This is a genomic window from Fredinandcohnia onubensis (assembly GCF_002734215.1).
GTDB lineage: Bacteria > Bacillota > Bacilli > Bacillales > Bacillaceae_L > Ferdinandcohnia > Ferdinandcohnia onubensis.
In genome coordinates this window covers 424,787-482,457 of the sequence record NZ_NSEB01000004.1, presented here as the reverse complement: position 1 = coordinate 482,457, position 57,671 = coordinate 424,787, and the positions used below count along the sequence as shown (strand labels likewise).

General features: G+C 38.8%; 58 protein-coding genes, 1 tRNA gene and 1 other RNA gene (2 of these 60 running past the window's edge). 6 read left to right on the top strand and 54 right to left on the bottom strand.

All coding sequences use genetic code 11. From position 1 onward, the window contains the following. From CKK03_RS05445 to rpoN, 18 genes are all read right to left on the bottom strand, one after another. A protein-coding gene (locus CKK03_RS05445; protein ID WP_099361584.1) for a leucine-rich repeat protein crosses the window boundary here: on the bottom strand, positions 1-1,856 show its start. Its footprint begins 2,047 nt before the window's first position; the window shows 1,856 of its 3,903 coding nt (coding positions 1-1,856); the start codon lies at positions 1,854-1,856; its stop codon lies beyond the left edge, outside the window. A gap of 1,067 nt (positions 1,857-2,923) precedes the next feature. Next, positions 2,924-3,262: a transfer-messenger RNA gene (gene ssrA, locus CKK03_RS05440) on the bottom strand. Between the two features lie 347 nt (positions 3,263-3,609). Then, positions 3,610-4,077: an SsrA-binding protein SmpB gene (smpB, locus tag CKK03_RS05435; RefSeq protein WP_099361583.1), complete on the bottom strand. Its 468-nt coding sequence runs from the start codon at positions 4,075-4,077 to the stop codon at positions 3,610-3,612. Between the two features lie 52 nt (positions 4,078-4,129). Then, positions 4,130-4,939 (bottom strand): PP2C family serine/threonine-protein phosphatase, encoded by an 810-nt coding sequence (locus tag CKK03_RS05430; protein ID WP_099361582.1) that lies wholly within the window; start codon positions 4,937-4,939, stop codon positions 4,130-4,132. Then, on the bottom strand, positions 4,932-5,384 hold the full coding sequence (locus tag CKK03_RS05425) for an HIT family protein (protein ID WP_099361581.1): 453 nt from the start codon (positions 5,382-5,384) through the stop codon (positions 4,932-4,934). The genes CKK03_RS05430 and CKK03_RS05425 overlap by 8 nt, the downstream gene beginning before the upstream one ends. 118 nt (positions 5,385-5,502) lie before the next feature. Further along, positions 5,503-6,279: a formate/nitrite transporter family protein gene (locus CKK03_RS05420; protein WP_099361580.1), complete on the bottom strand. Its 777-nt coding sequence runs from the start codon at positions 6,277-6,279 to the stop codon at positions 5,503-5,505. Positions 6,280-6,300: 21 nt separating this feature from the next. After that, positions 6,301-7,278 (bottom strand): L-lactate dehydrogenase, encoded by a 978-nt coding sequence (locus tag CKK03_RS05415; RefSeq protein WP_425432841.1) that lies wholly within the window; start codon positions 7,276-7,278, stop codon positions 6,301-6,303. 113 nt (positions 7,279-7,391) lie between these two features. Continuing rightward, positions 7,392-9,734, bottom strand: coding sequence for a ribonuclease R (gene rnr / locus CKK03_RS05410; RefSeq protein WP_099361579.1), 2,343 nt, complete (start codon positions 9,732-9,734; stop codon positions 7,392-7,394). A gap of 17 nt (positions 9,735-9,751) precedes the next feature. Further along, positions 9,752-10,492, bottom strand: coding sequence for an alpha/beta hydrolase (locus tag CKK03_RS05405; RefSeq protein ID WP_099361578.1), 741 nt, complete (start codon positions 10,490-10,492; stop codon positions 9,752-9,754). 139 nt (positions 10,493-10,631) lie between these two features. After that, positions 10,632-10,865 (bottom strand): preprotein translocase subunit SecG, encoded by a 234-nt coding sequence (gene secG / locus CKK03_RS05400; protein WP_099361817.1) that lies wholly within the window; start codon positions 10,863-10,865, stop codon positions 10,632-10,634. 737 nt (positions 10,866-11,602) lie between these two features. Continuing rightward, positions 11,603-12,895: a phosphopyruvate hydratase gene (gene eno / locus CKK03_RS05395; protein WP_099352520.1), complete on the bottom strand. Its 1,293-nt coding sequence runs from the start codon at positions 12,893-12,895 to the stop codon at positions 11,603-11,605. A 63-nt stretch (positions 12,896-12,958) separates the two neighbouring features. Further along, positions 12,959-14,494: a 2,3-bisphosphoglycerate-independent phosphoglycerate mutase gene (gene gpmI / locus CKK03_RS05390; protein WP_099361577.1), complete on the bottom strand. Its 1,536-nt coding sequence runs from the start codon at positions 14,492-14,494 to the stop codon at positions 12,959-12,961. Continuing rightward, complete coding sequence (gene tpiA / locus CKK03_RS05385) at positions 14,494-15,255, bottom strand: triose-phosphate isomerase (protein ID WP_099361576.1); 762 nt, start codon at positions 15,253-15,255, stop codon at positions 14,494-14,496. The genes gpmI and tpiA overlap by 1 nt, the downstream gene beginning before the upstream one ends. 61 nt (positions 15,256-15,316) lie before the next feature. Further along, complete coding sequence (locus CKK03_RS05380) at positions 15,317-16,501, bottom strand: phosphoglycerate kinase (RefSeq protein WP_099361575.1); 1,185 nt, start codon at positions 16,499-16,501, stop codon at positions 15,317-15,319. 168 nt (positions 16,502-16,669) lie between these two features. Then, positions 16,670-17,677: a type I glyceraldehyde-3-phosphate dehydrogenase gene (gene gap / locus CKK03_RS05375; RefSeq protein WP_099361574.1), complete on the bottom strand. Its 1,008-nt coding sequence runs from the start codon at positions 17,675-17,677 to the stop codon at positions 16,670-16,672. Positions 17,678-17,725: 48 nt separating this feature from the next. Next, a complete protein-coding gene (locus tag CKK03_RS05370) occupies positions 17,726-18,745 on the bottom strand; it encodes a sugar-binding transcriptional regulator (RefSeq protein ID WP_099361573.1) in 1,020 nt (339 codons plus the stop codon). A gap of 182 nt (positions 18,746-18,927) precedes the next feature. Beyond that, positions 18,928-19,170, bottom strand: a complete 243-nt coding sequence (locus tag CKK03_RS05365; protein WP_099361816.1) for a glutaredoxin family protein — start codon at positions 19,168-19,170, stop codon at positions 18,928-18,930. A 25-nt stretch (positions 19,171-19,195) separates the two neighbouring features. Continuing rightward, the gene (rpoN, locus tag CKK03_RS05360; protein WP_180271179.1) at positions 19,196-20,500 is read right to left on the bottom strand and encodes an RNA polymerase factor sigma-54; all 1,305 of its coding nucleotides are present in this window, start codon (positions 20,498-20,500) and stop codon (positions 19,196-19,198) included. A 201-nt stretch (positions 20,501-20,701) separates the two neighbouring features. On the opposite strand from rpoN, the gene CKK03_RS23605 reads away from it, so the two are divergent. Further along, positions 20,702-20,878 (top strand): hypothetical protein, encoded by a 177-nt coding sequence (locus tag CKK03_RS23605; RefSeq protein ID WP_180271160.1) that lies wholly within the window; start codon positions 20,702-20,704, stop codon positions 20,876-20,878. A 352-nt stretch (positions 20,879-21,230) separates the two neighbouring features. Here CKK03_RS23605 and CKK03_RS05350 read toward each other — a convergent pair. Then, positions 21,231-21,302, bottom strand: a tRNA-Arg gene (locus tag CKK03_RS05350). A gap of 255 nt (positions 21,303-21,557) precedes the next feature. Here CKK03_RS05350 and clpP point away from each other — a divergent pair. Then, entirely contained in the window at positions 21,558-22,148 is a 591-nt protein-coding gene (gene clpP, locus CKK03_RS05345) for an ATP-dependent Clp endopeptidase proteolytic subunit ClpP (RefSeq protein ID WP_099352513.1), read from the top strand. Positions 22,149-22,190: 42 nt separating this feature from the next. On the opposite strand, the gene CKK03_RS05340 is transcribed toward clpP, so the two are convergent. From CKK03_RS05340 to CKK03_RS05320, 5 genes are all read right to left on the bottom strand, one after another. Next, entirely contained in the window at positions 22,191-22,448 is a 258-nt protein-coding gene (locus tag CKK03_RS05340) for an HPr family phosphocarrier protein (protein WP_099352512.1), read from the bottom strand. A 145-nt stretch (positions 22,449-22,593) separates the two neighbouring features. Beyond that, a complete protein-coding gene (gene whiA, locus CKK03_RS05335) occupies positions 22,594-23,535 on the bottom strand; it encodes a DNA-binding protein WhiA (RefSeq protein ID WP_099361570.1) in 942 nt (313 codons plus the stop codon). Between the two features lie 37 nt (positions 23,536-23,572). Continuing rightward, positions 23,573-24,547, bottom strand: a complete 975-nt coding sequence (mgfK, locus tag CKK03_RS05330) for a gluconeogenesis morphogenetic factor MgfK (RefSeq protein WP_099361569.1) — start codon at positions 24,545-24,547, stop codon at positions 23,573-23,575. Further along, a complete protein-coding gene (rapZ, locus tag CKK03_RS05325) occupies positions 24,547-25,437 on the bottom strand; it encodes an RNase adapter RapZ (RefSeq protein WP_099361568.1) in 891 nt (296 codons plus the stop codon). Before rapZ ends, mgfK begins: the two co-directional genes overlap by 1 nt. Positions 25,438-25,456: 19 nt before the next feature. Further along, entirely contained in the window at positions 25,457-25,915 is a 459-nt protein-coding gene (locus CKK03_RS05320; RefSeq protein WP_099361567.1) for an NUDIX hydrolase, read from the bottom strand. 394 nt (positions 25,916-26,309) lie between these two features. Between CKK03_RS05320 and CKK03_RS05315 the strand changes: the two genes are divergently transcribed. Next, on the top strand, positions 26,310-27,623 hold the full coding sequence (locus CKK03_RS05315; RefSeq protein ID WP_099361566.1) for an aminotransferase family protein: 1,314 nt from the start codon (positions 26,310-26,312) through the stop codon (positions 27,621-27,623). An 84-nt stretch (positions 27,624-27,707) separates the two neighbouring features. Here the strand turns inward: CKK03_RS05315 and CKK03_RS05310 are convergent, their stop codons facing one another. From CKK03_RS05310 to CKK03_RS05220, 19 genes are all read right to left on the bottom strand, one after another. After that, positions 27,708-29,276 (bottom strand): bifunctional GNAT family N-acetyltransferase/carbon-nitrogen hydrolase family protein, encoded by a 1,569-nt coding sequence (locus CKK03_RS05310; RefSeq protein ID WP_099361565.1) that lies wholly within the window; start codon positions 29,274-29,276, stop codon positions 27,708-27,710. A gap of 138 nt (positions 29,277-29,414) precedes the next feature. Further along, positions 29,415-29,978 carry a GNAT family N-acetyltransferase gene (locus CKK03_RS05305; protein ID WP_099361564.1) on the bottom strand — a complete coding sequence of 188 codons (564 nt, stop codon included), beginning with the start codon at positions 29,976-29,978 and terminating at the stop codon, positions 29,415-29,417. A 60-nt stretch (positions 29,979-30,038) separates the two neighbouring features. Beyond that, positions 30,039-30,983 carry a thioredoxin-disulfide reductase gene (gene trxB / locus CKK03_RS05300; protein ID WP_099361563.1) on the bottom strand — a complete coding sequence of 315 codons (945 nt, stop codon included), beginning with the start codon at positions 30,981-30,983 and terminating at the stop codon, positions 30,039-30,041. Positions 30,984-31,084: 101 nt separating this feature from the next. Further along, complete coding sequence (locus CKK03_RS05295; RefSeq protein ID WP_099361562.1) at positions 31,085-32,575, bottom strand: tetratricopeptide repeat protein; 1,491 nt, start codon at positions 32,573-32,575, stop codon at positions 31,085-31,087. Positions 32,576-32,901: 326 nt separating this feature from the next. Next, the gene (gene hisIE / locus CKK03_RS05290; RefSeq protein ID WP_099361561.1) at positions 32,902-33,522 is read right to left on the bottom strand and encodes a bifunctional phosphoribosyl-AMP cyclohydrolase/phosphoribosyl-ATP diphosphatase HisIE; all 621 of its coding nucleotides are present in this window, start codon (positions 33,520-33,522) and stop codon (positions 32,902-32,904) included. Further along, positions 33,519-34,277 carry an imidazole glycerol phosphate synthase subunit HisF gene (gene hisF, locus CKK03_RS05285; protein ID WP_099361560.1) on the bottom strand — a complete coding sequence of 253 codons (759 nt, stop codon included), beginning with the start codon at positions 34,275-34,277 and terminating at the stop codon, positions 33,519-33,521. Before hisF ends, hisIE begins: the two co-directional genes overlap by 4 nt. After that, on the bottom strand, positions 34,277-35,011 hold the full coding sequence (gene hisA / locus CKK03_RS05280) for a 1-(5-phosphoribosyl)-5-[(5-phosphoribosylamino)methylideneamino]imidazole-4-carboxamide isomerase (protein ID WP_099361559.1): 735 nt from the start codon (positions 35,009-35,011) through the stop codon (positions 34,277-34,279). The genes hisF and hisA overlap by 1 nt, the downstream gene beginning before the upstream one ends. After that, the gene (gene hisH / locus CKK03_RS05275) at positions 35,008-35,640 is read right to left on the bottom strand and encodes an imidazole glycerol phosphate synthase subunit HisH (protein WP_099361558.1); all 633 of its coding nucleotides are present in this window, start codon (positions 35,638-35,640) and stop codon (positions 35,008-35,010) included. Before hisH ends, hisA begins: the two co-directional genes overlap by 4 nt. After that, positions 35,641-36,228, bottom strand: coding sequence for an imidazoleglycerol-phosphate dehydratase HisB (gene hisB / locus CKK03_RS05270; protein ID WP_099361815.1), 588 nt, complete (start codon positions 36,226-36,228; stop codon positions 35,641-35,643). A gap of 119 nt (positions 36,229-36,347) precedes the next feature. Further along, positions 36,348-37,613 carry a histidinol dehydrogenase gene (gene hisD, locus CKK03_RS05265; protein WP_099361557.1) on the bottom strand — a complete coding sequence of 422 codons (1,266 nt, stop codon included), beginning with the start codon at positions 37,611-37,613 and terminating at the stop codon, positions 36,348-36,350. 27 nt (positions 37,614-37,640) lie between these two features. After that, positions 37,641-38,270, bottom strand: a complete 630-nt coding sequence (gene hisG, locus CKK03_RS05260; protein WP_099361556.1) for an ATP phosphoribosyltransferase — start codon at positions 38,268-38,270, stop codon at positions 37,641-37,643. Beyond that, on the bottom strand, positions 38,271-39,455 hold the full coding sequence (locus CKK03_RS05255; protein ID WP_099361814.1) for an ATP phosphoribosyltransferase regulatory subunit: 1,185 nt from the start codon (positions 39,453-39,455) through the stop codon (positions 38,271-38,273). A 428-nt stretch (positions 39,456-39,883) separates the two neighbouring features. After that, entirely contained in the window at positions 39,884-40,408 is a 525-nt protein-coding gene (locus tag CKK03_RS05250) for an acyltransferase (protein ID WP_099361555.1), read from the bottom strand. A gap of 7 nt (positions 40,409-40,415) precedes the next feature. Then, positions 40,416-41,063, bottom strand: coding sequence for a pyrophosphatase PpaX (ppaX, locus tag CKK03_RS05245; protein ID WP_099361554.1), 648 nt, complete (start codon positions 41,061-41,063; stop codon positions 40,416-40,418). Beyond that, positions 41,053-41,997, bottom strand: coding sequence for a nucleoside recognition domain-containing protein (locus tag CKK03_RS05240; RefSeq protein ID WP_099361553.1), 945 nt, complete (start codon positions 41,995-41,997; stop codon positions 41,053-41,055). The genes ppaX and CKK03_RS05240 overlap by 11 nt, the downstream gene beginning before the upstream one ends. A gap of 24 nt (positions 41,998-42,021) precedes the next feature. After that, entirely contained in the window at positions 42,022-42,837 is an 816-nt protein-coding gene (gene lgt / locus CKK03_RS05235) for a prolipoprotein diacylglyceryl transferase (RefSeq protein WP_099361552.1), read from the bottom strand. Positions 42,838-42,863: 26 nt separating this feature from the next. Next, positions 42,864-43,799 carry an HPr(Ser) kinase/phosphatase gene (gene hprK / locus CKK03_RS05230; protein WP_099361551.1) on the bottom strand — a complete coding sequence of 312 codons (936 nt, stop codon included), beginning with the start codon at positions 43,797-43,799 and terminating at the stop codon, positions 42,864-42,866. 267 nt (positions 43,800-44,066) lie between these two features. After that, entirely contained in the window at positions 44,067-44,591 is a 525-nt protein-coding gene (locus CKK03_RS05225; RefSeq protein ID WP_099361550.1) for a GNAT family N-acetyltransferase, read from the bottom strand. A 61-nt stretch (positions 44,592-44,652) separates the two neighbouring features. Beyond that, on the bottom strand, positions 44,653-45,543 hold the full coding sequence (locus CKK03_RS05220; RefSeq protein WP_099361549.1) for a LysR family transcriptional regulator: 891 nt from the start codon (positions 45,541-45,543) through the stop codon (positions 44,653-44,655). A 101-nt stretch (positions 45,544-45,644) separates the two neighbouring features. Here CKK03_RS05220 and CKK03_RS05215 point away from each other — a divergent pair, with 101 nt between their 5' ends. The 3 genes from CKK03_RS05215 to CKK03_RS05205 are packed head-to-tail and all read left to right on the top strand — an operon-like array spanning position 45,645 to position 48,381. Further along, positions 45,645-45,881 carry a hypothetical protein gene (locus CKK03_RS05215; protein ID WP_099361548.1) on the top strand — a complete coding sequence of 79 codons (237 nt, stop codon included), beginning with the start codon at positions 45,645-45,647 and terminating at the stop codon, positions 45,879-45,881. Further along, complete coding sequence (locus tag CKK03_RS05210; protein ID WP_099361547.1) at positions 45,882-47,420, top strand: sodium:solute symporter family protein; 1,539 nt, start codon at positions 45,882-45,884, stop codon at positions 47,418-47,420. Beyond that, positions 47,398-48,381, top strand: a complete 984-nt coding sequence (locus CKK03_RS05205; protein ID WP_099361546.1) for a carbon-nitrogen hydrolase family protein — start codon at positions 47,398-47,400, stop codon at positions 48,379-48,381. Before CKK03_RS05210 ends, CKK03_RS05205 begins: the two co-directional genes overlap by 23 nt. Before the next feature lie 131 nt (positions 48,382-48,512). Here CKK03_RS05205 and CKK03_RS05200 read toward each other — a convergent pair whose 3' ends face one another. The 11 genes from CKK03_RS05200 to uvrB form a co-directional block, all read right to left on the bottom strand. Then, the gene (locus CKK03_RS05200) at positions 48,513-48,878 is read right to left on the bottom strand and encodes a phage holin family protein (RefSeq protein WP_099361545.1); all 366 of its coding nucleotides are present in this window, start codon (positions 48,876-48,878) and stop codon (positions 48,513-48,515) included. Then, positions 48,878-49,078 (bottom strand): PspC domain-containing protein, encoded by a 201-nt coding sequence (locus tag CKK03_RS05195; protein ID WP_099352489.1) that lies wholly within the window; start codon positions 49,076-49,078, stop codon positions 48,878-48,880. The genes CKK03_RS05200 and CKK03_RS05195 overlap by 1 nt, the downstream gene beginning before the upstream one ends. 10 nt (positions 49,079-49,088) lie before the next feature. Then, positions 49,089-50,195: a DUF4097 family beta strand repeat-containing protein gene (locus CKK03_RS05190; RefSeq protein ID WP_099361544.1), complete on the bottom strand. Its 1,107-nt coding sequence runs from the start codon at positions 50,193-50,195 to the stop codon at positions 49,089-49,091. 14 nt (positions 50,196-50,209) lie between these two features. Further along, positions 50,210-50,524: a magnetosome magnetite crystal formation protein family gene (locus CKK03_RS05185; RefSeq protein WP_099361543.1), complete on the bottom strand. Its 315-nt coding sequence runs from the start codon at positions 50,522-50,524 to the stop codon at positions 50,210-50,212. A gap of 193 nt (positions 50,525-50,717) precedes the next feature. Continuing rightward, positions 50,718-51,146 carry a hypothetical protein gene (locus CKK03_RS23925; RefSeq protein WP_218962799.1) on the bottom strand — a complete coding sequence of 143 codons (429 nt, stop codon included), beginning with the start codon at positions 51,144-51,146 and terminating at the stop codon, positions 50,718-50,720. A 110-nt stretch (positions 51,147-51,256) separates the two neighbouring features. Further along, on the bottom strand, positions 51,257-51,406 hold the full coding sequence (locus CKK03_RS24230; protein WP_425432846.1) for a transposase: 150 nt from the start codon (positions 51,404-51,406) through the stop codon (positions 51,257-51,259). A 376-nt stretch (positions 51,407-51,782) separates the two neighbouring features. Further along, positions 51,783-52,721: an aldolase catalytic domain-containing protein gene (locus tag CKK03_RS05175; protein WP_099361542.1), complete on the bottom strand. Its 939-nt coding sequence runs from the start codon at positions 52,719-52,721 to the stop codon at positions 51,783-51,785. Between the two features lie 268 nt (positions 52,722-52,989). After that, entirely contained in the window at positions 52,990-53,358 is a 369-nt protein-coding gene (locus tag CKK03_RS05170) for a hypothetical protein (protein ID WP_180271159.1), read from the bottom strand. Positions 53,359-53,477: 119 nt separating this feature from the next. Beyond that, positions 53,478-53,978 carry a hypothetical protein gene (locus CKK03_RS05165; protein ID WP_099361541.1) on the bottom strand — a complete coding sequence of 167 codons (501 nt, stop codon included), beginning with the start codon at positions 53,976-53,978 and terminating at the stop codon, positions 53,478-53,480. Between the two features lie 116 nt (positions 53,979-54,094). Continuing rightward, on the bottom strand, positions 54,095-56,968 hold the full coding sequence (gene uvrA, locus CKK03_RS05160) for an excinuclease ABC subunit UvrA (RefSeq protein ID WP_099361540.1): 2,874 nt from the start codon (positions 56,966-56,968) through the stop codon (positions 54,095-54,097). 7 nt (positions 56,969-56,975) lie between these two features. Beyond that, positions 56,976-57,671: the 3' end of an excinuclease ABC subunit UvrB gene (uvrB, locus tag CKK03_RS05155; protein WP_099361539.1), read on the bottom strand. 1,284 nt of this gene lie beyond the right edge of the window; the window shows 696 of its 1,980 coding nt (coding positions 1,285-1,980); the start codon falls outside the window, past its right edge — the gene reads right to left on this strand; it ends in the stop codon at positions 56,976-56,978.

The window sequence follows — 57,671 nt, the reverse complement described above, 5'->3', positions numbered from 1 at the left end:
ATTTTAAGCTTGCTATCACTAGAACCCTTTACTTGCGCAAACGCTTGTGATCTAATAATTTTCACATCCGGAAAATCTACTTCCTCAAGACTTTCAAATAAATTAAATGCTTTTACATCAATTTCCTCTACATTCTCTGCTTTAATTTTTCTTAAGTATCTATTACCCTCAAAGGCATTTTTAGGAATGGCTCCTTTTTCAAAATTTGCCTCTTCGATAATATAAAGCTCCTCGAGCTTTTTAAGACTGCTAGCAATAAAGCTGATATCAGCAGGTGCTAGAATACCTGCTTTAATAGTCAGTACTCGAATATCTTCAAAGTTACCGCTAAAATTAGGTGAATTTTTAATTGCATCTTCTAGCTTTTTTGTAGTGAAATTAGTAATTTCAACTTCTAGAGTGGCTGGAGGCCCTTCATCTGCCCCCTTCTCAGCATCATCACCATTAGTCTTAATTTCACACCCGCTACAGATAGTACTCCAATCCTCGTCTTCTTTAAAGATTTCTATTGCAACTGTAGGAACGAAAATAGTTAGTTTACTAGTATCTACATCTTCAAACCATTCAGTCGGCTCACCCGGAAACTCTTCAAACCCTACTGGTAAATATGTTTTATTAAATGTAAGTGATGTAAGGCTTGTATTCCCCTTGAAAGACTTCGGGCTAATCATACGTGTATCATAAAACTCGGCTGTTTCTAGTGAAATACACCCTTCAAACGCAGATGATCCAATGCTAGAAGTAGCGATTCCTATTTTAACTTCTCTCAATTTTTCAAGCCCTTTAAAGGCATTATTAGGTATTTTATTCCCGTTCCATGTTAAAAGGACAGGATCATCCGGCTTCTCAATTATAAATGATGTTAGATTAATATAATTGCTTAGAAGTTTGCCTTGATGATTAAAATCTGCATTTGCAAGAGTTTTCTTTGCTTTTCCTGCTTTTATTACAATCTTTTTTAACTTTGCAGCTTGTTCCGGAATTGTGCTATCAAAGCCAGCTTCCCTTAATAAATCAACAAGCCTATCTGCTTTATCAAATGTGATGACAGCTACCCCTTCTACATCGGCTTCAGTTTCAGGCAGGACGCTTTCTTCGTCATCTTTTTTAGGAGGAGTAACCTCATCCTCTTCTGGCGAATTAACTACAGCCTGGATTCTATTCTCCACACTCCCCCATAAAGCGTCACTCTTATAAGTTTCAACCTTAGTGGCCGGTACATAGAATGTAGCATCCGTAGGGAACAAACTAGGTCCTGTTAGTGGTGGTGTTCCCCCCAATTTAATAGATTCAAGATTTGAGATGTCATCAAAAGCGTTTACATCTTCAACACTTGTCACACTCGGTATGACTAAATTTGTTAAGGTTGTGACACCCTTGAATGTATTTGCTCCAATCTTTGTTACATTTTTCAATGTAACCGAATTCAATTTGGAATTTGCCGAACTAAACAAATTTGCAGGTGTTATCCCCTGAGAGTTACTGTTTGAAGTCCTTTGAGTTGTTGAGTTACCTATTAATTGTAAATCTTCAAGATTAGTTAACTCGTTAATTATTTCAGTTATATCATTGCCATCGGCTGCTTTCCCAACCCCAATCACACCCGCTGTTATAATTAAAACCTTGATATCTGCATAATTGTTTTCTCCGGGTAGTACAGAGTCAATTTGGTCCTTTAACTTTCCAGCTACAAATTCACTATTTAACGTCAACGTACCTGTTTTTGCATCAAATGTACCATTAGCATCAGCTGCCTGTGTGTTTAAGCCCCATGTAAATTGAAACGATGTAAAAATCAAAAGAAATACTAAAGAAAGAATTAGTACTTTTTGGGCTTTATGTACTCCCTTATACATGAACTAGCACCTCCGTTATTATTTGTGGTTCCCTTACTATTTTTTATTTTCCAAGAAGGATTTACTGAGATATCCCATTTAACACCTCCAAATATAATTAAGTAAACGTTTACCTAAATTCGCATAATTAACTATTTTATTATTTTTAAATCACGTCAACAGTAATAGACAAATCAACTGAAACACGATAAGGTCATGTAAACGTTTACTTATAAAGTATTTTAAATTTTCTGCCATTATAAGTCAAGTTGTTTTTTAAACAGTGTTTGAGGCGGTTATATTATTATCTGCTTTAGACGAGTCAAATGTCACTGCTCGATATAAGTTAATTACAATAAGTCATGATAATGGATAATCAATATTAAATACAAATACGACCTTTCTCCTTCTCAACCAAACGGGTTAAGATAAAAGGACTCAATACAAGTAAGTTTTGCCTATATTTAGGGGAAGGTCGTATGGCTGGGTTAGAAGAATCAACAGTAAAGTTGTTCTCCACTTTTCGCTTTTTTGGGGCGAGGACACTTGAAATAACGTTGCTCCCCCCACATTCGAGATACAAAATAGAAAATCTAGAAGAATAATCATCAGTGATGTGAGTATTATGCATATGGAAAATTGCGTTTTTTTAGTTAACAATCCCTAATGCCAGTGACTGAGTTTCTCCACAATCAAGCATATAATTTCCTAAAATAAAATAAAGCATAAGTTTTCCAAACGGAAAACTTATGCTTTACATCACAATTTAGTATTTAACCACCAAGTATATGTATTTGGTGGAGACGGTGGGACGTGCTTTTCCATGCTTTCGTCATGGCACTGACTATATCTTGAACCTGCAGTTATCAGGTCCTCCGGCGTATTATGCGAAATATAATTTGTACCTGGTCAGGTAGGATTTCGCATCCTAGTACTACCATGATTAATGGCAGCCTATAAGTCGATACACGGCTGTTAGATTGCTCTACATACCGCTCGGCATTGCCTTATCGCATCAAGTACGACTTAGGTTTCACCGATAAAGCCGGATTATCACTTATGTGTTACCACATAAGGCGACTAATTACTAATCGAACCCACGTCCAAAGATATTGGCACTTAAGCTTCTACGAGTGTAGTCGATATATTAGCATTTCGCTAACTTTTCAGCCTATCGACAGGCTTCCAAGCAGCTAGTCTGGTTGTTCTCTTCCTTTGTCCTCAGACGGTGAACTCCGGCGTAGCCCACTTAAAGTGAGTCCCTGACCCTACCACATGGGCGATGGAGGGAGGAACCGCTATAGACTGTTATTAAGCAGCTAAAGCGAAGTTGTTGTTTTCTTTGCCAGTTATAGGCGTTGACGTTTTAACGAGGCCGATCCCCTCGACTCGCAACTTAAGCTCAAACTACCCCTGTCGAATCCGTAGCGTCCCCATTATAAAATGATAATGATGAACTTAATCACCAGTTATCTGGGTGTTTCGGATGAAGTGTTTTTGCTTTCGCTGACTATTCAATTGTCAACCACATGTCTTATTATAGCACATGTACTTACAATTTCAATTGTAAGTTATTGTAAGTTACTTAAATCAAATACACCTCGGTGTATTTGCGCCCAGATTTTTTTCGAGCATGCTCGAAAAATTACAATTGAAAAATCTGTGGCATCCGCCGGAGGCTGACTTTATTCAGTTATGCGTAACTTTGATTAGTCGTTAAACTGTTGATTCATCTATACATAAATTAGAGTTTGATGACTACTGCTGAATAAAGTTACATCTTCTGTCTTTCTCTGAAAGCACGTTCGATGTCACGTTTTGCTTCTTTTTTCTTCAGGTCTTCACGTTTGTCGTATTTTTTCTTACCTTTACCTAGACCTAATAAAAGCTTTGCATATCCATTTTTCAAATAGATTTTAATTGGAACAAGTGCATAGCCTTCTTCTTTTGTTAGACCAATTAGTTTGTTGATTTCTTTTTTATGAAGAAGAAGCTTACGTGTACGAAGCGGTTCATGATTATATCGGTTTCCTTGCTCATAAGGGCTAATATGCATGTTGTACAGGAATACTTCACCGTTATGAACACGGGCATATGAATCCTTCAAATTGGCTCGGCCATTTCGAAGAGACTTAATTTCTGTCCCTTGAAGAACAATTCCTGTTTCATAGGTTTCTTCAATAAAATAATCATGATTTGCTTTTTTGTTTTGTGCAATTACCTTTCCTGCACCTTTTGGCATACGATTTCCCCCTTAACACGGTACCTTTTATTTTAGCAAAAATTGGACAACATCACAAGGGAAGGCTACTGTTGCAAGGTAAACTTGCGTCTTGATTACTATTTACAAACCACGAAATGATTGTTGTACTGTCTCGTACATTTAACAATTGTATTTTCTTAAGTAAAGCTTCCACTGCCTTTTCTTTTGAAGTACTACTAAATTCATCTTGTATTTTTTCTGGACAGTCATAAGGTAAGCCAGGACATTCAATTAAACCATCGGTAGTTAAAAATATTTGATTCTTTCCTTTCCTTAGCTCCTTTCTCCCGGAGCTGTAGCAAGGGACAGAAAGTTCAAATGTATTTACTTGCCCAATCCATTCAAAAAAATGTCGCTGGTTGACTTGATATTGTCCAAGATCCGCCAACTCAGAATGGAATAGGTACAATATACAATCACCGACTGAAAACCACCAAATATATTTATCTTTTCTAAGAACAATTAGACAGGATGTTGAGCCATTTACTTTCCGACATGAAGCAAGGAAATTAGGGTTCATAAAAAGTTGTAAGATCATTTCTTCGATGTGTTTAAAGGTCTTTTCTTTTGAGCTTGATAACATAGATACTATTGAACCTTTGTATTTCGTAAATTCCTGTAAAATCAACTCAGCACTTTCAGCCGTCTGATGGGCATCAAGGAGAATCACAAACTCCCAGTCCTCCTGTTCATTTTGCCATACTAGACAGCCATCTTCATTTTTTGTTTGACCAGCTGAAGAGTTGCCACCGAATCGACCTATCGTTATTTTCCCTTGATTCTGAACAGACAATGTATCAACAAAACTTTGCTGTGAACCAACCCATTCCAAATCAGTCATTTCTCTGATTCTCCAAGGTTGCTTTTAGTCTTCTACATACCTGAACAATCCGTTCATTTTTCCCCATTGGTGCTTCTGGCCAATCATAAACAGCCATTGGTCCCCAAAACTCTTTCGGAGTGTTTGGATATCGTGGGACAAGGTGCATATGAAGATGAGAAACTTCATTTCCTGAAACAAGTGAATAAATATGTTCTGCTTTTTCAGATTCCTTTAATGCTTTACTTACTCTCGCCATAATCATTCCAAATGCCTTTGCCTCTTCCATAGTCAGATCTGCAAGACTAGGTGCATGTCTTTTTAAATCAATCATAATATGACCTAGATAACTATCTTCGCCATTATGATCAATATGACCTATGTACACATACTCGTCTTCATAAATTGTTTCCCCTACAGTTTGAATCAACCCCATGTGTTTTTTACAAATATAACAATCCTCCACCTCATATCCCCCCTTTGTAATTCACACAAGTATATAACATCGTGTCCATATTTGGAATAATTTTCATATATAAAGGTGGGTAAAAAAGATCAGGGGGAATACCCCCTGGATCTTCAGTTCATTCAATATTTGCCTTATTCGCGTAGAAATACATCCATGCCATGAATCCTCCACCACCTATTAAATTACCAATGGTCACTGGGATTAAATTGCGGATGACTCCATGAATGGTGACAGAGTCTGGATGATTCATCACATACGAAATAGCAAACGTACACATATTGGCAATGCTATGTTCGTATCCAGAGATAAAAAAGCAAAATACTAATAACATCATTATGAATATTTTAGGTCCGTCTCCTTGCATCCCCAATGGTAAAAAGAAGGCAAGGCAAACAAGCCAGTTACAGAGAATTGCTCGAAAAAACAGGTAAGAAATGGGGAGTTGTGTTTTGTTTTTAGCAATCGTTAAAAGAAACTCATTTGCAAATTCGCCCTCAAATAAGCCGGTCATGTAAATTAAAAATGCAAAGAAAATGGCACCAATGATATTACCAATATAGCTATATAGCCACATTTGGCCAACCACATTCCACTTCATTCTTTTCCGCAAAGCTGCATACGTGTAATAAAAGGTATCTCCTGTAAATAAATCTCCTCCACCATAGGCAATAAGGATAATGGCTGCACCGAATGTGATAGCTGCAATGGGGAAGGCGACGGGTGATTGTTGCACAAAAAAGAAATTACCTGTTCGAAAAGCAACGATTACCCCAAACCCAATAAACATACTGGCTAATACGGCCCGTAAAAAATAGATGAGCCTACTGTTTTTAAATGTATCTCGGCGTGACAGTGCCAGCTTTTCAATACTTGATAGTAGTTTTGCTTCCATATAAATTCACCCGCTAACGGATTAACTTTTTGGTTTCACCTCATCAAAATATGGTGCAAGTATGTTTTTCAACACATTCGCACTATTGTCAAACTTTTGTTGTTCCACTTCATTTAACTCCAGTTCCATAATTTCACGGATACCATTTCGGTTAATCACGCAAGGCACTCCAATATATACATTTTCTTGTCCATATTGTCCGTCCATATGAGCAGAAACTGTTAACACCGCATTTTCATTTGAAAATATAGCTTTCGTGATTCGAGCTAGCCCCATTGCAATTCCGTAGTAGGTTGCTCCTTTACTTTTTATAATTTCATAAGCTGCGTCACGTACCCGGATAAAGATTTCATCCAAATCTGCTTTTTTATACTTTTCATTTCGCTCCATATACTTTTTTATTGGGAGCGCACCTATATAAGCAGAGCTATACACAGGTAATTCACTATCCCCATGTTCTCCGATAATATAGGCGTGAATATTTTTCGGGGCAACATTAAAATATTCCCCTAATAAGAATCGAAAACGTGCAGTGTCCAAAATCGTACCAGAACCTATTACACGTTCTTTCGGTAACCCGCTATATTTCCAGGTAGCATAGGTTAAAACATCAACCGGATTCGTCGCGACAAGAAAGATTCCATCAAATCCGCTTGCCATTACCTTATCAACGATTTCTTTAAATATTTTCAGGTTTTTTTCTACTAGGTCTAATCTCGTTTCTCCAGGCTTTTGATTAGCTCCCGCACAGATGACAACTAGATCCACGTTTTTGCAATCATTGTAATTTCCGGATTTAATGAGCGTAGGATTTCCTGTAAAAGCTTTACCATGATTAAGATCTAGTACGTCCCCTTTGGCTTTCTCCTCATTTACGTCAATCATGATGAGTTCGTTAACAATCCCTTGATTCATTAAAGCAAAAGCATAACTTGAGCCAACAAAACCAGTCCCAATTAGGGCCACACGACTGACACGATCCCCTATTTTCATATTCATGTTTTTCATCCTCCCGTCATTCAAATAACAACCTTTAGTATATGTTCCATAAAATTAACTATTCTGAAAGCACAGCATAAAAAAAGCACTCCACACTTGTGGAGTACTCTCTATTATCTTCTCTTCTTACGTTTCTTACTTTTTTGTGGTGGAACATTGTCAAACTTCTTCTTTTTCTTACGAGGTTTACGAGTTGACCATTCACCGTCTTTTTCGCTACTGCGCTTCTTGTCATCTTCACCTGGCTTACGACGGCTACTTCTTTTTTCGGACCTGATGATTTTCGGCTGTTCTTTTGAAAGCTTGCGACGGCTTCCCTTCATGCCAACAACCTCAAAGTCAACAGAACGTTCATCCTTATTTACATTGTTAACACGAACCGTTATTTCATCACCTATGCGGAATACATTGCCGGTCCGTTCTCCAATCATCGCGTAGCTTCTTTCGTCATAACGATAATAGTCATCTGTTAAATAACTTACGTGAACAAGTCCTTCAATTGTATTCGGTAGCTCAACAAACATTCCAAAGTTTGTAACAGAGCTAATGATGCCATCGTATTCCTCACCGATTTTATCCATCATATACTCTGCTTTTTTCATACTATCTGTTTCGCGCTCTGCTTCTACCGCGCGACGTTCCATATTGGAGGAATGCTCAGCGATTTCCGGAAGTTTTTCCTTCCATTTATCCTGAGTGGCATTGTCTATCTTACCTTGAATCAAATAAGTTCGGATTAATCGATGTACGATTAAGTCTGGATAACGTCGAATTGGTGACGTGAAATGGGTATAAAAATCAGTTGATAATCCAAAGTGACCTACGCTTTCTGGATCGTATTTTGCTTGTTTCATTGAACGCAACATGACGGTTGAAACAACCATTTCCTCAGGCTTGCCTTGAACTGCCTCAATCACTTCCTGTAACGCACGAGGATGAATCGAATTTCCAGCTCCTCTTACAAGATAGCCAAAGTTCGTAATGAATTCTAAGAAACGTCTTAACTTCTCTTCATTTGGATCCTCGTGAATTCGGTAAATAAACGGCACATTCATCCAATGGAAATGCTCAGCAACCGTTTCGTTTGCAAGTAGCATGAACTCTTCGATTAATCGTTCACCAACGGAGCGCTCGCGTAAGACAACATCATATGGTGCGCCTTCTTCATTTACAAGAACCTTTGCTTCTTTAAAATCAAAATCAATTGCGCCACGTTTCATTCGTTTTTCACGAAGGATTGCAGCAAGTTGCTCCATATCTTCAAACATAGGAACTAGTGGCTCGTAACGTGTTCTTAGTTCTTCATCTTTGTCGGCAAGAATGCTGTTCACATCGGAATACGTCATTCGTTCCGTTGTTTTAATAACACTTTGGAAAATGTCATGTTTCACAACAGCACCGTTTTGGTCAACTTCCATCTCACAGGATAGTGTTAGGCGGTCAACCTTTGGATTTAATGAACAAATCCCATTGGATAGACGATGTGGAATCATCGGAATCACGCGATCGACAAGATAAATACTTGTTCCGCGGTCACTCGCCTCGTTATCAATAGGTGAACCTTCTGTTACATAATGAGTAACGTCAGCAATATGCACACCTAGCTTGTAATTGCCATTTTCAAGCTTTGTAACTGTTACAGCGTCATCCAAGTCTTTAGCATCGGCACCATCGATAGTTACAATGACTTCATTTCGTAAATCGCGTCGACCTTCGAGATCTTTTGGATCGATTGTATCTGGTGTATTGTTTGCTTGTTCTAATACATCCCTTGGAAATTCCTGTGGAAGGCCATGCTTATGAATAACCGAAAGAATATCGATTCCAGGGTCATTTTTATGACCTAAGATTTCAATAACTTCTCCTTCCGCACTCATTCTCCCCTCAGGATAAGTAACAAGCTTCACGACAACCTTATGTCCCTCAATCGCACCATTTGATGCTTGCTTTGGAATGAAGATGTCATTGGCAATCTTTTTATCATCAGGAATAACGAATCCAAAGCTTTTACTTTCGGTATATGTACCTACAATTGTTTTCACGCCGCGTTCAATAATCCGAACAACGGTGCCTTCTTTGCGTTGACCAGAAGACTCAGTGCTTATTCGAACAAGCACGGTATCTCCATGCATTGCATTTTTTAATTCATTTGGTGGAATGAATACATCATCCATTGTCTTATCTTCCGGCATCACAAATGCAAAACCCTTCGCATGCCCAGTGAGCGTTCCGCGGACAAGGTTCATTTTTTCCGGAAGACCGTAGCGATTACTACGAGTTCGAACGACTAACCCCTGTTCTTCCATCACCACAAGGGCTTTAACAAAATCCTTAAAATCCTCCGAACCTTTGATTCCGAAAGCTTCCTCAAGTTCCTGCACGGTTAAGGGCTTGTAAGCTTCTTCCTTCATAAAGTCCAATAATTGATTGATATGTTTTTGGATATCTTGTTCCATTTTTTCTTTCCCTCCCGTTACCAATCTAACTGCTCTAAAAATGCATACACATCCTCATGCAGTTGGTCACGTTCTTTGTCTAGGGTAATGACATGTCCTGATTCTTCGTACCATTTAATCTTTTTAAAATCATTTTCTACTGCTTCATATATAATATTCGCACTATCAGGATTTATCATTTTGTCATGACGAGCCTGTGCAACAAAAGTCGGAGAATAAATCATATCGACATTGTCCCGCACCTCTGCAATTAGGTTTTGCAATGCTTTTAATGTATTCATTGGCGTTTTCTTGAACGCTTCAATTTCCTGTTCGATTTGTTCAGGTGATTTCCCTTCAAATCGCTTGTATTCCCGTGCATACTCTACAACACCCTCATACATGACCTCTTCGCTTTTTAGATACATTGGCGCACACATCGTCACTATCCCTTTTATAGGTACAGTGTAACCCAATTTAAGCGAAAATACCCCACCAAGTGACAATCCTGCAACTGCAATATTTTCGTAGCCTTTGTCTTTTAAAAGTTGGTAGCCATTCATGACGTCTTCCCACCAATCTTCGGGACCGGTATGGACTAATTCTTCCGGTGGGACACCATGTCCTTTGTAGATTGGTGCATGACAGGTATAGCCTCTATTCTCAAGGAAGCGGCCAAGCATCCGAACATCGGCAGAGTTCCCGGTAAAACCATGTAGTAATAAAACAGCCTTTTCTCCACCTTCAAATAGGAAAGGTTGAGGTAATTTGATTTTCATTATGTATAACTCCTTTTGATGATATCCAGTATGTTTATTTTGCGCGTTTTTACGGTATTCTACTATCGTACATGAAAGACCTTTTTATGCGCAATAAAAAAGGCTAGACATCTCCTGTCTAACCTACTTTTGAATAGTTTTATAGTTCAAAGTATGATACTGCAATTGTAAGAACAAAGAATAATACCGCTAGGACAACTGTAACTCGGTGTAAAACTGCGTCAAGTCCACGAGCCTTTTGCTTTCCGAATAACTGCTCGGCACCACCAGAGATAGCTCCAGATAGACCCGCGCTTTTACCGGATTGTAATAAGACCACTACGATCAACGCGATACATACGATTACTAATAATGTAACAAGAACTCCATGCAACATATAAAACTACACCTCCTGAACGAGAACGCATATGACGTTAGTTTAAATGTACCATAAAAACACAAAGTGGACAATACTGCATTTTCTGACTTTACATTTTTTTCAAATCCAACATATGGCATTAGGATTCATCGTGGTTTTTTCCAAGGATTCACTTCATGATTTGGGCTGTTAACGTCCATATTAAGGTTGACTACCTTGAAAGGGATGAGATGAATGATCAATTGGGATTTTGATGAAATGGTAAAAGAACAGAAAAAACACAAAGCGAATTATTTAGGTGAGAATACACAGCAAGATAAGCAAAAGAAGCAGCAGCCGAAAAAAGAAAAGTAGTTAGAAGTCGTGCTCCATGTTTTGAGGAGATTCTTCATCTTTATTCGTGCTTAACGAGTGCGAATCTGGGAATTTTTAGGAAAATCAAGTCCTCTTTACGCTCTTTACGGATACACATCTGGAAGATTCTGGGAAACACCGGTCCTCTTTATGTTTTTTACGGGTACGTACCTGGGAACTTCTAGGAAACACCGGTCCTCATTATGTTATTTGCGGGTTTGAATCTGGAAAGTTCTAGGAAACACTGGTCCTCTTTATGTTCTTTGCGGGTACGAATCTGGAAAGTTCTAGGGAATTCCATACCTCTTTACGCTCTCGGGGTTGTGTGTTTAACCGCGAAACCACAATTCAGTAAAAAAACGACAAGCCACTAAGCTTGTCGTTTTCCTTTTATAAGATTAACCTCTTAAATTATAGAAGGATGCTAATCCGTTGTATTGAGCTGTTTCACCAAGATTGTCTTCAATACGTAGTAATTGGTTGTATTTCGCAACACGGTCAGTACGTGATGGAGCACCAGTCTTGATTTGGCCAGCGTTTGTAGCAACTGCGATGTCAGCAATTGTGCTGTCTTCTGTTTCACCAGAACGGTGAGAGATAACTGCAGTGTAACCTGCGCGTTTCGCCATTTCGATTGCATCAAATGTTTCAGTTAATGTACCGATTTGGTTAACTTTGATTAGGATTGAGTTACCTACGCCTCTTTCAATACCTTCAGAAAGTTTCTTTGTATTTGTAACGAATAGATCGTCCCCAACTAATTGAACTTTTTTACCTAGACGCTCAGTTAGAAGCTTGTGACCTTCCCAGTCGTTTTCATCTAAACCATCTTCAATAGAGATGATTGGGTATTTTGAAACAAGATCTTCGTAGAATGCAACCATTTCTTCAGAAGATAGAACTTTACCTTCTCCTTTAAGATGGTATTTACCGTCTTCTTTGTTGTAGAACTCAGAAGATGCTGCATCCATTGCAAGACGTACTTGTTCACCTGGCTTGTAACCAGCTTTTTCGATTGCTTCTACGATTGTTTGTAGAGCTTCTTCGTTTGAACCAAGGTTTGGAGCGAATCCACCTTCATCACCTACAGCTGTGTTTAAGCCTTTTGCTTGTAATACTGCTTTAAGGTTGTGGAAAATTTCAGCGCCCATGCGAAGTGCTTCTTTGAAGCTTTCTGCACCAACAGGCATAACCATGAATTCTTGGATGTCGACGTTGTTATCCGCATGCTCTCCACCGTTGATGATGTTCATCATTGGTACTGGAAGAGTTTTTGAGTTGAATCCACCAAGGTATTGGTATAAAGGAATTTCAAGGAAGTCAGCTGCTGCACGAGCTGCTGCCATAGATACACCAAGAATTGCGTTTGCACCTAATTTACCTTTGTTTTCTGTTCCATCAAGCTCGATTAAAGCTCGGTCAATTGCAACTTGGTCAGTTACGTCGAATCCGATGATTTCTGCAGCAATGATTTCATTTACATTGTTTACAGCAGTTTGTACACCTTTTCCAAGGTAACGGCTCTTGTCGCCATCACGAAGCTCAACTGCTTCATATTCACCAGTTGAAGCACCACTTGGTACTAACGCACGGCCGAATGCACCGGACTCCGTATATACTTCAACTTCAACTGTAGGATTTCCACGAGAATCTAATACTTCACGAGCGTATACATCTATGATAATTGACATAATAAAATCTCTCCTTTTCGATTAAAAATTAGTTTATTAGGTCGTTCTTTAAAACAAGTATGTTTATTTCTTAAGTAAGCTGTTTCCAGTCATTTCAGCCGATTTTTGAATACCTAGTAGGTCAAGCATGGTTGGTGCTAAGTCTCCTAGGACTCCGTCTTCTCGTAATGCTAAACCTTCTTTTGTTACGATCACAGGTACTGGATTCGTAGTATGCGCAGTCATTGGATTGCCTTCAACAGTAACAACCTCATCAGAGTTACCATGGTCAGCTGTGATGATGGCTGCTCCACCTTTTGCAAGTATGGCATCAACCACTTCTCCTAAGCACTCATCCACTACTTCAATGGCTTTAATCGTTGGCTCAAGTAAGCCCGAGTGACCAACCATATCTGGGTTTGCAAAGTTTAAGATAATTGCGTCATGCTTATCATTAGCAATTTCTTGTAAAAGTGCATCCCTTACCTCATAAGCACTCATTTCTGGCTTTAGGTCATAGGTTGCAACCTTTGGTGAGTTAATTAAAAGACGAGTTTCACCAGGAAATTCCTTTTCACGTCCACCACTCATAAAGAAGGTAACGTGAGGATATTTTTCAGTTTCCGCAATGCGAAGCTGTTTTAATCCATTTTGTGAAAGTACTTCTCCTAAAGTGTTATCAAGATTTGTTGGCTTGAATGCCACATATCCATCTACACTTTCACTGAAGTGAGTTAAGCACACAAAGAATAACTTGTTTGGATGCTTTGGTCCACGTTCAAATGAACGGAAGTCTTCATTTGTAAACGTATTTGAAATTTGGATGGCACGGTCTGGTCTAAAATTATAAAAGATCACAGCATCATTGTCTTGAATCGTTGCAACAGGTGAACCATCTTCTTTTACAAGGACAGATGGTAAAACGAATTCATCGTAAATGCCATTTGCATAGGAATCATCGACAAGTTCAAATGCATTTTTATATGTAGGACCTTCTCCGTAAACCATTGAACGGTATGATTTTTCAACGCGCTCCCACCGTTTGTCACGGTCCATTGAATAATAACGGCCAGACAAGGTTGCGATTTCACCAACACCGTATTCTTTTATTTTTTCATCAAGCTGTTCTAGATAGATTTTCGCAGTTTGAGGACCGACGTCTCTTCCATCTAAAAAGCCATGGATATATACTTTTTCAATACCTTCTGATGCAGCAAGTCGTAACAATGCAAATAGGTGATCAATGTGACTATGTACACCACCATCTGATAATAAACCAAATAGGTGAAGTGCAGTTCCATTTTCCTTTACATGTTTCATCGCATCAAGGAATGTTTCGTTTTGCTCAAATTCATGATCGCGAATCGCAACATTTACACGAGTTAGGCTTTGGTAAACAACTCGGCCTGCACCGATATTTAAGTGCCCTACCTCTGAATTCCCCATTTGTCCTTCTGGTAAACCAACAGCCTCGCCACTTGCCTGTAAAGTAGCGTGTGGGTATTGGTTCCAAAAGCGATCAAAATTTGGTTTGTTTGCTTGAGCAACTGCGTTTCCTTTTACTTCATCGCGAAAAGCAAAACCATCTAAAATAATTAATGCAACTGGAGATTTACTCATTACTTCTGCGCCTCCAAAAGCTTTACAAAAGAGGAAGCATCAAGACTAGCTCCACCAACTAGAGCACCATCGATATCTGGTTGTGCCATGTATTCTTTAATGTTTTCTGGTTTAACACTTCCACCGTATTGAATGCGAACAGCATCTGCTACATCAGCAGAGAATTGTTCAGCCACTACTTTACGGATGTGTGCACAAACTTCGTTAGCATCTTCTGCTGAAGAAGATTTGCCTGTTCCGATTGCCCAGATTGGTTCATAGGCAATGACAACTTCTTTCGCTTGATCTGCTGTAAGACCTGCTAACGCCTTTTGAATTTGTGTTCCAACTAGGTCATTTGTTTGACCTGCTTCACGTTGCTCTAATGTTTCACCACAGCATACGATTGGAACTAATCCATGAGCAAATGCTGCAAGTGTTTTTTGATTCACTGACTCATCTGTTTCAGCGAACATTTCACGGCGCTCAGAGTGACCAAGGATGACATAGTCAACACCTAGATCCTTTAATGCTACAGGGCTAATTTCCCCTGTAAATGCTCCGCTTTCTTCAAAATGCATATTTTGTGCACCAATTTTAAGGTCATAGTTTCCTTCTTTTACGTTTGCAACAAGGCGCTCTAAAAAGAGTGCTGGCGCACAAACAACAGAATCAACCTTTTCTGGTGATGGAATTAGACCATTAATTTCTTCTACAAAATGAACTGCTTCAGAAAGAACCTTATTCATTTTCCAGTTTCCTGCAATGATTGGCTTTCTCATGTTCACCATCCCTTTCGTTGTTGACAATATGACAAGGTGCCTTGCTTGATGGCACCATTTTTTATTTATCGTTAAGTAATACGACTCCTGGAAGCTCTTTACCTTCCATGAATTCTAGTGAAGCTCCACCACCAGTTGAGATGTGGCTCATTTTATCAGCTAGGCCGAATTTCTCAACTGCTGCTGCAGAGTCACCGCCACCGATAATTGAGTAAGTATCAGTAGCATCAGCTAGTGCTTGACCCACGGCTTTTGTTCCGTTAGCGAATGCATCTAATTCGAATACACCCATTGGTCCGTTCCAAATGACAAGTTTAGAGTTTAAAATAACATCTCTGTATAATTCAGCTGTTTTTGGCCCAATATCAAGTGCTTCCCAGTCGCTAGGAATCTCTTCGATTGGAACAATCTTAGTGTTTGCATCATTTGAGAAGTCATCTGCAACTTTTACATCAACAGGCATATAGAAGTTAACGCCTTTTTCTTTTGCTTTGTTCATGAATTGAGTAGCAAGATCAATCTTATCCTCCTCTAAAAGAGACTTACCGATTTCGTGACCTTGTGCTTTTACGAATGTATAAGCAAGTCCTCCACCAATGATTAAGTTATCTACTTTTTCTAAGAGGTTTTCGATGACACCAATTTTGTCCTTTACTTTCGCTCCACCAATAATCGCAGTAAAAGGACGCTCTGGGTTAGAAAGTGCTTTACCTAATACTTCGATTTCTTTTTCCATTAAGAAACCTGCTACTGCTGGTAGGTGTTCAGCGATACCAGCTGTGGAAGCATGTGCACGGTGAGCTGCACCGAATGCATCGTTTACGTAAACATCTGCAAGTGCTGCAAATTGTTTTGCTAGCTCTGGATCATTCTTTTCTTCTCCAGGGTAAAAACGAACGTTTTCAAGTAAAAGAACATCGCCTTCATTCATCTCTGAGATGGTTTGTTCAACCTCTGGACCGTATGCTTCATTTGTTTTGCGAACTTCGATACCTAAGCGCTCGCCTAAACGCTTAGCTACTGGGTCTAAACGAAGCTCATCAACAGCTTTGCCTTTCGGACGACCAAGGTGACTCGCCAAAATGACCTTTGCCCCTTCTTTACGAAGGTGCTCGATTGTTGGTAATGCTGCACGAATACGAGTCTCATCCGTTACCTGACCATCTTGCATTGGAACGTTAAAATCAACTCGACAAAAAACTCGTTTGCCTTTCACATCAATATCTCTAACTGATTTCTTATTCACAGGGAAGGCCTCCGTTCTATGTAATGTTGGTAAAAACCTGTGCCCTAAGCACAAAGTATCCTAGCGGTACTTAGCATCTCATATAGACATCAAAAAGGGAAGGGAACATTCCCTTCCCTTCACAAGTTCTATTATAGTGCCAGTTGCTTTGGTATCAAACGGTAAAAATTATAGACCTTTTGATGCGATATAATCTACAAGGTCAACTACACGGTGAGAGTAACCACTTTCGTTGTCATACCAAGAGATAACTTTAACCATGTTGCCTTCCATAACCATTGTAGAAAGAGCATCGATAGTTGAAGAATTTGCATTACCATTGTAATCAGAAGATACAAGTGGTTCTTCACTATAACCCATGATTCCTTTTAATTCTTCTTCTGAAGCTTTACGTAGTGCTGCGTTAATTTCTTCAACAGTTACTTCTTTATCTAACTCGGCAACTAAGTCAACAAGTGACACGTTTGGAGTTGGAACACGCATAGCGCCACCATTTAATTTACCTTTTAATTCAGGTAATACTAGAGAAACAGCTTTTGCTGCACCAGTAGTAGTTGGAATGATGTTTTCAGCTGCTGCACGAGCACGACGATAGTCTTTATGTGGTAAATCAAGAATTTGTTGGTCATTTGTGTATGAGTGAATAGTTGTCATCATACCACGCTTAATTCCAAAGTTTTCATGTAGAACTTTTGCATATGGTGCTAAGCAGTTAGTTGTACAAGAAGCGTTTGAAATGACGTCATGGCTTGCTGCATCATACTTGTCATGGTTAACACCCATAACGATTGTGATGTCTTCGTCAGTTGCAGGAGCAGAAATGATTACTTTCTTTGCACCAGCTTCGATGTGTTTCGCAGCGTCAGCACGCTTAGTGAAACGACCAGTTGATTCAACAACAACTTCAACACCTAGGTCTCCCCAAGCAAGTTGAGCTGGGTCACGTTCAGCTTTAACAAGAATTTCTTTTCCATTAACAACAAGGCTATTTCCATTTACAGATACTTCTGCATCAAGAACACCATGAACAGAGTCATACTTTAATAGATGAGCTAACATGTTTGCATCTGTTAAATCGTTTACTGCTACTACTTCAACATTTGGATTTTTTAGTGCCGCACGTAATACGTTACGACCAATACGTCCAAAACCATTAATACCAACTTTTACTGCCATTTTGATTTCCTCCTTTTGTATGTGAAACCTAGAAAAATATTTTAAGGGTTACCCCTTCATTAACTCTTTCGCTGCACCTTCATCTGTTATTAACAGCGTCTCCGGCGCCTGCTTTAAGTATGCTTGAATGGCTGTTGCCTTCGAAGCTCCACCAGCTACGGCAATCACATCGTGAATTGCGTTCAGACCTTCTAGCTGGATGCCAATTGTTTGAACCCGATGGACCACTTTCCCATCTTCGTCAAAATAATACCCAAAAGCCTCTGCGACTGCATGAGATTCAATGATTTTTTTCATGTCCTCTTCATCGGTTTTACGCCGCTTAGCCATTGTAATAGCGTCTCCTATTCCGTGAACAACCATACTTGATGATTTAATCAAATTCAGGACATCCCGAATCGATGGTTCGGCCACAAAGGAATGGTACGCTTCATTGCTCACAACATCAGGTACATGGAGAAGTCGGTAATCACCAGAAGCTTTTTCGGCCATCTTTGCGCAAATGGTATTTGCTTGATTTTCTACTCGTTCTCCTAGTCCACCTCTTGCTGGAACAAATAAAATACTTCGCCCTTTCGAATCCGGGGTCATCATTTCTGCGACCTCAACGAGGGTTGTACCACCAGTAACTGCGACGATATTTTCTCCAGAAAGCCTTTGTTTTATTCTTGAAACGCAAGCTCTTCCCATTTCTTTTTTCACCCAAGGAGTTGTGTCACTATCGCCTGAAACGACAATCACACCTTTTATATTTAACTTTTCCTTAAGCTTCGATTCTAAAACCCGTAAACCTAAAACTTCCTTCATGACATCCTCAAGGTCTTTTAATAGTTCAGCACCCTCACTTGTTAGGCTCATTCCAGCCGTACTAAAGTCAACAAGATTTTGTTCTTTTAAAAACTGAACTTCACCGCGGAGGACACGTTCGCTATGACCAAGACTCGTAGAAAGATTCCTTCTTCCAATCGGCTGCATAAGTCGTATGTATTTGAGGATCTCATGGCGTTTCTGCATAACCTCTAGTAAATCAGGTAATAATTTTTGTTGTACCTCAATAATCGAACTCATTTTTTCATTTCCCCTTTTTACTATAAGGGACTACTTTTGTCCCGCTGTGACATATTATGTCCCGCTTACAGTAAAAAAAAACAACTCCAATAAAATTGTATATCGCCGTGTTACATTTACTATAGTACCAGTACTTTTAAAAGAAAGCAATAATTAAACTGCCTAGTTTTTAGGCAGTCAGATTATTTTAAATATTTTCTTAGGTATTCTTGGATGACCTCTTTATGGATAATCCCATACTCCACTTCGGTTCCGTCAATTTCGATAACGGGAATCATGATCTGATATTTTTCCAGAAGTACATCATCTTTATAAATATCAATCTCATTGAGGACTAAAGGAAATTCTCCACTTAATTCCTCGATAACCTGCTCCGCTTTTGTACAAAGGGAGCAATTTTCCTTTGAATACATGGTGACTTGAATGCGACTCAACTGTTACACTTCCAATCTACTTGCTGTATCTTTTTCGCTTCGATGAAGATGGTATATTTAATTGGTCACGGTATTTTGCAATTGTTCTTCTGGACACAAGAATACCATGCTCTTCCTTAAGTATACTGACAATCTCCTGGTCAGACAAAGGCTTTTGTTTATTTTCATCATCAATCAGCTGTTTTAAAACGTTCTTAACTTGCGTTGATGACGTATCGGTTAAACCCGTTGTTTGGATGTTTCGACTAAAGAAATATTTCATTTCGAAAATACCAAATGGAGTTTGCACAAATTTATCTTTTACTGCACGGCTTACAGTTGATTCATGAATGTCTAAACTTTGTGCAACTTCACTCATTATTAGTGGCTTTAGATGAGCTGGTCCTTTTAGAAAGAAGTCCAGTTGACGATTAATGATTTCGTTCATGACATTTTGTAATGTGATTTTTCGCTGTTCCAAACTTCTCATAATCCATTGGCACTGATCCACTTTTTCTTGGAGATAGGATTTTGTTTGTGAATCTTTTTCTTGTAAAAAGTGTTGGTAGTACTGAAGATTTAACGAAACCTTCGGAAAATATGAATCGTGCATGTTCATTACGACAACACCATTTTCAACTTGAATATCAAAGTCCGGAACAATATATTGTGCTACTCCTCCATGAAAAGCTGCACCCGGTCTTGGCTGTAGAGTTTGGATAAAGTCAAAAAGCTGTTGAATGTCAAAAAGCTTAACATCAAGTTGTTTCGCGATTTCCTTCCAAGACTTTTCTGCGAATTCTTCAAAATAGTCCTGAATAATTGTTTCAGCAAGACTATTCCGTTTTGGCAATTTCCTCAATTGTAGAAGTAGGCATTCCTGTAAGGACCTTGCTCCTACCCCAGTCGGATCTAAAGTTTGAATATAGTGAATCGCACTTTCGATGGTTTCTGTATCGGTATTTAGGTCCCTTGCAATCTCCTCCTCAGGAAAATACAGATAACCGTTGCTATCCAAGAGTTGTATGATATATTCCATTGTTCGCTTTTTTTCGTTGTTTACTTTCATATATGAAAGTTGTGTAAGCAAGTGTTCATAAAGGGTTGTTTCTTTTTTTTCAATATAGTCAATCGGATTTGTGTAGGATTCTTTTGAGACCTTTGATTTTGTTTGTCGACTAAAATCCGTTTGTTTCACTTCAATTAGGGGATTTTCTAATGTTTGCTCTTCTAGAAATTTAGCCAAATCCAAAGAAGAGTATTGTAAAAGAGTTATAGCCTGAGTTAACTCCTTTGTCATGACTAGCTTTAATGATTGCTGCTGAAAAAGTCCAGTTTGCATATTCACTCTTGTTTCCCCCTTTCGCCTGATTTACGTTGAATGGAAGCGTTTACTTATTTTAAGTTGCAATGGACTACATCTTTTTATTGAATATGTTCTATCGTTAATTTTATCTTACTTCCATGGTATCGAAAAAGTTAAATTTTAGCACGCATTTTTATTCATTTTTTGAAAGAATCTACCTTAAAGAGGTGATTTGTGTTGAGGAAAAATGAGATTATGTACACCGGCCCGGTTACAGGGACTCTGGATGAAGCAAAAAAGGCGGAAAATATCGAAGAGTTCGCATCTGAATTTGATCCTATCCAAACAATGTGGGCTTTGAATCCAGTTGACGAGGATGTATACGAAGGGACATTGGGGTATAAGGATAACTAGGTATTTGGAGAAAAGATTTTTGGCGTTGAGATAGTTTGGGGCTTTCCGTACCATCTTTGTTCGATTTCTGGATTGTGAGGGTACGATTAGTAGTGGGTTTGCGTTCCCTTTTGAGTTGATTTCTTGATCGTGAGGGTACGATTAGGGGATTTGCGTTCCCTCTTTGAACAATTTCCGAATCGTGTGGGTAAGATTAGCGCGTTTGCGTTCCCTTTCGAGTTGATTTCTTGATCGTGAGGGTACGATTAACGCGTTTGCGTTCCCTCCTTGTCTGATTTCAAGGAACAAAGGGTACGATTACCGAATATGCAAAAAAAGGACCAGATCATACTCTGGTCCTTTTTTTCATTAGCGCCCTCGGCAGGATTCGAACCCACGATAAGAGAACCGGAATCTCTTGTGCTATCCACTACACTACGAGGGCATGTCTGAATAGAAACTGCACTCATCATTATAGGCTAGAACGCATTTGAATGCAAGATGTATGTTTAAAACACTCCAAATCGGGTATGATGGTATACGTATGAAATTTTGTTTTTTTCACATCTATAAAGGTATGTCATAAATGTTTGTAGAATAAGATAAGTTAGTAAAGCGAATTGTTTGACCTTTACTGACCTTAATTGTATGATGGAAATACATAGTAAAGTTTTTAATTTGTTTTGAAGGAGGAAGTTAAATGAATTTAATCCCTACAGTTATTGAGCAAACAAACCGTGGAGAGCGCGCCTATGATATTTACTCACGTTTATTAAAAGACCGTATTATCATGCTTGGAAGTGCCATTGATGATAATGTTGCTAACTCAATCGTGTCTCAGTTATTGTTCCTCGCAGCTGAGGATCCTGAAAAAGATATTTCTTTATACATTAACAGCCCTGGTGGTTCAATTACAGCTGGTATGGCTATTTATGACACAATGCAGTTCATTAAGCCAAAGGTTTCTACAATCTGTATTGGTATGGCTGCATCTATGGGTGCTTTCTTACTTGCTGCTGGTGAAAAAGGCAAGCGTTTTGCGCTTCCTAACAGTGAAGTTATGATTCACCAACCACTTGGTGGAGCACAAGGTCAAGCAACTGAAATTGAAATTGCGGCTAAACGCATCCTTTTCTTACGCGAAAAGCTAAACCAAATTTTAGCTGAACGTACTGGCCAACCAATTGAGGTTCTTCAAAAAGATACAGATCGCGATAACTTTATGACTGCTGAAAGAGCAATGGAATACGGACTAATCGACAAGGTTATGTATCCACAAGACAATAAATAAAAACAAAAAAACCCTCTCACATTTAGTCGTGAGAGGATTTTTTTATGCTTCTTTTTGAACAAATTCAGTTAATGCTTCAACTGCTGCTTCTTCATCATTTCCATCAGCAATTAATGTAACTGTTGTACCACTGCCAACCGCTAAACTCATTAGACCCATGATACTTTTTGCATTTACCTTTTTTCCGTCTTTTTCTAAAAAGATATCTGCAGAAAATTTATTTGCTTCCTGAACAAACATCGCTGCAGGGCGTGCTTGTAACCCCGTTCTTAAAGCAACCTCAACATGTCTTTCCACCATTCGTTTCTTCCTCCTCAGATTTTTCTGTACATTCTTAAGTTGTGTTTTTTTGTATTTCCTATTATTACGTAGATTGAGCTCTAAAGGTTTCATGTTTTTTTAAAAAAATGATAACGCTTTATTTTTCTCCAAGTGAGCAAGGTGCTCACTTTAGGGATTGGCCTGCTCGGAGCTTATCAGCAATTTCATCAATTTTTCGAAGTCGGTGGTTAATACCCGATTTACTGATCTGACCCGATGTTACCATTTCGCCTAGCTCTTTAAGTGTAACATCCTGGTAGGCCACACGAAGCTCAGCAATTTCTCTTAATTTATCAGGTAGGATGCCTAGGCCCACTGTTTCATCAATGTATCTGATATTTTCCACCTGTCGAATTGATGCCCCAATTGTTTTATTTAGGTTAGCTGTTTCACAATTGACGAGACGGTTCACCGAATTTCTCATGTCACGGACAATGCGAACGTCCTCGAAACGAAGCAATGCCTGATGGGCACCAATAACATTTAGGAACTCTGTGATTTTTTCCGCTTCTTTTAAGTAGGTGATAAAACCTTTTTTTCGTTCTAACGTTTTAGCGTTAAGATCAAAAACGTTCATTAATTCACAAAGTGAGTCATTATGTTCTTTATATAATGAAAAAATCTCAAGATGGTATGAGGATGTTTCTGGGTTATTGACAGAGCCACCTGCTAAAAAAGCTCCGCGTAAATAGGAGCGTTTGCAGCACTTCTTCGCTACTAATTCTGAAGAGATTTCTTGTCTTAATGAAAAGCCTTCGAAAATCTTCAAGTCTTCTAGTATTTCTTTTGCATCCTCAGAAAGGCGAACAAGATATACATTGTTCTTCTTGAGTCTCATTTTCTTTCGAACAAGGAGCTCTACCCCTACATTATAGCATTTTTTCAGAAGTGTATAAATTCTTCTCGCAATCGCGGCGTTTTCCGTTTGGATATCGACCACCATTTTTTGGTTAGAGAAGGAAAGTGCGCCATTCATTCGGATCAAAGCGGAAAGCTCGGCTGTTGCGCAGCAATCTTTGATGTCTAAATTTGTGAGTTCTTTTTTCGTCTCTGATGCAAATGACACAGTTCCACCTCCCTTTTTTAAAAGGGTGATTTAAAACTCAATCACCCTTTTTATTTTTAATGAGCAAATCATATAACAGGCTTGCCACTTTTTTTGTGTCGTGTCTGATAACGCCATTATCGTATGAAATGATTTTATCATGGATGATGGCTAAACCTAAAGCAGAAAGCCTTTCAGTGTCGTAAACTACAGGTTTTGCTAGCTCTTTTGCATATTTTTCTTTAATATTCTCGGGAATCTCTCCATTATTAACAAGAACCGTATCAATGAACTTTATGCCCATATGATCGTACAAAGCCTGAACATGGTCGCTTGCTGTAAAATTCAAAGTTTCCCCAGCCTGCGTCATTACATTACAAATATAAACTTTTTTCGCGTCCGATTTTAAAACCTCTTCGCCAATTTTGGGTACAAGTAAATTCGGTAAAATACTAGTGTAGAGGCTACCAGGGCCAATGATAATCATATCTGCCTGTTGAATCTTTTCAATCGATTCTTGTAGAGGCTCTACATCACTAGGTGTTAAAAATACACGCTTTATTTTTTTACCAGAATATGGAATCTTGGATTCACCTGAAACAACAGTACCATCCTCCATTTCAGCATGTAAAATGACGCTCTTATTTGCCGCCGGAAGAACCTTCCCTCTTACATTGAGAACCTTGCTCATTTCACCAACTGCGTGAACAAAATCGCCTGTAATGGTAGTCATTGCCGCAAGAATCAAGTTTCCCAACGAATGACCGGATAAGCCATTTCCACCAGCAAACCGATGCTGAAATAAATCCTCAATTAAAGGCTCCACATCTGACAACGCAGCTAATACGTTTCGAATATCACCGGGCGGTGGAATATCCATCTCATCTCGAAGACGACCAGAAGATCCCCCGTCATCTGCAACCGTCACAATTGCCGTGATATCGACAGGTAGATATTTTAACCCTCGTAAAAGTACAGAAAGTCCTGTTCCCCCACCAACGATGACAATCTTAGGCTGTTTTGGCTCGGTCATTACTTTTTGTCCTTTCTCTTCTCAATATCGCGATGAGAAACATGGGTTTGATATTCAGCCTTGAAATGATTTGCGATATATTCAGCTAGTGTAACAGAACGATGCTGTCCACCTGTACAACCAATTCCAATTACAAGCTGACTCTTACCTTCCCGTTTGTATTGAGGAAGCATAAATGCGAGTAAATCGGTTACCTTTTCAATAAACTTCTGAGTTTCGGTCCATTTTAAAACATAGCCTGAAACATCATCATCAAGTCCAGTTTTCGGTCTCATCGCTTCGATATAATGTGGATTTGGAAGAAAACGCACATCAAACACGAGATCTGCATCAATCGGAATGCCATATTTAAAACCAAATGACATGACATTGACTGTAAAGGTAGGTTTTGATTCTGATGCAAATTGCTTTAAAATTTTCTCGCGTAGTTCACGCGGTTTTAAATCAGAAGTGTCATAAATGTATTGTGCTCTTCCCTTAAGTTCATCAAGAATTTCGCGCTCTGCCTGAATTCCTTCCAGTGGAGAACCAGTTGGAGCAAGTGGATGAGAACGTCTTGTTTCCTTATACCGAGTAACAAGGGTCGTATCCTTTGCATCAAGGAATAAAATTTGTGGAGATATCCATGAGACTTCTGAGAGATCGTCAAGTGATGCAAATAGGCTATCGAAAAACTCACGGCCACGTAAGTCCATGACAAGTGCAACTTTATTCATTTTTCCGCCAGATTCCTTCATCAGCTCTAGAAACTTTGGAAGCAAAGTTGGGGGTAGGTTATCTACGCAAAAATACCCTAAATCTTCAAAACTTTGAATGGCAACCGTTTTTCCGGCACCTGACATTCCAGTTATAATCACTAATTGTATTTCACTTGTTGAACCAACACTCATTGTTTTGCCTCCCTAATTTCTAGCTTGGATCTAATCGATACGATAATAATTGAAAATCGGGTGTATATGTAAATGTCCCATATATGACCCCAGAACCTTTAAGTACATAATCTAAAATATGATAATCACCTGGTGCCATTGGCAGATTGGGTATGTCCCCGATGTCTTGCCATTTTAGGATTCCCTCTTCAGATTCATCAACATTTTCACCTTCAAAGTCATTGGCTAAGAAGGAAAACATCATCCATTCAGAGGTTACCTTGTCACCCTCTTTAATAATAAATGTAAAAATCCCTTTAATATCTGGGTTTTTAAGATAAAGTCCAGTTTCTTCACGATATTCACGGATACAGGAGTCACGAATTGATTCACCCGGTTCCATTTTCCCACCAGGAGCAACCCACCACCCGCGACGTGGCTTTTGTAAAAGCAAGACTTTATCATCCTTGCGTACTAAGCAATTTGTTACTCTTTGCACTCTCTTTCACCCCAAGTCGGTCCCTTTTTAGGTAGACCGTTTGTAAGCATTCATATTGATATTATTATACTATTTCTAACAGGTACTCACAACGAACAAGATTTTCATAATTTTTGTCGGGGAAATTTGGGCAAAAAAAGGGGGCACGGGGGATGTACCCGTGCCCAAAAAAATCTATTTTATAAAAAGGGGGTCAATTACTACTATTATCATACTCAAAATATATTTCATCCGTGTTACAGGAGAGTTAAAACAAAATTACGTTTTAAAGGAAATCTTTTACATAAAAGAAACATTAACCTGAAAGGACTAGTTCCTTCACTTATTCGTAGTTCAAAAGCTTGAACCCTTCGCATATATTTCAATAAAAGCTTATTTACGAAGGAGGAATTGAATGAACGAAAAATTAATGGTGCGCCAAGAACTGATGGAACTTGATCAAAAACATTTTTTGCATCCAACCTCTCCGATTCAGCAACAGCAGGATTTAGGACCTGCTTTTATTTTTACAAAAGGAGAAGGTGTGTTTCTTGAGGATGTGAATGGAAAACGCGTACTTGATGGCATGTCCTCTTTATGGAATGTCAATATTGGACACGGTCGGAAAGAATTAGGGCAAGCAGCAATGGAGCAAATGAATAAGCTTGCATTTAGCTCTTGTTTTGCAACTTTTAGCAATGAACCTGCAATCCGTTTGGCTGCAAAGCTTGCGGAAATTTCAACTGGAAATTTAACAACGACTTTTTTTACTTCAGGTGGCTCTGAAGCAAATGATACGGCATATAAATTAGCACGTCATTACTGGATACTACGTGGAATGCCTGAGAAAGAGAAAATCATTTCTCGAAATAGGTCATATCATGGAGTTGCAATGGGATCGACAAGTGCAACAGGCCTAAAGCCTTTCCGAGATTTTACTAATTCATTGGCACCTGATTTTTATCATACGGATAATTTCTCTGCTGAAGATTTACGCCAAACGATTGAGGCTGAAGGTCCAGAAACAATTGCTGCATTTGTCGCAGAACCAGTGCAAGGGGCCGGCGGTGTCCATATTGCCCCAGAAGGGTATTTTAAAGAAGTGCGGGACATTTGTGATGAGTACAACATTTTATGGATTACAGATGAAGTGATTACAGGATTTGGGCGGACTGGTGAATACTTCGGAGTGGACCACTATGGGGTTGCACCTGACATGATGTGTTTTGCCAAAGGGGTAACGAGTGGATATGCTCAGTTAGGTGGTGTCATGCTATCCGAAGCTATTTTTGAGGATTTCAAGAAACTTTCAACCGGAACACTTTTACACGGGTATACGTATAGTGGTCATCCAATGGCCTGTGCGGTTGCATTGAAAAATATTGAAATTATTGAAAATGAGGGATTAATCGAGAATTCGGCAAAAATGGGTGCAAAAATGCTCAATGGTTTTTCGTGGATTCAAAGTGAAAGCAGTCTTGTCAGTCACGTCCGTGCACTCGGACTCATGGGTGCTGTCGAAATCAATACGCCTCAGCATGTAAAAGGCCCTCTTGCCCCAAAAATTGTGAATGAGGCCGCGAAAATCGGCTTAATCTGCAGATCTGTCGTATTTGATGGGTTGGACACACTCGTTTTCGCTCCTCCACTCTGTATCAACAAAGAAGAAGTCGACCTCATGATAGAAATGCTACATCACGCAATATTTAGGGTTGAACGAAGCGTGTAAGATAGAAAAACGAATAACCGCCTATTCCTTTGTGGATTAGGCGGTTACTTTATGTTGAACAGTTATACACATGTGTATAAGTACTTAATCGGATGGGATTTTCTTTTTGGCCTGTTTAGGTTTCTTGGTGATAATTTGATAATAATCCGTTCTGCGGTCTTTTAGTGGCGTTTCGGTTCCAATGTTTCGGTTTCGGCGAAGGCTTTCAAGGTCAACCTCTCCCACCACAATTGTTTCAATATTTGGGTTACACTCTCCAACAATCCCATTGCTTGAAAATGTAAAATCAGATGGTGAAAAAATACCGGATTGTGCGTACTGCACATCCATATGTGGAACATGTGTAAGGTTACCGACTGCACCTGCTATTACGGTATACACTTGATTTTCGACAGCACGAGCCTGTGAGCAATACCTTACCCTCAAATAACCCTGCTGGTCTTCTGAGCTAAAAGGAGTAAAAATAATTTGTGCCCCTTTATCCACAGCAATCCGAGCGAGCTCCGGAAACTGAATATCATAGCTAATCAGAATTGAGATTTTTCCACAGTCTGTGTCAAACACGTGGACACCATTACCTGGTTGAACTCCCCACCATCTTCTCTCATCAGGTGTGATATGAAGCTTATATTGCTTATCGATTGTACCGTCTCGTCTAAAAAGGTATGCAACATTATAAAGACAATGATCCTCTTCCACAAAATGCGAACCGCCTACAATATTAATATTGTACGTTACGGCAAGTTTCGAAAAGAGATTTATATAGTCCTCCGTATACTCTGACACTTTTTTGATTTGTTTACTCGGTACCTGCTCATTAATGAACGACAATAGCTGCATGGTGAACGTTTCAGGAAACACGGCAAAGTCTGAGCGGAAATTAGAACTCGCATCAATAAAATACTCACATTGAGTTGCAAAATCTTCAAAGGAATTGATTTTTTTCATCATATATTGAATCACTGAAATTCTTACAGGGAGGGACCGATTGTAAATCCTTCTCGTTTTCTTAGGTAAGTAATCAGGATTATTCCATTCCATTAGTGTTGCATAGCCTAAAGAATCCCGATCTGATAAGTAATTGGCATTGACGCGCTTTAGCACAAAGCCATTAATCATTTGAAAAGTAAGGGCTGGGTCATAGATATTTTGTTGGATGACCTGATCCACATATTCCCTAGCAGACATTTCATCCGCATATTTATGATAGTTTGAGATTCTCCCACCAATAATGATGCTTTCTAAGTTGAGTTCTTGAGTCAATTTTTTTCTTGCCTCATAAAGCCGACGTCCAATTTTCATGCGACGATATTCCGGATGAACCATAACATCAATACCATATAAATTTTTCCCATGTGGATCATGGTTGCGAATATAGGAATTATCGCTAATCTCATCGAACGTATGCTTATCCTCATATTCATCAAAATCAACAATTAAGCTCGAACAGGAGCCAATGATTTTCCCATCATATTCAACACAAAATTGTCCTTCTGGAAAAATGGTAAGATGGCTTTCTAATTGGTCCCGCTCCCATGGGTCCATATTTGGAAAACAAACCTTTGAAAGATCAATAATCTCCTCGATATCCTCATGCCTAATATTTCGTAACACAATCCTCTTCTCAAATTTCGAAAGATCAATCCTCGACACAAATATCTCCCTTTCTGGGCATTCGATAAATACAGGGGCTATCCAAATTTATCGAACGTTTTAATTCATCCCTTTCTATCAATATATTATCGGTAGTACATTAATATTTCTGTTTTGATTTTACGGACACTCTAGAAGCTACTTTACCGACCGATTCTTCTCCCATTCTGTTCTTGTAAGCTTCATGTTGATGGAATCGATCCATTCTCCTTCAAACTCTAGGTCATCTTTGTCTACACTGTCGGTCACAAACCCCACTTTTTCATATACTGTTTTGGCTCTCGGGTTAAAATCAAAAACACTAAGGGTTAGTTGGTTAATGTCAGTGTTTTGAAAAACATAATCAACCATAAGCTGAGTTGCTTCTGTTCCAAGTCCTTTATCTCTGCCGTTTGGGCCAATCAGAATTCTGAAATTCATACTATTTGTTTTTTCATCATAAAGATTGACCACCACTTCACCTATTAAGACTTGCTTCTCCCTATCAACAATAGCAAGATCTAAACGATCCTCCTGTTCATTTCTCGTTCGGTACCACAGAAGAGTTTTATCTCGTTCATATCCCGCTGTGCTTCCCGTATATTTAAGGACGATAGGATCTTTTAAACATTCTTCTATGTACGGGAAATCCTCATCCATTTTAAATGGTCTTAGTATTGTCTTTTCTCCAACGATTGTCGGTTTAACATGTAAATCGATCATATACCGTTCCCCACCCTTAATTCGTCAAAAAACACCTCCACATTGGAGGTGTTCTCTCATTTATGCTTTAATTTTTTCCATCAATTCTTCGATATAGTGTTGAGCTGTTTGAGCCGCAATACTTCCATCGCCAGTTGCTGTTACGATTTGGCGAAGTTGCTTTTCACGGATGTCACCTGCTGCAAAGATGCCAGGTACTTTTGTTTCCATTTGCTCGTTTGTTTCGATATAACCGTTTTCGTTTGTAATTCCTAGGCCTTCGAATGGTTTTGAAAGTGGAAGCATACCGACATAGATGAATACGCCGTCTGCGCCAAATTCTGATTCTTCACCAGTTTGTGTATTCACAAGCGTTAAGGAACCAACCTTACCATCTTTTTCGTGAATTTCTTTAACTGTGTGGTTCCAGATAAACTCCACTTTTTCGTTATCAAATGCACGTTGTTGTAGGATTTTTTGTGCACGAAGCTGGTCACGACGGTGAATGATTGTAACCTTAGACGCAAAACGAGTTAGGTACACGCCTTCTTCTACTGCAGAATCTCCTCCACCGACTACAACAAGCTCTCTGTTTTTAAAGAATGCCCCATCACATACTGCACAGTAAGAAACGCCTCGGCCACCAAGTTCTTTTTCACCTGGCACCCCAATTTTCTTATATTCCGCACCAGTTGAGATAATTATAGCACGTGCTTTATATTCTTTACTGCCAGCAATGACAGTCTTGAATTCTTCACCATTTATTACTTCTTTTATATCACCATACGCATATTCAGCACCGAATTTCTTCGCATGCTCGAACATTTTTGTGGATAGTTCCGGTCCTAAAATATGATCAAATCCTGGATAGTTTTCAACTTCTTCAGTGTTTGCCATTTGGCCACCAGGAATCCCGCGCTCAAGCATTAAAGTTGATAGGTTTGCACGAGATGTATAAACAGCTGCTGTCATACCTGCCGGGCCGGCACCGATTATAATGACATCATAAATTTTTTCTTCAGTCATTTTTACGTCTCTCCTTACGTCCATATATAAGTGGATTTTATTGTTTTAGTATCTCCTACCCCTATCCTATAAAAACCTGACAAAATCCGCTATTAATATGCTCATTGTAAGAGTTCTTTAACAAATTTTACATACTTCATCACTGTTGTTTTGGAAATATTATATTTCGCTGCAACCTGTTGTTGAGTGATCGTCCGCGATCCGTGGTTGCGCCAGATGTATTCCGTTGCTGCAGCCCATGCTTGCCAGTTAGACACATTGAACTGACGCTTTACCGCTTCATCGTAAATCATTAACCACGTTAGATAGAGTTCCTCATTTGCAGAATCATCATGTTTATTTTTTGTAAATAGAGTGTCTGCAATATTGTACCCATCAATGATATAGGTCGGAACTTTTCCTGTCTTTTTCTTTTTACTTAGGACATAGTTTGCAAATTCTTGTTCAAGGGTCGCATGGAATTTTATATGTTTAATATCCTTGCGGGCAAGAGAAGAATTTGTCTTACTTGCTAAAAATAAACCATATAAGCGTTCCTCGATAAAATCACCTGTTAACCAACGGTCCAATACATCACTAATGGATTTTGTACGGTCTGATTCCCATGGAGCCGAGCCCTTTTTACTTGGATTTTCTTCGAGCACTCGCTTCCATGCATTTTGGGCAACGTCATGGTGCTCTGTAAAATAAGCAGAATGAGATAGCCAATAATAGAAGGTTTCGTCTCCTTCAAACCCACTTCGTTGAAGACTTCGCAACCATTTATACGCAAGGTCATATCTTCCGACCAATCCAAATGTGGCACCTAATTTATAACGGTGTTCCGAAAGAATCGGATGAATCAGTGCTAATCGTTTCGTTAGCTCTTTTACCTGTTGATTTTTTCGTTGATAATATAGAAATACCAATGAGTTGCAAAGTGCATGAAGATTACCAGGGTTTTTACTCAAAACCTCATCAAGAATCTCTGATGCATTCTCCACATCTCCAGAGTAAAAATACGCTAATGCTAAATTATTATAAGCAGACCAAAATTCCGGGTATTCGCGAATGATTTCCTTTAAAAGGGTCACCGCTTCGTCTAATCGTCCTGTTTCAAGGTAATCACGTGCTTGTTCCTGCATGACGATGAGTTCGTCCTGTTGATTAGCAGAATCTTCAAAGTCCACTTCCTCAAGGAGCAATAAATCAAGCAAATCCTCGGCATCCTCCGAAAAGTCTCCATCTGGCTCACGATCTAAATAGGCTTGTGCATGTTTGCCTGCTTCTTGGAACAAACCTAAATGTGCATAATTATTGGCCATGAAATAAAAACACTCTGGCATATCGAAATTTGGATCTTCCATTATTTGTGTAAGATATTGATTAGATAGGATGTAATCACCAATTTCCGTTAACGCTACGGATAATTGACATAAGAACATCGGCTCTTTTGGTTCAAGCTGAATCGCTCGTTTAAAATGTTTTATTGATTTATATATATCATGCTGGCGATACGCCTTTAGTCCTTTTTTAAAATAATATTCTCCCGTCTGGATAAACGGAATTACCTTTGAACTATGCTGACTTTCTTTTCTGTTTTGTTTTTCCATCGGGATCCTCCACTAAATACTGCTTTTTATACATATTTCCCAACGTAGTATAACATATAAAATCCTTGACACATAGGGGTGCTTGGGTAAAAGGAAAAAACTTTTGGAGAAAGTACGAGTGGTAATTTGTGGGCAATGTGAATATTGTGGACAACTATTCCTTTTTTTGTGAATAAAGTAGCGTGACTACTGAATCGAGTGAACATATGCACATTAATCGAAGTTTGTTTGTGGATAATGTGGATATCGTGGATAAACGATAGACATTCCAGTAAATTCAAGCATTGGAAAAGGTGCTCATCTGTGGATAAGCACCCTTGACATTCTTATCTTCTTTTTTGAAGTACAGTTAATACTTCATCAAGTGGAAGCTTTTGTTCACGAAGCAAGACAAGCAAGTGATAAATCAAATCTGCTGCTTCCCACTTAAGTTCTTCGTGATCGCGGTTTTTCGCTGCAATAATAACCTCTGAAGCTTCTTCACCGACTTTTTTCAGAATCTTATCTACCCCTTTATCAAATAGGTATGTAGTATAAGCTCCCTCTGGCATTTCGACTTCACGCTTAGCAATTACTTCTTCAAGCTCATTAAGAATAGCAAAACGGTCTGAGGACACTTCTTTTTGTTCTCCTAGAACTGATTCGTTGAAGCAAGAATAGCTTCCTGTGTGGCAAGCTGGGCCTGCTGGCTCAACTAGAACAAGGATGGCATCCTGGTCACAATCATATTTGATATCCACTATTTTTTGAGTATTACCTGAGGTTTCCCCTTTGTGCCAAAGCTCCTGGCGTGAGCGGCTATAAAACCAAGTTTCACGTGTTTCAATGGATTTGCGTAAAGATTCTTCATTCATATAAGCCAGTGTTAAAACCTCTTTGCTTACTGCATCCTGAACAATGGCTGGAGCAAGTCCTTTTTCGTCGAATTTAATGTCTGGTGTGTTCATCGGACATTGACCCCTTTCTCTTTTAAATAAGTTTTAACTTCTTTTACGGAAGTTTCTTTGTAGTGAAAAATACTTGCTGCTAATGCAGCGTCTGCTTTACCTTCTTTGAATGCTTGTGCAAAATGTTTAGCATTTCCAGCGCCACCTGATGCGATGACAGGCACAGTAACTGCCTCACTTACACGTCTTGTTAATTCAAGGTTGAAGCCATCCTTGCTTCCGTCATCGTCCATACTAGTTAATAATATCTCACCGGCTCCGAGTTTGATTGCTTCTTTCGCCCAAGAGACAACTTCCCACTCAGTTGCTTTACGTCCACCATGAGTGTATACTCTCCAGCTACTAAGTTCCTCATCGTATTTTGCGTCAACTGCAACGACGATACATTGGGAGCCAAAGAAGTCAGCACCTTCCTTGATTAAGTCAGGATTTGTCACAGCTGCCGTATTAAGTGAAACCTTGTCAGCACCGGCACGAAGGATTTTTTTCATATCCTCTAAAGAATTAATTCCTCCTCCAACTGTAAAAGGAATCGCAAGTTCTGCGGCCACTTTTTCGACAACCTCAACCATCGTTTTGCGACCTTCATGTGAGGCAGAAATATCAAGGAATACGAGTTCATCTGCACCTTCTGAATCATAGAATTTTGCAAGTTCAACAGGGTCCCCAGCATCACGTAGTCCAACAAATTGAATGCCTTTCACAACGCGACCATCTTTTACGTCCAAACATGGAATGATACGTTTTGTGATCATCAGCCACTCACCTCTTCTAACGCCTCTTGAACGGTAAATTGATTAGTATAGATGGCTTTTCCTACAATTGCACCAGAAACACCTTGATCCGCTAGCTTACTAAGTGCTTTAAGGTCTTCAATAGAGCTAACTCCACCAGAAGCGATGACTTGCTTTCCTGTTACAGAAGCAAGTGTAGCAACCGCGTCGATGTTAGGACCACTAAGCATGCCGTCTGTCGCGATATCTGTAAAAATAAATGTTTGTGCACCTGCTTTCGCAAGTTCAACACCTAAATCAGTCGCTTTTACAGAAGATGTATTTAACCAGCCTTCAGTGGCTACATAGCCGTCTTTCGCATCAATACCTATCGCGATTTTTTCTTTGTATTTCTTGAGCATGTCCTTTACAAAGTCAGGATTTGAAATGGCCGCACTTCCTAAAATGACGCGGTCAACACCATTTTCAATATAGTAAGCTACATCCTCTTCGGTTCGAATTCCGCCACCAATTTGAACTTTCGCATCAAGTTTCTTGGCAACCTCAATCACGTATTGGTCATTCACACGTTTACCAGCTTTTGCTCCATCTAAATCAACCATGTGAATCCACTCAGCACCTGCATCAGCGAAGGCTTTCGCCATATCAAACGGTGAGTCACCATAGACTGTTTCTTTATTATAATCCCCTTGAAGCAATCGAACACATTTGCCACCGCGCATATCGATTGCCGGGTAAATTGTAAAAGTACTCATATTGTCACCTTCTTTTCCACAATCGCAGCGTAGTTTTGGAGGATTTTTAATCCTAGCTCACTGCTTTTTTCAGGATGAAACTGGGTTCCAAACACATTACCTTTTCCAACAACAGCTGGGACGTCGACATCATACATGCTACTTGCGATTACATTTTCGGTGTCAGTCTCTGCGAAGTAGGAATGAACGAAGTAGACATGTCCACCCTCGATGTCTTTTAAAAGTGGAGATGGATTTTTAAGTTCAAGATCATTCCAGCCCATATGGGGGACTTTATAGGTTTCACCATTCGCTGTTACACCAGGAATTTTTGTGATTCTGCCTTCTAGGAAACCAAGACCTTGGGTAAGTCCATTTTCTTCACTTTCTTCAAATAATAGTTGCATCCCTAAACAGATTCCTAAGAGTGGTGTCCCTTTTACAACAGATTCCTTAATGAAGCCAACTAATCCTTTTTCATGTAAGATTCCCATTGCATCTTTAAAGGAACCGACACCTGGTAAAATTAGACCGTCTGCTTTTGCAAGCTCATCAGGTGAACTTGAAATGAAATAATCATAGTTCATCCGTTCAAGTGCCTTAGAAACGCTGTATAAATTCCCCATGCCATAATCAATAATGCCTATCATCTATAACATCCCTTTCGTTGACGGGACTCCCTTAACTCGTGGGTCAATCATCGTTGCTTCATCTAATGCACGACCAAATGCTTTAAAAATAGCTTCAATTATATGATGTGTATTGTGACCGTAGTGAACAATTACATGGAGATTGATTCTTGCTTCTAATGCAAGCTTCCATAAAAATTCATGAACCAGTTCTGTATCAAAAGTGCCAACTCGAGAACTTGGGAAATCAGCTTTCAATTCGAAATGTGGACGATTTCCTAAATCGATGACAACCTGTGCAAGAGCTTCATCCATTGGAACAAATGCGTTTCCGTAGCGTTTGATCCCTTTTTTATCTCCAAGTGCTTCACGCAATGCCTGTCCTAAACAAATTCCAATATCCTCTGTTGTATGGTGATCATCGATTTCTGTATCACCATTTGCATCAACTGTTAAGTTGAATTTTCCATGTTGTGTAAAGAGATCTAGCATGTGGGACATAAATGGAACGCCAGTATCGAACTTTGAAATCCCTTCCCCATCTACTGTAAAATCTAGTTTTATATCTGTTTCATTTGTCTTACGTTCAACCTTTGCTTGTCTTGTCATAATTACACCTACCGTTATCCACAATTTAATGATTACTTCAAGTGCCTGAAATTTCTTAATTTTGCGGATTATTATCCACATTATCCACATAATCCACAACAAGATGTGAATTTTGTGAATTATTTTAATCGTTCCTCAACAGCTCTCGCGTGGGCTTCTAACCCCTCTAATCGTGCGAAAGCAGCAATTTTCGGACCGTTTTCTTCAATGGCTTGTTTACTATACGAAATGATGCTTGATTTTTTTGTAAAATCATCCACACTTAATAGACTTGAAAAACGTGCTGTTCCGTTTGTCGGAAGGACGTGGTTTGGACCAGCAAAATAGTCACCGACTGGCTCGGAGCTATATCGACCGATAAAAATAGCGCCTGCGTGCTTGATTTTTCCAACCTGCTCCATCGGTTCCTCCGTCATGATTTCGAGATGTTCTGGAGCAAGCTCGTTTACAACCCTGATTGCTTCATTTAGGTCACCTGTAACGTAAATGGCACCAAAATCATTAATTGATGCTCTAGCAATTGCTTCACGTGGAAGAAGGCTTAACTGTCTTTCAAGCTCTTCGGAAACGGCTTCTGCAAGCTGCATTGATGGTGTTACGAGAATGCTTGATGCTCGCTCATCATGTTCTGCTTGAGAGAGTAAATCCGCTGCGATTTCGTTTGGTAGAGCTGTCTCATCTGCCAACACGACGATTTCACTAGGTCCAGCAATCATGTCGATATCCACGTTTCCGTATACTTCACGTTTTGCTAATGCAACAAAGATATTACCAGGACCGACGATTTTATCCACTGGCTTGATAGTTTCCGTTCCGTACGCCAACGCCCCAACTGCTTGAGCACCGCCAACCTTATAGATTTCTTTCACACCAAGTATGTCCGCAGCCACTAATACACCGGCTGGAATAGTACCATCTTTTCCAGGTGGTGACACCATCACAATTCGCTCAACTCCCGCGACCTGCGCAGGAATGACATTCATTAGGACAGATGACGGGTAAGCAGCCTTCCCTCCAGGAACATAAACACCAACTGCATCAAGTGGGGTGATTTTTTGACCAAGAATCGTCCCATTTTCCTTCATTGTCATCCATGATTGCTTTACCTGACGGCTATGGTAATCACGAATATTTTCAGCTGCTTCTCTTATGATCGGAACAAGATTCCCGTCTAATTTTTGATACGCTTCTTTGAAATCTGACTCGGTGACTTTTAATGCCTCAAGTAAAACTCCGTCAAACTTTTCAGTATAGGAACGAAGGGCCTGATCCCCTTCTTTTTGTACGTTAGCGAGAATTTCTAAGACTGCTTTTCTTTGTTCTTCTGTCCCACTATCAATGGTCCGTTTCAGTGAAACAGAATTGGTTACACGTTCAATTCTCATGGTGTGTCGGTCCTTTCCCTTTTAATACTACTGCGATACCACAGTTGAAAGCCTCTCTACGATTTCATCGATTTGCTGATCCTTTAAACGATAGCTTACTGGATTTACGATAAGTCGTGACGTGATATCCGCAATATGTTCGAGCTCAACTAATCCATTTTCCTTCAATGTACGTCCTGTTGAGACGATATCGACAATTCGATCTGCAAGACCAATTAATGGTGCAAGTTCAATCGAACCGTTTAGTTTAATAATTTCAACCTGCTCCCCATTTTCACGAAAATAGCTAGATGCTATGTTTGGATATTTCGTTGCGATTTTAGGTGCAACACCTTTGATTTTGACATCTGGGAGTCCAGCAACGGCTAGATAGCATTTGCTGATTTGCAAATCGAGTACCTCATATACATCGCGCTCTTCCTCAAGCATTACATCTTTTCCGGCAATACCAAGGTCTGCCACGCCGTGCTCTACATATGTAGTCACATCCATTGGTTTTGCAAGCATGAATCGAAACGGCTCATCAGGAACGTCGATAATCAGCTTTCTGGAATCCTCGAATTCTGGAGGAAGATTGTAGCCTGCTTTTACTAAAAGTTGTGCCGCCTCTTCAAAAATTCGTCCCTTTGGCATCGCAATTGTTAATTTATCACTCATTTAAGCCTCCTCCTTCCTTGTCGTTCCTAAGAAAAAGGTGTTTTTGGCAAAAGCATTCGTACAAGCATCAACATCCTTGACCCCCGCTATATCTTGAAGAATAACCCGCTCACCCTGTTCTCTTTTACTCATCGCAAATCGGATTGCTTCTTCTCTCTGTTCAGCGCTAAAAATCACACAATGGATTTCTGTCTCTTCCTGAGGTAAATCAAGTGCTTCAAGTAGTCGATCAATTCGAATTCCAAAACCTGTCGCTGGTGCAGGACGATCAAATTTTTCAAATAAATGATCATAACGGCCACCATTTCCTACTAAAAAGCCTACATTCTCAGCGTAAACTTCGAAAAGAATTCCTGTGTAGTAGCTCATATGGCTAACGAGATTGAAGTCGATTTTTATATGCTCAGTTACTCCGAATGCCTCTAGCTTTTTCCAGAGCATTTCAAGTTCGTCTGCTGCCTTTTTTCCTTCTTCACATTCAACTAGATCTTTTGCTTTTGCAATTTTTGATTCATTGCCTCTTAGTTGTAAAAGGGAAAGCAACCGCTGTTTATCAATAGAAGAAAGTGGTAGTTTTTTCACATGCTCTCTATAGCCAACGTAATTTTTTTCATATAAATAGCGTTGTAAGGCATCCGCTCTTGCCTCATTTCCAACAATCTCCATAAACAAGGCTCTCACATAACCAATATGGCCGATTGGCACTGTAAAATTAGTTAATCCTGCCTGTTTAAGGGACGCAATCATAAGCGAGATGACCTCTGCATCAGCACTTGTTGTTGTATCGCCAATATACTCGACTCCAATTTGCTCAAACTCAGCTGGTCTTCCACCTTCATGCTGCTGCGCACGGAACACATTTGCGGAATAGGCGATGCGTTGTGGATATTCCCCTTGATATAAACGAGATGCTGCAACTCGAGCAATCGGAGCTGTCATATCAGGTCTTAGCACAAGTGTGTGACCCTGTGAATCCAATAGTTTAAATAATTGACGGTCGAGGATCGCTGACGCCTCGCCGATTGTTTCATAGTATTCAAGTGTTGGAGTTTCAATAAATTGATAACCCCAGCTTTCAATTTGAGATGACATTGCATTGCGAATTTTCTTTTTCGCTTCATATAAAGCAGGCAATGTATCTCTCATACCTAACGGTTTTTCAAACATAAACACGATTTTCGTCACCACCAAAGTTTGTATATGTTAACTTTCCCAATATTTTCTTAAAAAAACCATTATGCTTTAGTTCGCTAATATACTACCAAGATAAAGTATATGATACACCTATCCCTTACATGCGTCAACAAAAAAAGTCAGAATTTAGGTGAAATAAATCGGGTGTGATTTGGATTTTGTGCGTATTATGGGAAATAAAGTTATTAACTGTGGATATTGTTGATAAGATTTGAAAACCTTTGTGAGTCGTGTGAATATTGTGGATAATTGGACTGGGATTTTGTAAGCAAGAGAGGAAGAAAGGAGACAGATGTTGGAAGTTGAAATTTAAAAGAGGAAGGAAAAGAGGAAAGAAGATGATAAAGCAGAAAAAGCGAAAGTTAAAAGAGATAAGTAAAATGTGTAAGTTTGGGCAATGAAAAAGGAACCAAACCAACTCAATGGTTAGATTCCTCTTTTTCTCGTTGCTCTCTTTGTTCTTTTGTATAGATCACTCGCATCGGGTTCCCGCCAACAAAACTGCCTGCAGGGACGTCTCTGTGGACCAATGTGCCGGCTGACACTATTGCTCCATCGCCAATTTCAACACCCGGCAAAATCGTTGAATTAGCCCCAATCATTACCTCGTTGCCAATTTTAACTTCACCCAGTCTGTATTCTTTAATCAAGTATTCATGGGCTAGAATGGTGGTATTAAAGCCAATGACTGTGTTGCTTCCGACACTGATTTTCTCGGGAAACATTGTATCCGGCACTACCATGAGTGCAAATGCTGTCTTTTCCCCTACCTTCATGTTTAAAAAAGTGCGATACAGCCAATTTTTCACACCAAGAAATGGCGTATAACGCGCTATCTGTATGACGATAAAGTTTTTAACAACCTTCCAAAAGGATACGGTCTTATAGATTTGCCAAAGTGAATTGGGACCTGAAACAAAATATCGTGTGGTTCGTCGTTTCACTATTTTTTCATCCTTTTACCAAAACTAAATCAAGTAGGTCACTCATGTTTTCAAGCATAAAATCAGGGTTGTATTCCAATAGGAAGTCTTTTCCTTTATGAGACCAAGCAACTCCAGCAGTTTTTGTGCCCGCCTTTTGACCAGCTACAATATCCTGATAATTGTCGCCAACCATTATAGCTTCTTCAGGTGTTGAGTCTAACATCTTCAATGCCAACAGCACGGGTTCCGGATCTGGTTTTGGATTTCTCACATCATCCAATGTCACCACGACATCAAAAAATTGGTCAAGCTTTGTGAGTTGTAATCCCATATTAACCGTTTTTCGAACTTTTGTTGTAACAACGCCAATTTTATAGCCTTTTTCTTTAAGCGTCTTAATGGTGTCAAATACACCTGGAAACTCGGTTACTAATTCATCATGCTTCTCATGATTAAATTTTCGATATTCAGCAATCATTTCTTCTGCTCGGTCTGGGTCTACAGATGAAAAAGATTCGTGCAGAGTTGGACCATTGAAAGGCAAAATATCCTCCCGACTATAGTTGCGATCTGGAAAGTATTTTCCAAAGGTGTGTAAAAAAGATTGGAGTATCAGTTCATTTGTATCAATTAACGTTCCATCTAAATCAAATAGTAGTGTTTTAATTGCCATAAATAACTTCCTTTCTATTATTTTGCTCGACGCGTTTCCAGATAAAAGCGATGACCATTGTTAGTATGATCGCAGTAATGAGTCGGATTAACAATAGCGGTAAGACTGGAATGCCTAGAGGAATAAAGATAAGCGTATCCTCCACTACCGCGTGACAGGATACTAAGAAAATTAACGCTAAGGTTACATCTTTCTTACTTACATTATCCTCTTTTACCGCCTGAATCATTACACCTGCTCCTAACGCTAGACCGAACAAAATACCTGCTGCCAAGGTTGTTGATGTATTTTCCTTCATTCCGAGTACCTTTGTGACCGGCGTCATCCACTTTGAAAATACATCCAACCATTTTAATTCCTTTAATATTTGAATAACAACCATCAATGGAATGACAATAAGAGCCAATTGCAGAATCCCAAATGTAGCTTTTTCAATACCATTTAATACAATAGCACCCCAGCCGGAAATTTGTTCATCAGTCGTTGAGACTAATCCATATTTTGCTAACTCACTTCCACCTTTCCAAACTAGATTAATTACAAAGGCAGAAATGAATGCAAGTCCCAGTCTAACTGTTACAATCACCCAAATCTTCATACCTACTTTCGCAGCAACAGTCGATTCGATAATCATATTATGCGAGAATGATAGCATGACAGCTAAAATAAACACTTCTTTTACGGTCAAATCTAGTGTTAAAATGGCCCCAATCCCTGCATAAAGGTTTAAAAAATTACCTAATACAAGTGGTATTGCGGCATCACCCGACAGACCAAACCAGCCCATGATTGGGGCAATCCACTTAATCACCCAATCTAGTACTGGTGTATATTGCAACATTGTAACAAGTAGGGTAACTGGGAAAATTACCTTCCCTAATGTCCAAGTAGTTTTTAATCCTACTATGAAGCCTCTCTTGATTGTCTCTAGCAAGTTTCCCCTCTCCCTTTTACTTTGTTATTTCTCTAAGTAACGTTCGTTTGAATGACCTTTTATTCTTCGATAAATAAGTACGATGAGTGCTCCTATAATCGATAAAACTGAAATCAACTGAGCCACTCGGATATCCCCAAGCATTAAGCTATCTGTCCGTAAGCCCTCTACGAAGAAGCGGCCAATTGAATACCAGATTACATATGTAAGGAACATTTCCCCACGTCTTAGGTTGACCTTTCGAAGCATTAGCAATAAAACAAAACCTACAAGGCTCCAAATTGATTCATACAAAAAGGTTGGATGGTAGTACGTTCCTTTTATAAACATTTGGTCCATGATAAAGTCAGGTAGCACATTATAGAAGGTTTGGATCTGTTCCTCTGCAATGGGTCCTCCATGTGCTTCTTGATTCATAAAATTTCCCCAACGGCCAATTGCTTGACCTAAGATAATGCTTGGTGCCGCGATGTCTGCAATTTTCCAAAAGGACAAGCCTTTTACTCTCGCAAACACAATCGCAGTCACAACTGAACCGATTAACGCACCATGAATGGCAATTCCACCCTCCCAAATTGCAATAATTTTGGAAGGATTTTGTGAGTAATAATCCCATTTAAAAATAACGTAATAAATTCTTGCACAGATGATGGCAATTGGCACTGCGAACAGCATGAGGTCCATAAATGTATCCTTATGCATCCCTCTGCGTTCTGATTCTTTTATGGCCAGATAAAGGGCTAGCATGGTTCCTAGCCCGATGATTAGTCCATACCACTGAATGCGTAACGCGCCAAGTTCTAAAAATGTTGGGTCTAATGGTTGAATGTTTCGGTCCACTATCTCATCTCCCTTTTAATGATCTTTTATATTTCGTCGTGCTCCCTAAATTCAATCGTATTTGAAAGACGATTTGAGAAATCTTGTGCAGCGTTTAAGCCCATACGTTTAAGACGGTAATTCATCGCTGCCACTTCAATGATGACGGCTAGGTTTCGCCCAGGACGAACTGGAATTGTGTATTTTGTTAATTCAGTATCGATGATTTTCATTTTTTCTTCTTCAAGCCCAAGTCGGTCATATTGCTTTGTCTGATCCCAAAGTTCTAGATTGACCACAAGCGTAATCCGTTTATAATTTCGAATGGCACCCGCTCCGAATAAGGTCATGACATTGATGATCCCAAGACCGCGAATTTCAAGGAGATGCTCGATAAGCTCAGGTGCGCTTCCAATAAGTGTATCATCATCCTCTTGACGAATTTCTACACAATCATCTGCAACAAGACGGTGTCCGCGTTTGACAAGTTCAAGCGCTGTTTCACTTTTACCAACACCACTCTTACCAATGATCAGCACCCCAACCCCGTATATATCCACTAGAACTCCATGAACAGCTGTTGTTGGCGCGAGCTTACTTTCTAAAAAGTTTGTAATTCTACTTGATAGTCTCGTTGTCTTCATACGTGCTTTGATCACTGGAACAGATTCACGCTCGGAAGCCTCAATCAGTTCTGGTGGAGTCTCTAAATCACGCGAAATAATAATTGCTGGAGTGATATCTGTACAAAGCTTTTCCATACGATATCTTTTTTCCTCGGTAGACAATTTCTCAAAGAACGTTAGCTCCGTTTTTCCTAATAACTGGACTCGCTCTGAAGGATAGTAATCAAAAAATCCCGCTAGTTCAATACCTGGTCTAGATATATCACTTGTTGTTATCGGGCGATTAACCCCTTCTTCCCCACTCACCAATTCTAATTTGAATTTCTCAATTAAATCTTTTGTGCTAACTTTTGGCACATCTGTTCCTCCTTGATTGTGATTCATGTAGTTTTTGGTTGTTACTGCGTATTTTTAAAGCCATCTCATTTTTTGCTTAAACAGACTGTATTTTTTAAAAATTATATTTTTCAAACTCATTCTCCTATTTTAGCATTTTTCTGTGTAAGGCCAAAACTTTTCTGATTTAAATTGCGGAAGAATGTTGGGGAGATTTGTTTTGAGAGGCGGATGGGGGAGAATTACGGTCTCAGAGACATCCCAAGAATGGAATGTCTTTGAGTATTTTCATTTTACTAGTGAATAAACATTTGTATCATAGGCAACACCGTTTTGGTACATATAGTTCCTTAAGATACCTTCTTTTTCGAATCCAAGCTTAATTAACAATTCATTTGATGCTGCGTTTTCAAGAAACACAACGGCACCAATGCGGGTCAAGTCTAGATCGTCAAAACCGTAAGAGATTACTTTTTTAACAGCCTCTATTGTGTAGCCTTTTCGCCAGTATTGGGGCTGTAACTCATAGCCGATTTCTGCTCGCTTATGCTTGAGAGACCAAGCATTAAATCCTATGGTTCCAATGAGTACTTCGTTTTCTATTAATTCGATCCCCCATCTTATTCCACGCTTTTCTTTATAGTTTTTTGCAAAAAATTCAACAAACTGCTCTGCCTGTTCTAATTTGGTTAGAGAATCCTGCCCGTAATAACGCGTGACATCATTGTTTGAAAAACAGGTAAATATTGCTTGAGCATCACCATGGACGATTTCTCTTAATCTTAGTCGTTCGGTTTCTAGTATTGGAAACATGCTTGTACTCCTTTCTCAAAATCAAAACATGATAATAACCTAATTTATCTACGTATAATATTTAAAATTTATAGGTATCCCTTGCAATTTCAATAAAGTTTTTAGCAGCAATCGATAAATAATTCGCATCACTATATATAATCCCAATTTCCCACGGGATATTGGGGGTTTTAATCTTTATCTCCTTCATATTTTCTCTCTCAAATTTTGAGATTAAAATTCTAGGGACAATAGCAATTCCAAAATTTACTCCAACAAGTTCTAAAATTAAATCCCACTGAGAACTGTTAAGTACAATATTGGGTTCGAAAGCACTTTCTTCGCACATTTTCAAAAAATATTGATGAATCATAAAATCATTTCTAAAACAAATGAACCGCTCATTTTTCAAGTCTGCAAAATCTATTTCATCATATTTTGCTAATGTATGTTTTTCGCTCATACAAATCACAAATACATCACGATAAATGATATGAGATTTTAATGAAGGATTTTTAGTTGGAAGTACTGCAAAGCCAACATCAATATCTCCCTTTAGTAAACCTTCTTCAATTTTTAATCCTCCACCCTCATATATGATATTTTCAATAAATGGATAGGTATTTATAAATGAAGTAATAATTTTTGGAAACAAAAATGAACCAATAATAGGAGGTAATCCAATATGTATTTTTGATATATAGTTTGTATTCTGCTCTGAAATATGTTGTTCAAGAGATTTCCATGTTGTTAGAAGATCGATTATGTAGGAATAGAATATTTCTCCTTCATTTGTTAAAGTAAATCCTCTTTTTCTATTAAAAATTTGGATATTATTTTGATTTTCTACACGCTTAATCATTTTACTTATTGTGGGTTGATTAATATATAACTCATTTGCTGTTTGGGTAATGTTATTTGTCTCCATAACTCTTTTTAAAATTTTCAATTCCTCTATTGTGATATTATCCATTTTTCTCCCCTAACTATTCCCTCAAGGAATATCGTTATGAAAAACATGCTATATACATAATAGTCTAAAATTTCTTAATATGTAAATAAGGAGGGTTAAATATGAGAAAAACAAATGCAATTCTATTAAGTTTATTTTTTATTTTGTACGGGGCAACATTTTTGCCAAATATAGGTTTTTTTAACGATTTAACATTTTGGGGGCTATTACCTGAACCTCTTGCTTTTACACTTATCATAAATTTCATTAATACCATTTTAATCTTTATCATTTATTTCAAAGTTTTTAAACCATTTGCTCTCCGAATGGAAAAAAGACTAACAGAGGAGAGGGATTAAATGAGCCAAGCAGTTGTTACCATAATTATATTAGCAATCTTTTTAGGGATTTTACTTATTATTAGTAACTATGCATCTAAATCCAGTGTAGCTACTCCAAATGATTTCTATTTAGCAGGTCGTGGTTTAGGAACAATTGTTATGACGATGACTACCGGGGCTAGTTATTTCAGTACATGGACATTATTAGGTTCTATAGGACAACATTACAGAGATGGTGTGTGGTTCGTCGCTTTTGCTGCATGGGCTGTTTTACACGCACTATTTATCTGGGTTTTTGGAGCTAGAATTTGGTATTTTGGCCAGAAACATAAATATATAACTCCTGGTGACATGATGGAGAAATACTATAAAAGTCCAGGATTAAAACTGTTGTTTGCTATTGTTGGTATCGTTGGTTTAGTACCATATATGTTAATCCAAATTACAGGTGGCGCACAGTCTTTAAATAGTTTAACGGCTAATGCTATTCCTTACTGGGTTGGCGTTTTAATTATGGGATTATTTGTCGGAATAATTGTTTTCTTAAGTGGTGGAAGAGGTGCTGCTTGGAGCGATACTTTTATGGGTTTCTTTTTTGGATTTGTACTATTATTTGTAACCCTTACGTTTTTATTTAAGGCAGGCGGATTCAATGCCTTTAAAAATATTGCAGAAATAGCCCCTGAAGTATTGACTAATAAGGGAGATTTTTGGCGTGTAATGGAGACAGCATTAGGTTTAGCATTTGGATTTTGGATCATGCCCCACATGTGGCAAAAATTTTATTCAGCTAAGTCACCATTAATTCTAGCAAAAACGTCAATTATCACTCCTTTTTGGAATTCATGGTTAATGGCGCTTGGAGCACTTTTTATTGGGATTTTAGCGCATTATCCAGGTATGGTCCCTGGATTGTCAGCAGAAAATAGTGACCGCATTATCCCACTTTTCTTTTCAGGCTATCCAGTAATTTTTGGATCAATCATTGTAGCTGCAATTATAGCAGCAGGAATTTCCACTATCAACAGCGCCTTATTATCATCAGCAAGTTTACTTGTAAATGATATATATATACGTTTTTTCGCAAGGGATTTATCGAATGAAGAAGCAACTAAGGTAGCTAAAACAACAATTATAATCATGACAATATTTACAATGATTATTGCATTTTTACCGGTTGCAAGAGGATTCTTAATTCCAATCGCAGCTTTAGGTTATGGCATTGTATTACAATTAGTCCCTGCAGCTTTCGGGGCTCTCTTATGGCGTAGAGGCACAAAAATAGGCGCAGTTGCCTCTATTATCGTCGGTGAAGCAACTTTAGTAATCAATACATTATTTTCAATTCCTCTTCCATTTGGAGCGGCAACAGCTGGTTTGATACTCGGCCTAATCACCTTCTTTGTAGTAAGTATGGTTACGAAAGATGCTCACCAAGCGGAAAAGGATGCAGTACATGATGATTTAATCGAAGTTTTATATGGTAAGGAGTTACAAGATAGGAAAATTAATATTTACGAGGAAGGGATTACACATGGAAATAAAGCAAAATTGTAAAGTTGCTGTGGTCCAAGCTAGTGGAATACTATTCGATACAGAGGCTACAGTTAGAAAAACTATTTATCTTATTGAAGAAGCAGGTAATGATCAAGTAGATTTGATTTTATTCCCCGAGGCTTTTATTGGAGGATATCCCCGCGGGCTAAATTTTGACACGTATGTAGGTATTAGAACTGATAGTGGTCGAGATGATTTTTTTCGATATGCGAATAGTGCTATTGAAATCCCGGGTAAGGAAACAGAACAAATCTCAGAAGCCATAAAAAAAGTTGGAGCCTATGTTGTAATCGGTGTTATAGAAAAAGAAAAGAATTTTCGAGGTGCAAGTTTATATTGTACAGCAATTATTTTTGGACCAGATGGGAAAATTTTAGCTAAACATAGGAAACTAAAACCAACGGGGTCTGAACGATTAATTTGGGCAGAAGGAGACGGTAGTACACTCCCTGTAATTGAAACACCATTTGGACGTATAGGCGTTTTAATTTGTTGGGAAAATTATATGCCTCTTGCCCGAGCAGCAATGTATGGAAAAGGTGTAGATTTATATTTAGCACCCACGGCTGATGCAAGGGATGGCTGGTTTGCTTCCATGCAACATATTGCTTTGGAAGGCCGATGTTTTGTATTATCATGTAATCAATATATGACTAAAAACGACTATCCTGAAGACGTGAGGAATCGTCCATTCTTTTCAGATTTGGAGGATGAATTATGTAGAGGAGGTAGTTGTATTGTAAGTCCATTTGGTAGCTTTATAGAGCAGCCTTTTTTGGGAGCAGAGAAAATTTTAATTTCAGAACTTGATTTATCCCAACTTACGAAGAGCAGATACGATTTTGATGTAGTAGGACATTACGCTAGAAATGATGTTTTTAGTTTAACAGTTAATGAAAAGAAACAACAATCTGTGGTATATATACAAGATGAAATTAATAAAGAAGAGTCAGCAAAATAAGAGATTCCCAAGGTTTATGCCTTGGGTTTTTTTAATTAATTGATTGAGTTTACTTTACTATTTAAATATTTCCAGTCCCTCACATCAATATTTATGGAAAAATGCCTACCACATTTGATAGGCATTTAAAGCTATTTCTTCTTTTTCTCCTGTAGCGGTTCGACGATTACTTTTTGAATGAGTAAATTTAGAATCGAGATAATGACTGCTGCTAGTAATGCTGTGCCGAATCCTTCGATGACAAAGGAGTCACCCATTAGGGACTGTGTCAGCATTAAAGTAAGTGCATTGATCACAAATAAAAATAAACCTAATGAGAGAACCGTAACAGGTAAGGTTAGGACGATGAGAATAGGTTTTACGATTACATTTAAAATCGATAGGATTACGCTTGCTATGACAGCTGCGCCTACGCCTTCGAGATGAAAAGTATCGACATATCCTGCCACAACCATTAGTACGATGCTATTAACAATTATGCTAGCAATCCATCTCATTATCTATAGACATCTCCTTCATTCGGTACAATAAACAACCAAACGAGATAGATAATCCCTAATGAACCGACGCCTAAGATGAATCCGACCACCGCTAGGATACGTAATAGCGATGCATCGATTCCTGTATAATCTGCTAGGCCTCCAAGCACTCCTCCTAGCATTCTATTTCGGGTGGAGCGGTATAGTTTCTTTTTCATAGTGAACACCTCAAAGTGGTTTGATGTTAATAGAACCTGTTTTCGTTTCAGCAAAGAGATGTAGCTTTTGCGCTTTCTCTTCATTTGCTTTGAAACGTAGAGATTTCTGAACAACTTCATTTTTCTCCTCAATGATTGACATCATTGGAAGCTCTGACTTGAAGCTACCGAGATTTGATTTTAATTCTCCGTCAACTTGATAGTCGTTTGCGATAAACATATCAATGCTACCGGTGGTTGTTTTTACATAAGCAGTGTGGCAGCGATCACCCTGAATATCGCAAGTAATGTTTCCGTTAAAGCTTTGAAGGTCAACTTTTTCAAATCGTCCAGTTGATGTAACTGTACCATTTAATGTTTCAGCTTCAAAATCTTTACTTGTGATTTGATTTGCTTTAATGTGACCATTTGCTGTTTCGATTTCAACCGATTCTGTATCAAAATTCGAAATGGTGATTGCACCATTTGCTGTTTTTGCACGGAAATCCTTTACTCGTAAATTTTCCCCAGTTATCGGTCCGTTAAACATACGTGTCTTAATACTTTCATAATTTTCCTGAGGAACATATATTTTTGCATGAACCTTCATTTGCTTTTTCTGAATGGATAGGCGCAGAGCACCATTTTCAATCGAGAAAAGAACATCCTCTAAAAATGCTTTACGTGCACGTTCTTGATTATCGATATTATATACTTTTGCTTCACATTCAACGCGGACATCCTTTTCTTCCCATGGAATAATCGTAATACTTCCATTTGAAACATCGAGGTCAAGCTTGGTAATATATACGTCCTTATGCTGGAAAATATGTTTCACTTCTACTGCATTACCGAAATTAAAATCGAGATCGAGGTCTTTAATTTTTTTCAGAGCAGTGTCGATAAAGTCCATAAATTTGTGTTTCGCAGAACCCTTGCTTTCATATGAATGTTGGTGTTGCTGTTGGGATTGCTCATACTGGACTTGAGTCGAAAGCTCTGTCTTGATTTCCTGTGCTGGATCTTGGGACTGGCTGTCCTCCCCAGAATGGAGCTTTTCAATTAGAATGATCGCTTCCTCAGCTGTCAGTTTTCCTTCTTCAACTAGTTTTAAAATACGTTTTTGTTCCTCTTTCATGGTTCCTTCCTCCCTTAAAGTTCTTCTTGAGCTAATACTTGAATTCCCTTTACAATGTTCCAAATCACAATTCCGACGTTAATGATCGCTAATAGGATGAATACTAGCAGCATAGTTGCTACAAATGCCTCCACAGACCATATAAAGAAAAACGGAATGATAATAAAAACGATTGTCGCTACTGGAATAATATGTGAGATTAACGCATGCAAGGCATGCCTTTTTACTTCCGGATTTTGAACTATGATATAAACAACGAGTGGTAAAATAAACCCTGCGAAGAAAACACTGAAGTAACACAAAGATGCAATTAATTTATCCGTATTCACTCTCCATCTCCCCTTTATACCTCTATATACGATAACGAGATATAATTGGTTTCAAGATTTTATAAAAATAAGCCTCGAGACTTAGATGAACAAAGGAACCATAGGGACGGTTCTAGTGGTTCCTGGCTGATTTTCCTTAGAATAATCTTTCTATCGGGACCAGAGAACCGTCCCCTTGGCCCTCGATTGGCCTCTATGCTTTTAATATTACTTTACGGCTTATTCCGGTAAGTCTTGCTATTTGCCTAGTTGATAGTCCAATGGATTTTAAGGTTTTGATGTGTGTATCTCGTTCGTCAGGATTTATCTTTTGGAGGTCTAAACAGTGGTTTACTTTGCAGATATTTTTGATGATTTCAATTGCTTGTTTGTCAGTAATTCTCCTAGTTTCTTGGATATCAAGGTATCCTTCGTTAGACTCTTCCATATGAAATTTTTTGAAATGTGTCAAAGCTAACGTTTTATCCGCATTGAACAAGCCCAAAATAAAATCTTTTTCTATAATTTTAGATTTAGAATCTCCTACATATTCACTATAACTACTCCATTTGTAATGTGAAACATTCCCAACAATTCCGGCTTTTAATGGATTTTGGTGAATATATCTAAGTACATTTAACAAGTAGGAAAGGTCCTCAACCACATCACTTTTAAATCGGTCCTGAAACAAGTGCCCGTTACGTTCATACTTTAAGTTGTACCAATAAACAAAGCTTGCACCAATACGCCTCATTATCCTTCCAATTTCTTCCCCCCTTCCTTTATTAGAAGATGAACATGATTACCCATTAAGCAATACGCATAGATTTCATATCCACACTTATCTTTGAATCTATAAAGGGTCTCTAAAAATTTTAATGAGTCTTCTTGCTCTTCAAATATTATTTGACGATTAATCCCCCTTAAAATGACATGATAGACACTCGTACTACTTTTTCTTCTTGCAGCCCTAGGGCATAAACATCACCTCATATTCGGGTTTTTAAAAATATATGGAATTTGAAACTAAAAAGGGAGGTTTATTAAAACAGAGGAGAGGATGGTGGTATAGAGAGACTTATCAAATTTATAGTATCATAATTAATTGGAAAAAACTGTACAAATATAAAAGTGACTACTGTTGACTGATAAATTCTTATATTTCATTAAAAAAATCCTAATCTGCGTCTAAGCAAATCAGGATTCCTATTTAGAACAAACTTGTCCCCGGGTTTTCCCATTGGGACCAAAAGAACCGTCCCCTTGGTTCCTAGTCCAGTCAAGATTCAGGTGATGTTACTTTGTCATAAAAGTCGACATAGTTATCACGGTCTGCACTATTACGATAGGCCATAGCGACACGTGGATGTTCATTAAGCATACCGGAGATCATGTAAGGAATGATATAGCCCCACTCCCACTTTTGTCGCATTTCTATCATATGCTTCTCAATGATACCGAGAACTGGCTTAATCTCATAACTACTTTTTTGTATGTAACTAACGAGAAGCTCTGTGTGACAGTTACCAGCCGCACGACCCATACCATAAACAGACGAATCAAGATAAGTAACTCCGTTTCTCATCGCAGCTAATGTATTGGCGAATGCTAATTGCATGTTGTTATGCGTATGTATTCCAAGCTGTTTATTAGGAAGCATCTCTTGGAACTTCTTCACTTGATGCTCAATATCGGTAGGAGCTAAGCTTCCAAATGAGTCAACAATATAGACAACGTCGACAGGACTTGCCTTCACCATTTCAAACGCTTCAATAAGCTGACGTTCAGGAACACTAGATAAAGCCATGATGTTAAGTGACGTCTCGTAGCCTAGGTCATGAAACATTTTTACAAGCTCCAAGCCTTTATCTACTTCACGTACATAGCATGCAACTCGAATCATATCTAGAACACTTTCCTCACGGGGTAGTATGTCAGCAGGATCAACACGCCCAATATCTACCAGAGCAGATAGCTTCGTCGTTTTTTTCTCAGGAATAATTTCTTTAAGGAAGTTATCGTCAAGAAACCTCCATGGATTAGGCTCAGTCGCATTGAGTAGCCTAGGCGAATTTTTGTAGCCAATCTCCATGTATTCCACACCAGCTGCACTTAGGCAATTATACAAGTCTTGAACAAATTCGACACTAAAGTCCCAATTGTTAACTAACCCACCATCACGAATAGTACAGTCTATAATTTTATTACGATGTTCCATGTTAAAAACTCCCTTACATTTTCTTTTTCTTCATTATTGTTTTAATTCGTGAGTTTATGTAAAAAAATAAACTTTAATACAAAATAATATAATGCAATAAACAATAATCAATAAATTTTAAAAATTAGATTTACTAATAAAGTTAAATTATATCATTCTTTTCATAATGTGGGGATTCAAGGGCAAGAAAAAATAGAAATCCCGATCTGCATATTTTCGCAAATCGGGATCTTCCTGTTTCATCAAACCACAAGAACCGTCCCTGTGGTTACATTAAAAGCCCTTTAAAGTTTTCGCGGTAAGTCCAGACTAATATTCCTTCAAATACTGTGATGATAATAGCCAATGGAAGCAACTCTGAATCTACAAAAATATGAAATGCTAAAATATTGACTATTAAACCGGCTAATACAACTAAGGCTAACGGAACATACCTACGAATAATCAGTAAGAATCCTGCAATGATTTCAACACCTTTTTCCATTGCTAGTAAATAGCCATCTCCTAAAAATTCCATCGCAGCTGGACTTGTTGGCGCAAATGGCTCAAATCCAAACAATACAACATATCCATTTAAGCCTGCTCCTAAAAAGATGGTCCCCAACAAAATTTCAATAACGCGAATGGTGATTTTCATCATTATCCCCTTTGTATGGTTTTAGAATAGCCGCTTTTCAAACAGATTACCTTATAAACCCTTACAGTAATATTTACGGTATTACATTTCTGTTAGAACTAGGATGGTTGAACATCGATTTACTTTTTCTCCAACTCCCTTGCGAGAATTGATCGGCGAACCCCCTTTTGGCGAATGAACTCTTTTATTTCATCTATGCTCATGTAGGAAAGACGGATATGATAATAATTTATATGTTCAATAATGGCAAATCCGTATAAGAAAAGGTACCAATATAGTCCTTTAGAAAAAGTAGCTTGGTAGACAAGGAAGGGTAAACCCACTACAAGTAATACAAAATTACTTCTCTTAAAGAAACGAAAACGTGATAGATAACTGTCAGGTAAAGAAGAACTCTTACCTTGTCTGACCCGTCTCCACTTCAAGTACCAATAATAACTACCTTGGAACAAAATGTATTCCAAAATACAGAATGCAAATATATGTGGAAAGGTGGTTAAATAATGAGCAGACCATTCAAATGTCGGAATATAGAGTAACCAGAGGACCGGAAATAGAATGGCAGCTGATAATTCTCCTGTCCAAAGGCCAAATAATTTTTTCTGAGCTCTTGCTTTCATGTGTATCACCTGTTAGTTAAGAATCTATTAGTAGGATACCATAATTTTCCTAACTCGAGTGTGTTTTCATTATAAAAAATCCCGATTTGCTCTGTTCACAAATCGGGATTCTACATTTATTTAGAAACTGTTTCTTTTTCTTTGATTAATTCTTTCATCCGCTGACGGTCGCGTTCAAGCACTGGTTTTAGGTAGCGTCCGGTGTGGGATTCTTTGATTTTTGTAATGTCTTCTGGAGTACCTGTTCCATTGATGGTACCGCCCTTGTCTCCACCTTCTGGGCCGAGGTCCACAATGTAGTCCGCGGCTTTGATTACATCGAGGTTATGTTCGATAACGAGGACTGTGTCCCCATTTTCAACAAGTCGCTGTAAGACCTTAAGCAATCTTGCAATGTCATCTACATGTAAGCCTGTTGTTGGTTCGTCTAAAATATAAAACGACTTACCATTTGAGCGACGATGTAATTCAGATGCGAGCTTCACGCGTTGTGCTTCTCCACCAGACAGTGTTGTTGCGGGTTGTCCAAGTTTAACGTAGCCTAGGCCAACATCATATAACGTTTCAACTTTACGCTTGATACGTGGGATGTTTTCGAAAAAGGATAATGCATCCTCAACTGTCATATTTAATATATCTGATATGTTTTTGTCCTTGTATTTAACTTCTAATGTCTCACGGTTGTAGCGTTTCCCATGACATACCTCACATGGTACATACACATCTGGCAGGAAGTGCATTTCGATTTTAATAATTCCATCACCACGGCAGGCTTCACAGCGTCCGCCTTTAACATTGAAACTAAAACGGCCCTTCTTATAACCTCTTACCTTTGCTTCATTTGTATTAGCGAACAGATCACGAATATCATCAAAGACGCCTGTGTATGTAGCTGGATTTGATCGAGGTGTTCGTCCAATTGGAGATTGGTCAATGTCGATTACTTTTTCTAATTGTTCAATCCCTTTAACTTCCTTGTGTTCACCAGGTTTTGTTTTTGCTCGGTTCAGTTTCTGAGCCAATGATTTATGGAGAATTTCATTTACCAAAGTACTCTTACCTGATCCTGATACACCTGTAACAGCAATGAACAAACCAAGTGGAAACTTAGCTGATACATTTTTCAGGTTATTTTCCTTTGCACCAATAACTTCTACGTAGCGTCCATCCGGCTGTCTTCTTTCGCTTGGTAGTGGGATGAACTTTTTACCTGAGAGGTATTGTCCTGTTAAGGAATTCGGGTCGTCCATTACTTCTTTAGGAGTTCCCGCAGCGATAATCTCTCCCCCATGAATTCCAGCTCCCGGCCCGATGTCGATTAAATAATCAGCAGCTAGCATCGTATCTTCATCGTGCTCAACAACAATTAATGTATTCCCAATATCTCTCATTGTCCTTAGTGTATCAATGAGTCGGTCATTATCTCGTTGATGTAACCCAATTGACGGCTCGTCCAAAATATAAAGAACACCTGTTAAACGCGAACCGATTTGAGTAGCTAGTCGAATCCGTTGAGCCTCACCACCGGATAAAGTTCCTGCGGCACGACTTAGAGTTAGATAATCTAATCCAACATTAACGAGAAAACCGAGTCGTTCTTTGATTTCTCGAAAAATAAGGTTCGCGATTTTCATATCTTTTTCAGAAAGCTCAATAGTAGTGAAGAATTCAAAAGCTTCATTAATGGAAAAGTCTGTAACATTAGAAATATGTTTTCCTGAGATTAGAACAGCCAGACTTTCCTTTTTCAACCGATATCCTTTACATGAAGGGCAAGCCCGCTCAGCCATATATTTTTCCATTTGCTCACGAATATAATCGGAGCTTGTTTCTTTGTAACGTCTTTCTACATTTCGAAGAACACCCTCAAAAACGATATTATTTTCACGTTTCTGACCGAAGTCATTCTCATAATAGAAGTAGATTTCTTCCCCATCACTTCCATAAAGGATTTTATCCATCAAATGCTTCGGGATATCCTTAACCGGAATATCCATATCAATCCCGTAGTGGTTACAAACTGATTCAAGTAATTGTGGGTAATATTGAGAACTTGTTGGCTCCCATGGTGCAATTGCATGCTTTCGAAGTGATAAATCCCAGTTCGGAATCACGAGATCAGGGTCGACTTCAAGCTTGCTACCTAAACCATCACAATCGGGACATGCCCCGAATGGACTATTAAAAGAGAACATTCTTGGTTCAAGCTCCCCAATGGAAAAACCACAAATTGGACATGAATGGAGCTCACTAAACAAGAGTTCTTCTTCTCCAATCACATCAACAATTACTTTACCTCCGCCTAAACGAAGGGCAGCCTCAACTGAATCAGATAGTCTTGCCGTTACACCCTCTTTTACTACAATTCGGTCAATGACAACCTCAATTGAATGTTTTTTATTCTTTTCTAGCTCGATGTCATCTGATAGCTCAAGCATTTCACCATCGACACGAACTCTGACATAGCCTTGTTTTTTTATATCCTCTAAAATTTTCACATGGGCACCCTTACGCCCTGATACAACAGGAGCGAGTACCTGTAACTTTGTCCGTTCTGGGTATTCTAATATGCGATCCACCATCTGCTCAACAGTTTGTGATGTAATTTCGATTCCATGGTTAGGACAAACCGGTTTTCCTACTCGAGCATATAATAAACGCAAATAATCATAAATCTCTGTAACCGTACCAACAGTTGACCTTGGATTCCGGCTTGTTGTTTTTTGGTCAATCGAAATCGCAGGTGAAAGACCCTCGATTGAATCAACATCTGGTTTATCCATTTGTCCTAAAAATTGACGTGCATATGCAGAGAGGGACTCGACATAGCGCCGTTGTCCTTCTGCATAAATGGTGTCAAATGCAAGGGATGACTTTCCTGAACCAGATAGACCTGTCACGACAACTAGTTGATCTCTCGGAATCGTAACATCTATATTTTTTAAGTTATGGGCCCTTGCTCCTTTGACGACTATTTTATCCAATGCCATGTTTATGTCATCCTTCCGCTTTTAACTCCAAAATTAAATCACGTAATTCAGCTGCTCGTTCAAAATTAAGTGCTTTTGCTGCTTCCTTCATTTCATTTTCCATTTCAGCAATTACCTTTTCGCGTTCCTTCTTCGATAATCCAGTTAACTTAGGTACTGTTTCATAGGTTTCTGTATCTTCGGCTGCAGTTGTAGCACGAATGACATCGCGAATATCCTTTTTAATGGTTTGTGGCGTAACACCATGCTTTTTGTTATATTCCTCTTGCATTTCACGACGACGCTTTGTTTCATTAATTGCAATTTCCATCGATTTCGTCATCTTATCTGCATACATGATTACTCTGCCATTAGCATTTCGAGCGGCACGACCAATTGTTTGGATGAGTGAGCGTTCCGAACGCAGGAACCCTTCCTTGTCAGCATCAAGAATGGCAACAAGTGAGACTTCTGGAATATCCAGCCCTTCACGAAGCAGGTTGATACCAACTAAAACATCATGTTTACCCAAACGAAGGTCACGAATAATTTCAATCCGCTCTAGTGTTTTTATATCTGAGTGCAAATAATTTACCTTGATCCCAACGTCCTTCAAGTAATCCGTTAGATCCTCAGACATTTTTTTCGTTAAGGTAGTAATCAGGACTCGTTCATTTTTATTAACACGGTCTTGGATTTCACCTAATAAGTCATCAATTTGACC

What these genes read in the sequence shown, in the direction of transcription:
- smpB (WP_099361583.1), bottom strand. Translation starts at nt 4,077, where the DNA reads ATGCCAAAAGGTGCAGGAAAGGTAATTGCACAAAACAAAAAAGCAAAT.
- CKK03_RS05225 (WP_099361550.1), bottom strand. Translation starts at nt 44,591, where the DNA reads ATGTTTCCAATACTAGAAACCGAACGACTAAGATTAAGAGAAATCGTC.
- CKK03_RS05405 (WP_099361578.1), bottom strand. Translation starts at nt 10,492, where the DNA reads ATGAAAATCAAATTACCTCAACCTTTCCTATTTGAAGGTGGAGAAAAG.
- CKK03_RS05205 (WP_099361546.1), top strand. Translation starts at nt 47,398, where the DNA reads ATGGAAATAAAGCAAAATTGTAAAGTTGCTGTGGTCCAAGCTAGTGGA.
- clpP (WP_099352513.1), top strand. Translation starts at nt 21,558, where the DNA reads ATGAATTTAATCCCTACAGTTATTGAGCAAACAAACCGTGGAGAGCGC.
- CKK03_RS05220 (WP_099361549.1), bottom strand. Translation starts at nt 45,543, where the DNA reads ATGGATAATATCACAATAGAGGAATTGAAAATTTTAAAAAGAGTTATG.
- hisB (WP_099361815.1), bottom strand. Translation starts at nt 36,228, where the DNA reads ATGACAAGACAAGCAAAGGTTGAACGTAAGACAAATGAAACAGATATA.
- ppaX (WP_099361554.1), bottom strand. Translation starts at nt 41,063, where the DNA reads ATGGCAATTAAAACACTACTATTTGATTTAGATGGAACGTTAATTGAT.
- tpiA (WP_099361576.1), bottom strand. Translation starts at nt 15,255, where the DNA reads ATGAGAAAGCCAATCATTGCAGGAAACTGGAAAATGAATAAGGTTCTT.
- rpoN (WP_180271179.1), bottom strand. Translation starts at nt 20,500, where the DNA reads ATGCAAACTGGACTTTTTCAGCAGCAATCATTAAAGCTAGTCATGACA.
- CKK03_RS05370 (WP_099361573.1), bottom strand. Translation starts at nt 18,745, where the DNA reads ATGAGTTCGATTATTGAGGTACAACAAAAATTATTACCTGATTTACTA.
- gpmI (WP_099361577.1), bottom strand. Translation starts at nt 14,494, where the DNA reads ATGAGTAAATCTCCAGTTGCATTAATTATTTTAGATGGTTTTGCTTTT.
- CKK03_RS05215 (WP_099361548.1), top strand. Translation starts at nt 45,645, where the DNA reads ATGAGAAAAACAAATGCAATTCTATTAAGTTTATTTTTTATTTTGTAC.
- hisIE (WP_099361561.1), bottom strand. Translation starts at nt 33,522, where the DNA reads ATGAACACACCAGACATTAAATTCGACGAAAAAGGACTTGCTCCAGCC.
- CKK03_RS05170 (WP_180271159.1), bottom strand. Translation starts at nt 53,358, where the DNA reads ATGAAAATCACCATTCGCGTTATTGAAATTTTGTTGGGGACCATCTTT.
- CKK03_RS05165 (WP_099361541.1), bottom strand. Translation starts at nt 53,978, where the DNA reads ATGAAAGCAAGAGCTCAGAAAAAATTATTTGGCCTTTGGACAGGAGAA.
- CKK03_RS05295 (WP_099361562.1), bottom strand. Translation starts at nt 32,575, where the DNA reads ATGGAAAAACAAAACAGAAAAGAAAGTCAGCATAGTTCAAAGGTAATT.
- CKK03_RS05175 (WP_099361542.1), bottom strand. Translation starts at nt 52,721, where the DNA reads ATGGAACATCGTAATAAAATTATAGACTGTACTATTCGTGATGGTGGG.
- trxB (WP_099361563.1), bottom strand. Translation starts at nt 30,983, where the DNA reads ATGACTGAAGAAAAAATTTATGATGTCATTATAATCGGTGCCGGCCCG.
- hisF (WP_099361560.1), bottom strand. Translation starts at nt 34,277, where the DNA reads ATGATCACAAAACGTATCATTCCATGTTTGGACGTAAAAGATGGTCGC.
- hisD (WP_099361557.1), bottom strand. Translation starts at nt 37,613, where the DNA reads ATGAGAATTGAACGTGTAACCAATTCTGTTTCACTGAAACGGACCATT.
- CKK03_RS05200 (WP_099361545.1), bottom strand. Translation starts at nt 48,878, where the DNA reads ATGAGATGGATTGCTAGCATAATTGTTAATAGCATCGTACTAATGGTT.
- rapZ (WP_099361568.1), bottom strand. Translation starts at nt 25,437, where the DNA reads ATGAGTGTTGGTTCAACAAGTGAAATACAATTAGTGATTATAACTGGA.
- CKK03_RS05305 (WP_099361564.1), bottom strand. Translation starts at nt 29,978, where the DNA reads ATGATCGATTTACATGTTAAACCGACAATCGTTGGAGAAAAGACAATA.
- CKK03_RS05340 (WP_099352512.1), bottom strand. Translation starts at nt 22,448, where the DNA reads ATGGTGGAAAGACATGTTGAGGTTGCTTTAAGAACGGGGTTACAAGCA.
- CKK03_RS05430 (WP_099361582.1), bottom strand. Translation starts at nt 4,939, where the DNA reads ATGACTGATTTGGAATGGGTTGGTTCACAGCAAAGTTTTGTTGATACA.
- eno (WP_099352520.1), bottom strand. Translation starts at nt 12,895, where the DNA reads ATGTCAATTATCATAGATGTATACGCTCGTGAAGTATTAGATTCTCGT.
- CKK03_RS05420 (WP_099361580.1), bottom strand. Translation starts at nt 6,279, where the DNA reads ATGGAAGCAAAACTACTATCAAGTATTGAAAAGCTGGCACTGTCACGC.
- hisA (WP_099361559.1), bottom strand. Translation starts at nt 35,011, where the DNA reads ATGAGTACTTTTACAATTTACCCGGCAATCGATATGCGCGGTGGCAAA.
- CKK03_RS05415 (WP_425432841.1), bottom strand. Translation starts at nt 7,278, where the DNA reads ATGAATATGAAAATAGGGGATCGTGTCAGTCGTGTGGCCCTAATTGGG.
- CKK03_RS05190 (WP_099361544.1), bottom strand. Translation starts at nt 50,195, where the DNA reads ATGAAAGAGGAACAAAAACGTATTTTAAAACTAGTTGAAGAAGGAAAA.
- uvrA (WP_099361540.1), bottom strand. Translation starts at nt 56,968, where the DNA reads ATGGCATTGGATAAAATAGTCGTCAAAGGAGCAAGGGCCCATAACTTA.
- CKK03_RS05315 (WP_099361566.1), top strand. Translation starts at nt 26,310, where the DNA reads ATGAACGAAAAATTAATGGTGCGCCAAGAACTGATGGAACTTGATCAA.
- gap (WP_099361574.1), bottom strand. Translation starts at nt 17,677, where the DNA reads ATGGCAGTAAAAGTTGGTATTAATGGTTTTGGACGTATTGGTCGTAAC.
- rnr (WP_099361579.1), bottom strand. Translation starts at nt 9,734, where the DNA reads ATGGAACAAGATATCCAAAAACATATCAATCAATTATTGGACTTTATG.
- mgfK (WP_099361569.1), bottom strand. Translation starts at nt 24,547, where the DNA reads ATGACCGAGCCAAAACAGCCTAAGATTGTCATCGTTGGTGGGGGAACA.
- CKK03_RS05210 (WP_099361547.1), top strand. Translation starts at nt 45,882, where the DNA reads ATGAGCCAAGCAGTTGTTACCATAATTATATTAGCAATCTTTTTAGGG.
- CKK03_RS05195 (WP_099352489.1), bottom strand. Translation starts at nt 49,078, where the DNA reads ATGAAAAAGAAACTATACCGCTCCACCCGAAATAGAATGCTAGGAGGA.
- hisH (WP_099361558.1), bottom strand. Translation starts at nt 35,640, where the DNA reads ATGATAGGCATTATTGATTATGGCATGGGGAATTTATACAGCGTTTCT.
- hisG (WP_099361556.1), bottom strand. Translation starts at nt 38,270, where the DNA reads ATGAGTGATAAATTAACAATTGCGATGCCAAAGGGACGAATTTTTGAA.